The 57,671-nt window shown below is 63.1% G+C and carries 46 protein-coding genes (2 of these 46 cut by a window edge); 24 read left to right on the plus strand and 22 right to left on the minus strand.

Annotation, left to right across the window (positions count from 1 at the left end):
* Positions 1-264 carry the 5' portion of a sigma-70 family RNA polymerase sigma factor gene (locus tag C7453_RS13660; protein WP_114728109.1) on the minus strand. The gene continues 246 nt to the left of window position 1, outside the view, so the window shows 264 of its 510 coding nt (coding positions 1-264); it begins with the start codon at positions 262-264; its stop codon lies off the left edge, out of view.
* A 279-nt stretch (positions 265-543) separates the two neighbouring features.
* Here C7453_RS13660 and C7453_RS13665 point away from each other — a divergent pair, with 279 nt between their 5' ends.
* From C7453_RS13665 to C7453_RS13710, 10 genes are all read left to right on the plus strand, one after another.
* The gene (locus tag C7453_RS13665) at positions 544-1,053 is read left to right on the plus strand and encodes an RNA polymerase sigma factor (protein WP_114728110.1); all 510 of its coding nucleotides are present in this window, start codon (positions 544-546) and stop codon (positions 1,051-1,053) included.
* A gap of 49 nt (positions 1,054-1,102) precedes the next feature.
* Positions 1,103-2,059: a FecR family protein gene (locus C7453_RS13670; protein ID WP_170143224.1), complete on the plus strand. Its 957-nt coding sequence runs from the start codon at positions 1,103-1,105 to the stop codon at positions 2,057-2,059.
* A gap of 150 nt (positions 2,060-2,209) precedes the next feature.
* Entirely contained in the window at positions 2,210-4,768 is a 2,559-nt protein-coding gene (locus tag C7453_RS13675; protein ID WP_114728112.1) for a TonB-dependent siderophore receptor, read from the plus strand.
* Positions 4,769-4,972: 204 nt separating this feature from the next.
* Positions 4,973-5,509, plus strand: coding sequence for a sigma-70 family RNA polymerase sigma factor (locus C7453_RS13680; RefSeq protein WP_170143225.1), 537 nt, complete (start codon positions 4,973-4,975; stop codon positions 5,507-5,509).
* Between the two features lie 70 nt (positions 5,510-5,579).
* On the plus strand, positions 5,580-6,584 hold the full coding sequence (locus C7453_RS13685; protein WP_114728114.1) for a FecR family protein: 1,005 nt from the start codon (positions 5,580-5,582) through the stop codon (positions 6,582-6,584).
* Between the two features lie 171 nt (positions 6,585-6,755).
* Complete coding sequence (locus C7453_RS13690; RefSeq protein ID WP_114728115.1) at positions 6,756-9,308, plus strand: TonB-dependent siderophore receptor; 2,553 nt, start codon at positions 6,756-6,758, stop codon at positions 9,306-9,308.
* A 244-nt stretch (positions 9,309-9,552) separates the two neighbouring features.
* Positions 9,553-10,071: a sigma-70 family RNA polymerase sigma factor gene (locus tag C7453_RS13695; protein WP_170143227.1), complete on the plus strand. Its 519-nt coding sequence runs from the start codon at positions 9,553-9,555 to the stop codon at positions 10,069-10,071.
* Between the two features lie 99 nt (positions 10,072-10,170).
* On the plus strand, positions 10,171-11,205 hold the full coding sequence (locus C7453_RS13700) for a FecR family protein (RefSeq protein WP_114728117.1): 1,035 nt from the start codon (positions 10,171-10,173) through the stop codon (positions 11,203-11,205).
* Between the two features lie 242 nt (positions 11,206-11,447).
* Positions 11,448-14,027 (plus strand): TonB-dependent siderophore receptor, encoded by a 2,580-nt coding sequence (locus tag C7453_RS13705; protein ID WP_245949040.1) that lies wholly within the window; start codon positions 11,448-11,450, stop codon positions 14,025-14,027.
* A gap of 231 nt (positions 14,028-14,258) precedes the next feature.
* The gene (locus C7453_RS13710) at positions 14,259-15,608 is read left to right on the plus strand and encodes a PQQ-dependent sugar dehydrogenase (RefSeq protein WP_114728119.1); all 1,350 of its coding nucleotides are present in this window, start codon (positions 14,259-14,261) and stop codon (positions 15,606-15,608) included.
* Between the two features lie 9 nt (positions 15,609-15,617).
* Here C7453_RS13710 and C7453_RS13715 read toward each other — a convergent pair whose 3' ends face one another.
* From C7453_RS13715 to C7453_RS13750, 8 genes are all read right to left on the minus strand, one after another.
* On the minus strand, positions 15,618-17,249 hold the full coding sequence (locus C7453_RS13715; protein WP_211311070.1) for a peptide ABC transporter substrate-binding protein: 1,632 nt from the start codon (positions 17,247-17,249) through the stop codon (positions 15,618-15,620).
* Positions 17,250-17,274: 25 nt separating this feature from the next.
* Positions 17,275-18,603 (minus strand): NAD(P)/FAD-dependent oxidoreductase, encoded by a 1,329-nt coding sequence (locus tag C7453_RS13720; protein WP_114728121.1) that lies wholly within the window; start codon positions 18,601-18,603, stop codon positions 17,275-17,277.
* 31 nt (positions 18,604-18,634) lie between these two features.
* On the minus strand, positions 18,635-19,645 hold the full coding sequence (locus tag C7453_RS13725; RefSeq protein ID WP_245949041.1) for an ABC transporter ATP-binding protein: 1,011 nt from the start codon (positions 19,643-19,645) through the stop codon (positions 18,635-18,637).
* The gene (locus tag C7453_RS13730) at positions 19,638-20,651 is read right to left on the minus strand and encodes an ABC transporter ATP-binding protein (RefSeq protein WP_114728123.1); all 1,014 of its coding nucleotides are present in this window, start codon (positions 20,649-20,651) and stop codon (positions 19,638-19,640) included. Before C7453_RS13730 ends, C7453_RS13725 begins: the two co-directional genes overlap by 8 nt.
* On the minus strand, positions 20,648-21,484 hold the full coding sequence (locus C7453_RS13735) for an ABC transporter permease (RefSeq protein ID WP_211311071.1): 837 nt from the start codon (positions 21,482-21,484) through the stop codon (positions 20,648-20,650). Before C7453_RS13735 ends, C7453_RS13730 begins: the two co-directional genes overlap by 4 nt.
* 37 nt (positions 21,485-21,521) lie before the next feature.
* The gene (locus tag C7453_RS13740) at positions 21,522-22,481 is read right to left on the minus strand and encodes an ABC transporter permease (RefSeq protein WP_114728125.1); all 960 of its coding nucleotides are present in this window, start codon (positions 22,479-22,481) and stop codon (positions 21,522-21,524) included.
* Between the two features lie 25 nt (positions 22,482-22,506).
* Positions 22,507-24,864 (minus strand): TonB-dependent receptor plug domain-containing protein, encoded by a 2,358-nt coding sequence (locus C7453_RS13745; protein WP_245949042.1) that lies wholly within the window; start codon positions 24,862-24,864, stop codon positions 22,507-22,509.
* A gap of 395 nt (positions 24,865-25,259) precedes the next feature.
* Positions 25,260-26,201, minus strand: coding sequence for a 2-hydroxyacid dehydrogenase (locus C7453_RS13750; protein ID WP_114728217.1), 942 nt, complete (start codon positions 26,199-26,201; stop codon positions 25,260-25,262).
* 213 nt (positions 26,202-26,414) lie between these two features.
* On the opposite strand from C7453_RS13750, the gene C7453_RS13755 reads away from it, so the two are divergent.
* From C7453_RS13755 to cysG, 3 genes are all read left to right on the plus strand, one after another.
* Entirely contained in the window at positions 26,415-27,695 is a 1,281-nt protein-coding gene (locus C7453_RS13755; RefSeq protein ID WP_245949043.1) for an NAD(P)/FAD-dependent oxidoreductase, read from the plus strand.
* A 157-nt stretch (positions 27,696-27,852) separates the two neighbouring features.
* Complete coding sequence (locus C7453_RS13760; protein ID WP_245949044.1) at positions 27,853-28,527, plus strand: GntR family transcriptional regulator; 675 nt, start codon at positions 27,853-27,855, stop codon at positions 28,525-28,527.
* Between the two features lie 160 nt (positions 28,528-28,687).
* On the plus strand, positions 28,688-30,115 hold the full coding sequence (cysG, locus tag C7453_RS13765; RefSeq protein ID WP_114728129.1) for a siroheme synthase CysG: 1,428 nt from the start codon (positions 28,688-28,690) through the stop codon (positions 30,113-30,115).
* 81 nt (positions 30,116-30,196) lie between these two features.
* On the opposite strand, the gene C7453_RS13770 is transcribed toward cysG, so the two are convergent.
* Positions 30,197-31,090, minus strand: coding sequence for a LysR family transcriptional regulator (locus C7453_RS13770; RefSeq protein WP_114728130.1), 894 nt, complete (start codon positions 31,088-31,090; stop codon positions 30,197-30,199).
* Positions 31,091-31,390: 300 nt separating this feature from the next.
* Between C7453_RS13770 and metF the strand changes: the two genes are divergently transcribed.
* Positions 31,391-32,281, plus strand: a complete 891-nt coding sequence (gene metF, locus C7453_RS13775; protein WP_245949045.1) for a methylenetetrahydrofolate reductase [NAD(P)H] — start codon at positions 31,391-31,393, stop codon at positions 32,279-32,281.
* 160 nt (positions 32,282-32,441) lie between these two features.
* Positions 32,442-33,050 (plus strand): epoxyqueuosine reductase QueH, encoded by a 609-nt coding sequence (locus C7453_RS13780; RefSeq protein WP_245949046.1) that lies wholly within the window; start codon positions 32,442-32,444, stop codon positions 33,048-33,050.
* Positions 33,051-33,361: 311 nt separating this feature from the next.
* On the opposite strand, the gene C7453_RS13790 is transcribed toward C7453_RS13780, so the two are convergent.
* The 4 genes from C7453_RS13790 to C7453_RS19170 form a co-directional block, all read right to left on the minus strand.
* Positions 33,362-34,390, minus strand: coding sequence for a methionine synthase (locus tag C7453_RS13790; RefSeq protein WP_114728134.1), 1,029 nt, complete (start codon positions 34,388-34,390; stop codon positions 33,362-33,364).
* Between the two features lie 27 nt (positions 34,391-34,417).
* Positions 34,418-35,401, minus strand: a complete 984-nt coding sequence (locus tag C7453_RS13795) for a DUF1852 domain-containing protein (RefSeq protein ID WP_114728135.1) — start codon at positions 35,399-35,401, stop codon at positions 34,418-34,420.
* Between the two features lie 709 nt (positions 35,402-36,110).
* Positions 36,111-36,497 carry an oxalurate catabolism protein HpxZ gene (gene hpxZ / locus C7453_RS13805; protein ID WP_114728137.1) on the minus strand — a complete coding sequence of 129 codons (387 nt, stop codon included), beginning with the start codon at positions 36,495-36,497 and terminating at the stop codon, positions 36,111-36,113.
* A gap of 64 nt (positions 36,498-36,561) precedes the next feature.
* Entirely contained in the window at positions 36,562-36,996 is a 435-nt protein-coding gene (locus tag C7453_RS19170; RefSeq protein ID WP_114728138.1) for a hypothetical protein, read from the minus strand.
* Between the two features lie 39 nt (positions 36,997-37,035).
* Here C7453_RS19170 and C7453_RS13815 point away from each other — a divergent pair, with 39 nt between their 5' ends.
* On the plus strand, positions 37,036-37,572 hold the full coding sequence (locus C7453_RS13815; protein ID WP_114728139.1) for a hypothetical protein: 537 nt from the start codon (positions 37,036-37,038) through the stop codon (positions 37,570-37,572).
* Positions 37,573-37,665: 93 nt separating this feature from the next.
* On the opposite strand, the gene C7453_RS13820 is transcribed toward C7453_RS13815, so the two are convergent.
* The 6 genes from C7453_RS13820 to C7453_RS13845 form a co-directional block, all read right to left on the minus strand.
* Positions 37,666-39,870 (minus strand): penicillin acylase family protein, encoded by a 2,205-nt coding sequence (locus C7453_RS13820; RefSeq protein ID WP_170143228.1) that lies wholly within the window; start codon positions 39,868-39,870, stop codon positions 37,666-37,668.
* A 137-nt stretch (positions 39,871-40,007) separates the two neighbouring features.
* Complete coding sequence (locus C7453_RS13825) at positions 40,008-42,497, minus strand: TonB-dependent siderophore receptor (RefSeq protein WP_114728141.1); 2,490 nt, start codon at positions 42,495-42,497, stop codon at positions 40,008-40,010.
* A 439-nt stretch (positions 42,498-42,936) separates the two neighbouring features.
* Entirely contained in the window at positions 42,937-43,929 is a 993-nt protein-coding gene (locus C7453_RS13830) for a FecR family protein (protein ID WP_114728142.1), read from the minus strand.
* Positions 43,930-44,032: 103 nt separating this feature from the next.
* A complete protein-coding gene (locus C7453_RS13835) occupies positions 44,033-44,533 on the minus strand; it encodes an RNA polymerase sigma factor (protein WP_141289061.1) in 501 nt (166 codons plus the stop codon).
* Between the two features lie 208 nt (positions 44,534-44,741).
* Positions 44,742-45,545, minus strand: a complete 804-nt coding sequence (locus C7453_RS13840; RefSeq protein WP_114728144.1) for an enoyl-CoA hydratase — start codon at positions 45,543-45,545, stop codon at positions 44,742-44,744.
* Positions 45,542-46,837, minus strand: coding sequence for a CaiB/BaiF CoA transferase family protein (locus C7453_RS13845; RefSeq protein ID WP_114728145.1), 1,296 nt, complete (start codon positions 46,835-46,837; stop codon positions 45,542-45,544). The genes C7453_RS13840 and C7453_RS13845 overlap by 4 nt, the downstream gene beginning before the upstream one ends.
* A gap of 213 nt (positions 46,838-47,050) precedes the next feature.
* Between C7453_RS13845 and C7453_RS13850 the strand changes: the two genes are divergently transcribed.
* The 4 genes from C7453_RS13850 (at position 47,051) to C7453_RS13865 (ending at position 51,334) form a co-directional block, all read left to right on the plus strand.
* Positions 47,051-48,451 carry an MFS transporter gene (locus C7453_RS13850; RefSeq protein ID WP_174787993.1) on the plus strand — a complete coding sequence of 467 codons (1,401 nt, stop codon included), beginning with the start codon at positions 47,051-47,053 and terminating at the stop codon, positions 48,449-48,451.
* A gap of 21 nt (positions 48,452-48,472) precedes the next feature.
* Positions 48,473-49,156, plus strand: coding sequence for a GntR family transcriptional regulator (locus tag C7453_RS13855; protein WP_114728146.1), 684 nt, complete (start codon positions 48,473-48,475; stop codon positions 49,154-49,156).
* Complete coding sequence (locus C7453_RS13860; RefSeq protein ID WP_114728147.1) at positions 49,146-49,667, plus strand: gamma carbonic anhydrase family protein; 522 nt, start codon at positions 49,146-49,148, stop codon at positions 49,665-49,667. The genes C7453_RS13855 and C7453_RS13860 overlap by 11 nt, the downstream gene beginning before the upstream one ends.
* Before the next feature lie 254 nt (positions 49,668-49,921).
* Positions 49,922-51,334 carry a carbohydrate porin gene (locus tag C7453_RS13865; protein WP_114728148.1) on the plus strand — a complete coding sequence of 471 codons (1,413 nt, stop codon included), beginning with the start codon at positions 49,922-49,924 and terminating at the stop codon, positions 51,332-51,334.
* A gap of 38 nt (positions 51,335-51,372) precedes the next feature.
* Here the strand turns inward: C7453_RS13865 and C7453_RS13870 are convergent, their stop codons facing one another.
* Positions 51,373-52,545 carry a LacI family DNA-binding transcriptional regulator gene (locus C7453_RS13870; RefSeq protein WP_114728149.1) on the minus strand — a complete coding sequence of 391 codons (1,173 nt, stop codon included), beginning with the start codon at positions 52,543-52,545 and terminating at the stop codon, positions 51,373-51,375.
* Between the two features lie 179 nt (positions 52,546-52,724).
* Between C7453_RS13870 and C7453_RS13875 the strand changes: the two genes are divergently transcribed.
* Genes C7453_RS13875 through C7453_RS13890 form a run of 4 tightly spaced genes read left to right on the plus strand, consistent with a single transcriptional unit; the run spans position 52,725 to position 57,650 of the window.
* Positions 52,725-55,169: a TonB-dependent receptor gene (locus C7453_RS13875; protein WP_114728150.1), complete on the plus strand. Its 2,445-nt coding sequence runs from the start codon at positions 52,725-52,727 to the stop codon at positions 55,167-55,169.
* Between the two features lie 5 nt (positions 55,170-55,174).
* Positions 55,175-56,722, plus strand: coding sequence for an alkaline phosphatase D family protein (locus C7453_RS13880; protein ID WP_114728151.1), 1,548 nt, complete (start codon positions 55,175-55,177; stop codon positions 56,720-56,722).
* Positions 56,723-56,781: 59 nt separating this feature from the next.
* A complete protein-coding gene (locus tag C7453_RS13885) occupies positions 56,782-56,997 on the plus strand; it encodes a hypothetical protein (protein WP_114728152.1) in 216 nt (71 codons plus the stop codon).
* Positions 56,994-57,650: a helix-turn-helix transcriptional regulator gene (locus C7453_RS13890; protein WP_114728153.1), complete on the plus strand. Its 657-nt coding sequence runs from the start codon at positions 56,994-56,996 to the stop codon at positions 57,648-57,650. Before C7453_RS13885 ends, C7453_RS13890 begins: the two co-directional genes overlap by 4 nt.
* On the opposite strand, the gene C7453_RS13895 is transcribed toward C7453_RS13890, so the two are convergent.
* Positions 57,631-57,671: the final stretch of a sensor histidine kinase gene (locus tag C7453_RS13895; protein ID WP_114728154.1), read on the minus strand. 1,342 nt of this gene lie beyond the right edge of the window; only the last 41 of its 1,383 coding nucleotides appear in the window; its start codon lies off the right edge, out of view; the stop codon is at positions 57,631-57,633. The genes C7453_RS13890 and C7453_RS13895 overlap by 20 nt on opposite strands.

Raw genomic sequence — 57,671 nt, forward strand, 5'->3', positions numbered from 1 at the left:
CGCCAGCAGCGCATGGTCGATCTCCATCGGAACCTGCCGCCGCGACGATTTCAGATGGTCCAGCGCCAGCCGACGCACCATGGTTGTCAGATACGCAATCGGGCTGAACACGACGACACCGCGTTTCGCCACCGACGCCACATGGACGAAGGCATCCTGAACGATATCTTCCGCATGCGCCGGACACCCCACCATGCCCGTCGCCAGCGAGACGAAACGCGACCGGTTCGCCAGATAAGTTTCAAGAAGTGGATCGGAAGACATCACAGCCCGCGTTTTCCCTTAACGGCGCGTTTCGGTCCCCTTATCCCATCATGAGAATAATTATCAACAAACAAACCCGCCCCGACACCCCCGCGATCGCAATATCCGCCATGATCATCCCGGACGGTAAAAAACAGTCCTGCCAATCGTCTTCCAATCGACAGCCCCCATTCCATTCCCTCTTCCACACCCCACGCGCCGCGCATGGCCGCCCCGGTTGTTGACAATAACTATCAACTCCGTCATCCCCATTCCGTGTAACGGGCCGGCGCGAACGACATGGCATCCTGGGGCAAGACATTCAGCCTGCTCTTTCGGGCTCACAGAAAGCCGCTCGAAGCCGCATTGCGGAAACGGGCGGCTCCCGGAGAGTCAGTCCCCGATCTCGTGATGGACGTGTTTACCCGCGCCTACGCCGCCGGTCCGCGCGCCACGCCGGATGAGCAGGTGCGCGCCCTTTACACGGCGGCCCGCAATGCGGCGTACGACGCGTATCGTCACAACCGCATCGTCGCCGCTTCGGCCGATACCCTCGCCGACCTCCACCCCGAAGCCGACCATCGCGATCCCGAGGCCCACGTCGCCGCGCGCGAAACGCTGGATGTCGTCGATCAGGCGCTCGCCGCCCTGTCCCCACGCTGCCGCGAGATCTTCATCCTGCGCCGCGTGCACGGCCAGACCTCCGCCGACATCGCCCGTCGTTTCGGTATCTCGGTCAGCGCGGTCGAAAAACACGTGGCGCGGGCGCTCCGGGCCTGCCAGAAAGCCCTGGAAGACGCCCACAGGTGAAGGCCACCCCGGCCGTCCCTCCAAGTCCATGACCGGCAAGCAGACAGGCATGACAACACGGCCCAAGCCCAGCGAGCGCCAGAGGGACGAAGCCGCCATGTGGGTCGCGCGCCTGTCCGACCCCGACGCCACCGCCAAAGACCGCGCGGCATTCACCCACTGGCTGGACCAGGACCCGCTCCACCGCCAGGCGTATACGGAACTCGCCGTCCTCTACGATACGCTCGCCCCCGCCGCGCAGGCGGCAGACCGGCGGGCCGGCTGGACCAGCCGCGCCCTCGCCCACCTCCAGCCCGGCCCACGCTGGGGCCTCGTCGCCTCCGCCGTGGCGGCAAGCGCGCTACTGGTCTGGATCGACAACCCCTCCTTCCTCCAGGACATGACGGCCGACATCCGCACCGGCCGGCAACCGGTCACGGCCGCCACCCTGCCAGACGGCTCGACCGTGCGCATGGCGGCGGGCACGGCCCTGAAACTCGATTTCTCCGGCGGAACCCGCCATGTGCGCCTGCTGCACGGCGAGGCCCTGTTCGCCGTCCGCCATGACGCCGCCCACCCCTTTTCGGTCACCACCGGCGGATATGCCATCCGCGATGTCGGCACCGAATTCGACATCGCTGACCGCGCCACGGAAAGCCGCGTCTTCGTCGCCCAGGGCGCGGTTGACATCCTGGCCAACGGCACCCCGGTCGCTCCCACCCTGCATGCGGGCGACGAAGCGATCCTGCCCCGCCACAAGCCCGCCACCGTGGCCCAGGGCACGCCAGATATCGCCCTGGCCTGGCTCTCCGGGCGCCTGGTCGTCCAGGACACGACGATGACCGACCTGGCCCAACAATTGCGGCGCTACGGCAAACGCCGGATCTTCCTCACCCCCGCCCTGCGCGACCGCACCGTCTCGGGAACCTTCCCCCTCACCGACCCCGACGGAGCGCTGGTCGCCGTCGCCGCCTCGGTCGACGCCCATGTCACGTTCATCGGCCCCTGGCTCGCCCTCGTCCACTAAGCCGGGCCGCCAACGACGCCCATGAACCAGAGATCCGTTAATATGATAATTTTTCGCATTCGCAGATGAGGCAATATCGCTCTCACCCGTTTTGAAAAGTAGCAGGGGCTGCATCGCACCCCGTCTTTTCGAAACGAGCATGAGGGCCCGATGCGCCGCCGAACCCGGTTTTTCACCACACGAACCGCCCTGACCTGCGCCACGACCCTGGCCTGCCTCACCGCCCTCGGCGCCGCCGCCCCCCGCCCCGCACACGCCGCGTCCCCCACGTCCGCGCCCACCTACCGCTTCGCCATTCCAGCAAGCCCCCTGCCGGTCGCCATCGCCCGGATCGGCGGCATCGGCGGCGCGCGGATCGCCTATGCCTTCCCCCTCCCCGCCAACGCCACCAGCCAGCCGGTATCCGGCACCCTCACGACCGAAGCCGCCCTGCGGCAGGCCCTCGCCGGCACCGGTATCGGCATCGCTGCCGGCCCCGACGGCGCGCTTCTGCTCACGCCATCCACCCATTCCACCATCACCCTCGGCCCGGTCCGCGTCGGCGGCCAGAGCACCCGCCAGAACCCGACCGGCCCCGGCATCGGCTACGTCGCCGAAACGACCATGGCCGGCACCAAGACCGACACTCCCCTCACCGAAATCCCCAACTCCATCTACGTCATCACGAAACAGCAGATGGTGGATCAGCAACCCCAGAACGTGCAGGAGGCCCTGCGCTACACGCCCGGCATCTATGCCGAAAGCTGGGGCACCTATTCCCAGGGCTCGGCCCAGACCAACACGATCCTCCAGCGCGGGTTCGGTACTTCCCAGTTCGTCGACGGGTTGATGTCCGAATCCTTCAGCGCGGGCGAAACCGCCTTTCTCGAACGGATCGAAGCGATCAACGGCCCCGCCTCGGTCATGTACGGCCAGACCACACCCGGCGGCATGATCGCAATGTCTCTCAAGAAACCCACCGACACCCCGCTGCATCAGGCCAGCCTAGGCTTCGGAAGCTGGGGCCGCTACGAGGCGACGGTCGATGTCAGCGACAAGGTGACGCGCTCGGGCAATGTGCGTTACCGCATCGCCGCCATCGGTACCACCCAGGGCACACAGACCAGATATGTCGATTACCACCGCGTCGGCGTCCTGCCCTCGATCACCTGGGATATCGACCACGATACCAGCCTTTCGCTGATCGGCAGCTACCTCTACACCCCCGGCAGCGGCGCCAACACCAGCCAGCAGCCGCCTTATGCCACCCTGCTGCCCGGCGCCTATGGCCGGCTGCCCCGCAGCCGATTCCTGGGCGACCGGAACTGGAACGAAAACGCGAACCGCGACGCGATGTTCGAATATCAGTTCCACCACCGCTTCAACAGGTTCATCGCCTTCGATCAGGTCTTCCGCTTCGAACAGTCGCAGTGGAACTACGAAAGAATGAACTATGCGGGCATGCTCAACCAGACCACCGCCCTCAGGCTCCCTTCTTCAACGAAGGAGACCAACGACACGGTCGGGCTCGACAGCAGGGTCCACGGCAATTTCGATATCGGCCAACTTTCCAACATCTGGGTCGTAGGATCGGATTTCCGCCAATACTCCAATCATTTCCATCAGATCTTCGATCGTTCGTCAGGCTTCAACGGCCTGCCTGGTTTTAACGGCTTCAGCACGATCAATATCTACGATCCGCAGAGCAACTACATCCCCTGCGTCGACGTGCATAATCCCACCTGCCGCGATCAGGTCTATAACGGCAATACCAGCTATTTCCAGGAAGGCGTCTATTTCCAGGATCAGATCAAGTGGAAAGGTCTCTCCATCCTGCTCGGCGGCCGGCAGGACTGGGTAAACTACCACGGCGGGACCACCACCACCTCCAACATCAACGCCACCAGCACGGCCACCACGTCCTATAGTGCCGACCTGCCCCGCCCCCAGAGCGCCTTCACCTGGCGCGCCGGCCTGGTCTATGCGTTCGATTTCGGCTTGTCCCCCTATTTCAGCTATTCCACGTCCTTCATTCCCCAGACAGGCAACAACTGGCAGGGCAACACCTTCCCGCCCCTCACCGGCAGGCAGTACGAAGCCGGGCTGAAATACAAGGTCCCGCACCGCGATATCCTCATCACCGGCGCGGCCTACCATATCGACGAAAACCACTACCTGATCACCGATCCCGTCCATACCGACTTCTCGGCCGATGCCGGTCGCGTCACGTCGGAAGGGTTCGAACTCGCGGCCAACGCCAACATCACCCGCGATCTCAGGGCCATCGCGTCCTACAGCTTCACCAAGGCCACCTTCACCCGCACCAACCTGATCGCGACCGAGAGCTTCCCCGACGGCAGCAGCGGCGCAGACGTGGCGGAAAAAGGAAAATACGTCCCGACCGTCCCGCGTAACATGTTTTCCTTTTTCCTGGACTATACCCCGCCCTACCGCCTGTTGCGCGGTTTCGGCCTCAACGGCGGCCTGCGCTATATCGGCTCCACCTACAACAGCGCCGCAAACAGCTACAAGGTTCCGGCCTACCTGCTGTTCGACATCGGCGCCCATTACGACCTCGGCGCGGCCACCCCCATCCTGCGCGGCCTGAAGGCGCAGCTCGCGGTCTCCAACCTGACGAACAAATACTACATCACGTCCTGCACGGGTGCTTACAGCTGCTATATCGGCCAGGGCCGCCGCCTCTACGGCAACCTCACCTATAGCTGGTAGGCACCAGACGACGAACGACAGGTCCATTTTTACAGGGCGGGAACACACCCGTTCGCCATGCCGAAACCGCAAGGCTCCCGCCCCTTTATCCGCCCCACCGCCCTTGATGTTGCGATCTATTCTCAATAGTGTGGACACACCGATAGCGGGCCGGTTTCCGCCGACTCCACAGACTGCGAGATTGAGCGCCCGGAACGGCATACGGTGGCAAACGACGACACACTTCTCTCGGTCTATCTCGACAACAGGCTCCGCTTCCTCAATCTGGCGGCCAGGATCGTCGGCTCGCGCGCCAAGGCCGAGGACATCGTGCAGGATGCCTTCGTCAACCTCTCCCAGGCCCGGCGCAGCGGCACGCCCGTCGCCAGCCCGCTGGCCTATCTGACGCAGATCGTCCGCCGCCTGGCGCTCGATCACATGCATTCGGGCAAGGTGCGGTTCGAGGAAAGCCACACCGAGCAGGTCCTGGCCGCCCTCTCGACCGAATACCGCACGCCGGAAGATGCCTCCGCGTCCCGCCAGCAGCTCGCCGTCATCGCCTCGGCACTGGACCAGTTGCCCCCCCGCACCCGCATCGCGTTCGAAATGCAGCGTTTCGGCGGCTACAGACTCCACGAAATCGCGGCAACGCTCGATATCTCCATCACCCGCGCCGCCCAGTTGATCGCCGAAGCCCTCAAAGCCTGCAAACACGCGATCGACGCGCAGAAACGCGACGGCAAGCCGAGCCCCCGCCCTTGAAAAAACCTTCTCTGCGTCGTCATCCCAGCAGAAGCCGCCTGGAAAAACCGAGAGCCGCACACCCCGCCATATGCACGCAATGAACACCCCGCCGCCCCCCGAAGACGATCCACGGGCCGTATCCGAAGCGACGGATTTCCTCGTCCGTCTGGCGGACACCCCTGCGGACGCTTCGCTGCATGCGGCCATCCAGTCCTGGCGCCGGCAGCGCCCGGAGAACGATGCCGCATGGGCCGCCATGCGCACCGTCTGGCACCTCACCGGAGAACTCGGGCCCGTCCTCCTGCCGCTGGACCCGTCAGGCCCCGTCGCCGGGCAGATCCCGGCCCGCCGCCCGCCCACATCCCGGCGGCGCGTCACGCTGGCCGCCACCGCCGCCCTGTCCCTCGGCATCGCTCTCCTGTTCGGCGGCGACATCCGCCTCGCCCTGCTGGCCGACGCCACGACCCGAACCGCCGAAAACCGCACCATCACCCTGCCCGACGGCAGCACGGCCACCCTGGGCGGGCGCTCAGCCATCGCCCTGCACTACACCCCCCGGCAGCGACAGGTGGAGGTCCTGGCGGGCGAAGTCTTCTTCACCGTCCGGCACGATGCCGACCACCCCTTTATCGTGACCGCCGGCCGCCTGACGGCGCGCGACATCGGCACCCGCTTCGATATCGACAGGGCCGACACGCGCATCACGCTGGCCGTCAGCGAGGGCAGCGTCGGCGTCTCCTGCGGCGACCCGCGCATCCCGGAGAAACGCCTGACCGCCGGCGACGTCATCGCGGTCGATCCCCGCACCGGCCATGCGACGATAAGCCGGGAAGATCCCTCTGCCATCGGCTCATGGCAACAGGGCCACCTGCTGGTCAGCGACGCCACGGTCGCCTCGGTGGTCCAGACCCTGCGCCGCTATTATCCCGGCATCATCCTGTCCTACGGTGCGGCCCCCGGCAGAGCCCACGTCGCCGGAAACTACGACCTGTCGGACATTCCCGGCGCGCTTCACGCCGTCGCCGCCCCCGCCCGGATCGGCGTCACCCAAATCGGCACACAAATCCTGATATTGGGCGGCACACAGCGCTGACGCACTGACAGCGGACATTTTCCGTCCTCCCTCTTCCCTCCATCCCCTCCGCCTCTTCTTTTTTCGTGCCACCCGCCTGTAAATCCAGCGCCCTCGTTCTTCTCATTATCAGGCAAATGCGAGTCATTTGCATATAAACGCGACACACGAGAAAACGGAGCGGCTTCCAGAATGATTTCCGGGCAACACGGCACCAGGCGCATCATCAGGCACTGGCGATATTACCTGATGGTCGGCATTGCCCAGACGGCATTCTCACACGCAGCGCCGACCTTCGCCTCCCCCACCGACATGACCCAGTTGGCCGCCCAGACCCGGGCCTTCAATATTCCTGCCCAGCCTTTGGCAACGGCGCTGGCTGCCTTCGCCCGGCAATCCGGCCGGCAGATGTCTTACGACCCCGCCATCACCACGGGCGTCACCGCACATGGCGTCTCGGGAACCATGGCGCCGGAAGCCGCACTCGCCACGCTGCTCGCTGGCACACCGGTCCATTTCCACCGGCTGAACGCCAGCACGCTGGTGCTCGACCGCACGACGTCTTCCACCATCACCCTCGGCCCGGTCCGCGTCGGCGGTGCCACCACCCATCAGGACCCGACGGGCCCCGGCATCGGCTACGTCGCCGAAAACACCCTGGCCGGCACAAAGACCGATACTCCGATCACCGAAATCCCCAATTCCATCTACGTCGTCACGAAACAGCAGATGATCGACCAGCAGCCGCAGAACGTGCAGGAAGCCCTGCGCTACGTCGCGGGTGTCCGTACCGAGGGTGCCGGAACCTACGGCGATGCGTCCCCCAATACCGCCGGCTCCATCATGCAGCGCGGTTTCGATACGAAGCAGTTCGTGGACGGCCTGCTGACGGAATCCACCAGCGCGGGCGAAACCGCCTTTCTCGACCGGATCGAAGTCGTCAACGGCCCCGCCTCCGTCATGTATGGTCAGTCCAATCCGGGCGGCCTGCTGGCAACGAGCCTCAAGAAACCCACCGACACGCCCCTGCATCAGGTCTCGCTCGGCTTCGGCAACTGGGGCCGCTACGAACTGACGGCCGATGTCAGCGACAAGCTCACGCAATCGGGCAATGTCCGCTACCGCGTGGCCGCCATCGGCGTCACTCAAGGCACGCAGACCGACCATATCGATTATCACCGCGTCGGCGTCCTGCCATCGATCACATGGGATATCGACCCCAGGACATCCCTGACCCTGACCGGCATGTACATGTACACCCCCGGAAACGGCGTCGGTCTGGAATATCCGCTTCTCGGCACAATGCTCCCCCTCGATGGCAGGCGGATTTCCAGAAGCACCTATTTGGGCCTGATCAATGCGAACACCCAGTCTTCGAAAGACGCGATGTTCGAATATCAGTTCTCCCACAGATTCAATCGTTTCATCAGCTTCCGGCAGGTCTTCCGCTGGGAAAACAGCAACGACAGCAACAACAGTTTCTATTATGATGGCACAGGCTCCCCCGGTCAGGTCTATCTGCAACCATGGTGGACGCAGGACAGAAACACGACCACTGGCCTCGATACCCGCATTTTCGGCAAGTTCGATACCGGCCCGCTCCAGCACACTTGGGTCGTCGGGTCAGATTTCCGGATGTTCGACTGGGATTTCCTGTCAACGTCGGACAAATCCGGAAACGAGCCGCTGGTGGACGCCTTCACCAATCCCACGTCACATTATGTTCCCTGCTACAGCGCCCTTTCCGGCTGCACGGTCAGAAATTCCGTCTCACGCTTCAACTATTTCCAGGAAGGCGTCTATTTCCAGGACCAGATCAAGTGGAGGGGCCTGTCCATCCTGCTCGGTGGCCGACAGGACTGGGTGAATTATGGAGCGAAATATGAAAACTACTCGACCACCAATGCCGAAGGGATGACGTCTTCACAGTCCGGCGCCAGCCGGGCCGCCCCCCAGCCGCAAAGCGCCTTCACCTGGCGGGCCGGGCTGGTCTATACACTTCCGTTCGGCCTTTCCCCCTATTTCAGCTACGCCACATCCTTCATTCCCCAGAATTCGACCAACTGGCAGGGCCAACCCTTCGCGCCCCTGACCGGCCAGCAATTCGAAGCCGGCCTGAAATACAAGGTTCCCCACCGCGACATCCTGCTCACCGCGTCAGCCTTCCATATCGACGAAAATCATTACCTTATCAGCGACATCACCCACAGCGGCTACCAGTACGACGGTGGCCGGGTCCGCTCCCAGGGTGTCGAGGTCTCCGCCAACGCGAACGTGACCCGCGATCTCAGGCTGGTGGCATCCTACACCTTCACCGATCTCCGTTTCGCCAGGACGAACAAGAGCGCGAAACGCTACGATCCCTACACCGATTCATCCTATGGCGATGCGCTCTCGCAGCAGGGCATGTCCGTCCCCAACATCCCACGCAACATGTTCTCGCTCTTCGTCGACTACACGTTTCCCATCCGTGCCCTGCGCGGCCTGGGCATCAATGGCGGCATGCGCTACACCGGCACCACCTACGGCGACAGCGTCGAATCCTTCAAGACGCCTGCCTATCTCCTGTTCGACATCGGCGCGCACTACGATCTCGGCCATGCAACGTCCGTCCTGAAAGGGCTGAAAGCCCAGATCGCCATCTCGAACCTGACCAACAAATACTACACGGTCTCCTGCACGAGCTGGGCCTGCAACCTTGGTCAGGGCCGCAAGATCTACGGCAATCTGACCTATAACTGGTAACCGTACCCGGCAGGGACGGCCTTCTTCTCCCTGCCCTCCGAAAAATGTCCGGCCAGGGGCACTCCATGCAAGACGGCCAGCCCCACCGGTTTTTAAGGGGCCACCTCAAGATTTTTCCACCACCACCCACCCGGCCGAATAACGGTTGCAGTTAAGAAAAACTCGCAATACACGAAACCCATCCCGGCATGCGACATCATCGGGAAACCCCAGCGGGTCACAAGACGCCAGAAAGCATGGAGCGGTGGAAGAGTCACAACAGATCGTGGATGTCTATCTCAGCCACCGCGCCCGGTTCGTCGAGGTCGCCGCCGCCATCGTCGGCTGCCGCGCCCGCGCCGAAGATATCGTGCAGGACGCCTTCCTCAAGGTCACCACGGCGCAGAGGCAGGGCATCGCGATCCAGCACCCCCTGCCCTACCTGTTGCAGGCCATCCGGCGCCTTGCCATCGACCGCCTGCGTTTCGGGCGGGTCCGCAACGAAGAGGATATCTGCAACAGCGCCATCCAGGGCCTGCTCGCCGATCCCCTTTCCCCCGAATCCCACGCCGAAAGCCGCGAGGCACTGGCCATCGTCGAGCGCGCCCTCGCCACGCTTCCCGCCCGCACCCGGCTGGCCTTCGAGATGAAGCGCCTCGGCGGCTGCAAACTGCGCGAGATCGCCGAAACCCTGGATATCTCGATCGTCCGGGCCGCGCAGTTGATCAACGATGCGATGGCCGCATGCCAGCAGGCGCTCGATGACACCGCAGCCGGAAACTGAACCGCATACCTTGAAAAACGCCCGCCTTCCCCGTCTCCCTGACAAGACGGCAGCCCGCCCGCCGCAAACCCATCGGATAGTGAACCGCTCGTGGTCCCTATGACAGACACCCCTTCCGACCAGAACGACGGGCCGACCACGGAGGCCAACATGTGGGTCATCCGCCTGACCGAGGACCCGGACGACCCCGCCACACGCCGCGCATTCGCCGCCTGGCATGGCGATGCGCCCGCGCATGCCCAGGCCTGGGCCAGGGCGCTCCGCGTCTGGCAACTCACCGGCGCCCTCAGCCCGGCCCTGCTCGCCCTTCCCGTGGTCGAAGCGCCGCCGGCCACCAGTTCCCCCACCGTCACGCCGCCCGGCAGGCGCCGGCACCCATCCCCTCGCGCTACCCGGCGGCGCCGTCGCACAGCCCTTTCCCTGGCCGCGGCTGCCTGTGTCGCGGGCCTGTTCGTCCTCCCGGATATGCAAATCGCCCTGCGGGCCGATTACACCGCCCCTACGGGGCACGACCGCACCATCACCCTCGCCGACGGCAGCATCATCACGCTGGGCGCGAAATCGGCCATCGCGGTGCATGACCGCCCGGAGGGCCGGGACGTGACCCTGCTGGCCGGCGAGGCCTTCTTCCAGGTCCGGCACGACGCCCACCGCCCCTTCACGGTGCATGCCGGCACCCTGCGCGCGCGCGACATCGGTACGCGCTTCGATATCCGCATGGACCGCGCGGAAATCCGCGTCGGCGTCCAGGATGGCACGGTCGGCATCTCCACCGCACCGAACAGCCCGGAAACGCGCCTCGGCAGCGGGGACGAAATCCGGCTGAACCGCGCCACCGGCACTTTGACGCAGGACCAGGTCGCCCCCGACACGATCGGTTCCTGGACCACAGGCACCCTGGTCGTGGCCGACGACACGGCCGATAACGTCATCGAAACGCTCCGGCGCTATTACCCCGGCTTCATCGTGACATGGGGCGGCACGCTCCGCTCCCGGCATGTCGGCGGGGTATACGACCTGCACAATATCCCCGCTGCCCTCCGTGCCGCGATCCTCCCCGCAGGCGGCCATGTGCGCGCAATCGGCCACCAGATCCTCCTGGCCACGACGGCACGCACGCCCACCGACCGATAACCCGCGCACCTCGAAAAGCACGATGACCGGACCCGGAACAAAACCCGGAGACAGAACCCCGAAACACAAACCGGAAAAATCTTCGCACCGTCGCCCTTAAAAAACGAACAGCGTCCCCGTCCTTCTTTCAAATGCGATGCATTTGCATATTGGAGACATGACGCCCCATGGACCACCGCCCGCCAGTCCGCCCGCTTCCTTCGCCGACTCACCCCGTACCTCCGAGGCAAAACCGCGCCACCTTGCTGGCCGCCTCTTCCGCATTGATCCTCGCCGTCACAACCGCCCAGGCCGCCCCGCACGGTACGGACAGCCTCCCCCTCCCGGCCGGCACTTCCATCCCCCAGGCGGCTTCCAAGGCCACCGGCCGCGCCTACGCGATCCCGCCGCTGCCGCTCGGCCAGGCTCTCGCCGCCTTCGGCCGACAGGCCGGCATCCAGGTGACCTACGCACCCGCGCTGATTGCGGGAAAAGCCGCCCCCGCGCTCTCCGGCACCATGAGCCGCGAAGCCGCCCTGCAACATCTTCTCTCACCGTCAGGTCTGTCGTTCCGCTACGCAGGCACCGACACGATCGTCGTCCAGAACGCCTCGTCCTCCAACATCACGCTCGGCCCGGTCCGCGTCGGCGGCGCCACCACCCATCAGAACCCAACCGGGCCCGGCATCGGCTACGTGGCCGAAAACACCCTGGCAGGAACGAAAACCGACACCCCTCTGACCGAAATTCCCAACTCCATCTATGTCATCACCAAACAGCAGATGATCGACCAGCAACCCCAGAACGTCATGGAAGCCCTGCGCTACGCACCGGGCATCTCGACCGAAGTTCTGGGCGGCTATACCAACGGCGCGGCAACGGACAATAATAACGGCGGCATTCTCCAGCGCGGCTTCACAACATCCCAGTTCGTCGACGGCATCCGTTCATATTCCAACAGCGCGGCCGAAACCGCCTTTCTCGATCGTGTCGAAGTGTTCAACGGCCCGGCATCCGTCATGTACGGCCAGACGACACCGGGCGGCATGATCGGCATGAGTCTCAAAAAACCCACGGATACCCCCCTGCGTCAGGTATCGGTGGGCTTCGGCAACTGGGGGCGATACGAGGCAACCCTCGATGTCAGCGACAAGGTGACCCGATCAGGCAACGTGCGCTATCGCATCGCCGCAATCGGCGTCACACAGGGCACGCAGACAAACCATATCGATTATCATCGCGTGGGCGTCCTGCCATCCATCGCCTGGGATATCGACCCCAGGACATCGCTCACCCTTGTCGGCAGCTATCTCTATACGCCCGGAACAGGAACAAACAACATACAGCTCCCCCCCTCCGTGCTGCTGAACACGCAGGGACTCGGACGGATTCCACGCAGTCGCTTTTTCGGCGATGCAAGCTGGAATACATCAGGCGCGAAAGACGCGATGTTCGAATATCTGTTTCGGCATGATTTCAACCGCTACATCCAGTTCAGTCAGACGCTGCGTTGGGAACAATCCCGAACCAACGACAAATATCTGTCGAGCGGCGGCGGAATGATCGATTCCGAACTTCTGTCACGCGGCGCCTATGACGCACAATCTGTCGATTCGACGATCGGGCTGGACAGCCGCATCGGCGGAAAATTCGATATCATAAACATAAAGAACACATGGATCGTTGGCTCAGACTTCCGGCAATACACAAGCAACGGCGGGAACCATTGGGATGATACCCCTGGCAGCAATGGATATCCGGGCGTCGACGAAGAAACCATCGTCAATGTCTACAACCCCATAAGCGATTATATCCCCTGCATGAACCCACGGTCTGCGGAATGCCTCAACGGCGGATACCACAGCAACACCACCCTCTTTCAGGAGGGCGTCTATTTCCAGGACCAGATCAAATACAAACGCCTCAGCATCACACTGGGCGGCCGGCAGGACTGGGTCAATTATCACGGAAAGACACAATACTGGAACAACGAGAACGCAAGCCACCAAAGCACCGTCACCAGTTCAAGCAATGACGTCCCACGTCCCCAGAACGCCTTCACATGGCGCGCGGGCCTGACCTATACCTTCGATTTCGGCCTGACGCCCTATTTCAGCTATTCGACATCCTTCGTCCCCCAATCGCTCGGTGGTTCGGGCAGAGGATGGGACGGAAAACTGTTCGATCCCCTGACCGGCAAACAACTTGAAGCCGGACTGAAATACCAGACACCAGACCACAATGTCATGCTCACCGCCGCAGCCTTCCACATCGACGAGGACCATTATCTGGTCACCGACCCCGTCCACACGAATTACTCCGCCGATGCCGGCCGGGTAAGATCGGAAGGATTCGAACTCTCCGCCAACGCCAACGTCACCCACGATCTGAAACTTGTCGCGTCCTATACATACGACAACGCCACATATCTCGACACAAACGAATCCAGCGAACAGAATTTCGCCGACGGCACAAATGGCGCCCTGGTTTCCCAGAAAGGGAAATACATAGAATCCGTACCAAGAAACATGGTTTCAGCCTTCGCCGATTACACGCTACCAGGCAAAGTGTTCAGAGGCTTCGGCATCAATGGCGGTTTGAGATATGTCGGCTCCACCTATTCCGATGCCGTAAACAGCTTCAAGATACCCGATCGTGTTCTGTTTGATATCGGCGCCCATTACGATTTCGGCCAGGGCATCCCCATGCTGAAAGGTCTTCGTGCCCAGGTTGCAATATCGAATCTCACGAACAAATATTACATCACGTCCTGCGGCGGAACCTATTCCTGCTATCTGGGACAGGGCCGAAAAATTTACGGAAACCTGACTTATAACTGGTGATATTTCCGGATTTTCAATAAAAACCCGGCTCCATCTCCCCCCGGCTCCTCATGCCCAGCCAACATTAAACGCAGCCATTCCCGACATATGGCACCGGGGGATGAACAGGCAAGATGCACACTATCAGGCGCCATCCAGACCATCCCTCCGCAACCACTTGGCGATCCGCGCTTTTCATTCCGACCGGCTCCGCTTACCGTTCACGGAGCCACAGAATGCAAGGCCGCCCTCATGACCCGTTCCCAGATCAGGCTTCTCGTCGCGACCACCGCCGTCACCGCGCTGCTGGTGGCAGCCGGCTACCGCGCGGTCGTCTCGCCCGAGGAAGCCCGGCAGACGGTCGCGGCCGGAACCGGCCCCCACCCCGTCCTGCCGCCGCCCAACCCCACCTTCATGCCCACGGTCAACATCGCCACGCCCGTCGGCTGGCAGGGCACGCAGGCCCCGACCCCGGCGGCGGGGCTGGCGGTGCATGCCTTCGCCACCGGCCTGGACCACCCCCGCTGGCTGTACAAGCTGCCCAACGGCGATATCCTGGTGGCGGAATCCGAGTCCCCCGGCACCGACATCAAGACGGTGAAGAACCGCATCGCCGGCCTGGTCATGGGCCAGGTCGGCGCGGGCGGAAAAAGCCCCGACCGCATCATCCTGCTGCGCGATACCGACGGCGACGGCATCGCCGACCAGCGCAGCGTGTTCCTCGACCACCTCTACTCGCCCTTCGGCATGGCGCTGGTCGGCGACACGCTCTACGTGGCCAACGCCAACGCGCTGGTCCGCTTCCCCTATCACGAGGGCGAAACCCACATCGACGCACCGGGCGAGAAAGCCGTCGACCTCCCGGCCGGCTACAACCACCACTGGACCAAGAACATCCTGGCCAGCCCGGACGGCAGCACCCTCTACGTGACCGTCGGCTCCAACAGCAACGTCGCCGACAACGGCATGGAGGTCGAGGAAGGCCGCGCCCGGATCGACCGGTTCGACATCGCCACCGGCAAGCTCACCCCCTACGCCACCGGCCTGCGCAACCCCAACGGGCTGGCGTGGGAGCCCAAGACCGGCGCCCTGTGGGTCGCAGTGAACGAACGCGACGAAATCGGCAGCGACCTGGTGCCCGACTACATCACGGCGGTGAAGGAGGGCGCGTTCTACGGCTGGCCCTACAGCTATTACGGCCAGCATGTCGATGTCCGCGTCAAGCCGCAGCGGCCCGACCTGGTGGCCAGCGCCATCGCCCCCGACTACGCGCTCGGCCCGCACACCGCCTCGCTCGGCATCGCCTTCTCGCAGGACAGCAGCCTGCCCGCGGCCTGGCGCAATGGCCTGTTCGTCGCCCAGCACGGCTCATGGAACCGCAAGCCCAAGAGCGGCTACCGCGTCATCTACGTCCCCTTCACCGACGGCCACCCCGACGGCACCCCCCGCGACGTGCTGACCGGCTTCCTCACACAGGACGAAGACCACGCCCACGGCCGCCCGGTCGGCCTGGCGCTGGACAAATCCGGCGCCCTCCTGGTCGCCGACGATGTCGGCAACACCGTGTGGCGCGTCACCGGCACGGACCAGAAGACCGACTGACGCGCCCTTTCAGGCCCAGTACCACGACCGGATATTCCAGCAGTTCGACCGCACGTTGATATTGCTTTTATATCCGACCAGCGCGGATTTGACCCCTTCGATCGAACTGCGCTGGTAAAGCGGCAGAACCGGCAGGTCATGCCGGATGACGGCCTGGATCTTCCGGTAGATCTCGCGCCGCTTCATCCGGTCCTGCTCATGCATCCCCGCAACCATTAGTTCGTCGGCGACGGTGGACGCGTACTGGAAGACATTGCTGCCCACGCCCCCTCGCGCCACCGACTGGTGGCTGTCGAAATGCAGCGAGCATTCCGGATCGGACCCGACCATGAAGTCGATCTCCACCAGCGCGCTATCGAACTGCGAATGGGTCCAGCGACTGCCCCACGTAATGGCGGGCGGCGCGTCATGCAGCGTCATGGCGGCACCGATCGTCTTCCATTGCGCCTGCATCACCTGCTGGATCTGCTGGCGCAGCGGATCGCCCGAGGTCGAGGAATTGCCGAATTCCAGCCGCACACCATCTCGACTGCGGATTCCGTCCCGGCCCGCCACCCAGCCCGCCGCATCCAGCACCGCCCGTGCCTGCGCCGGGTCATGTCGGTGCGCCGGCAGGTCCGGATTGAACCAGAAGGATTCGCGCGGCACGTACGATTCACTCACATGCGGCAGCCCTTCAAGCAGGATCGAAATGATCTCCTCCTTGTCGAGCGCCAGATACAGCGCCTGCCGCACCGCCAGATCCTGAAATTGCGGCCGGCCGAGATTAAGCGCGACGACACCGGCGGCGGCGGCAGGCGCAATCTCGATGCGGCGCCCGGCCGGCAGCGCCAGGGCCTCCCGGTATCGGTCCGGCGCAATACCCTGCATTCCCAGATAATCGATCGCACCGACCTCAAACTGGGTAAAAAGTGCGGTCTGATCGGGGATGTATTTAAAGATCAGCGTCTCGACATGCGGCTCCTCGGGCCGGTAGTAACGCGCATTGGCCAACAGTGTGATCTGGTCGCCAGGCACCCGGCTCCCCCAGCGGAACGGCCCGGTGCCCACCGGCTGCTGCGAGAATGCCGAGGCGCTCCAATTATGCTCACGTGCTAGAAGATGCGCCGGCACGACGAACATGTTCGCAAGCTGCGACAGATACGACGCCGAGCTTTCCTTCATCCGCCAGGTGATTTCCGTCGGACTCACCACCGTCACATCCGCGACCAGTTCATGCCCGGCGCGCGAATAGGCCGGAAAATCCGGATCGTGCAGCAGTCCGAGCGTAAAGCGCACATCCTCGGCCGAAAAGGGCGCCCCGTCATGCCACGCCACATCCGCCCGCAGCCGGATCCGCCAGAAGGTTCCGTCTTCCGAAATGCCGCCATTGTCGGGCGTCGGAATATCGGCCGCAAGCTCCGGCACGAACTGGCCCGTCTCGTCAATCGACCAGAGCGGACTGAACAGATTCATAAGAAGGCCGTCATCAACCTCGATATGCGGAAACAATGGATTGAAGACGGTCGGCTCCTGTGACAGCCCGACGACGATCCCGCCGCGCCGCCCACGCGGGGCCGCCCGCGCCCGCCCCGCCAACCCCGGCAGCGCCACCGCGGCACCCAACCCGCCCACGAATGCCCTGCGGCCCAGAGGATGCATCAACGCTCTCCGCACGGAGCCGGCCCTAGAACCCGACATCGATCTGAAGTTTCGAGCCATCGGTAAAGCGCGACCAGCGGAAAGGCACCGGATCAACAACCGGGTCCGCCCCCGTCGCCAGATCGGCGGCCAACTGCCCTGCACCCGGCCCGATCCCGAAACCATGGCCCGAGAACCCGGTCGCCACGATCAGCCCTTCCACACCCGGAACCGGGCTGATCGTGGGCACGGCATCGGGCATCACGTCGATCATACCGCCCCATGTCTGCACCACCTTCATCCCCGCTGCCTTGGGAAACAGGCTCAGGAACGCTTCCTCGGCCTGTTTCAGCAATGCAGCAACCGGCTTGGGGTCCAGCGTGCGCACCTGCTCGAAGACGGTCGCCTGATCCATCGCCCAATGCCGCTTCTGCCGCAGCGCCTCGATGAAGCGATGATCCAGCCGGGGTTTGAGCGCCCGCCGTTCGGCGCGCAACGCAGGCAGAAATTTCGGCAGGAACCGGATCGTATCGGGCACGATCGGCGCCACGACGGTACCCGACTGCGCGAAATTATACCCCCCGTCATCGCGTTTGCGAAACGCGACCTTCCCCGTATAGGCACTCACGTCCGGAAGCCCCGCGATTGGCGAAGTCCGTGCCACCGAGGCCAGTACCTTAAGCTGCGGCAAAGTCAGGTCATGATTGCCCAGCAGCAGCCGCGACCACGCCCCACCGGCAACGACCACGGCATTGCAGGCAATACGCCCTTTTTCCGTAAACACCCCCCGCACCTGCCCGCCCGCGATATCCAGCCCCCGCACGGCGGTCGATTGCAGGATATGCGCGCCACGCGCCCGCGCTGCCGCCGCAATGGCCGGCGCAGCCTTCTGCGGCTCGGCGCGGGCATCGGTCGCGTTATACAGCGCGGAACGGAAGCTGCGCGTCGCCCCCGGCAGCAGCGCCGCGATTTCCGACGAACCGATCACGCGCGACCCGGTCTGCCAGATCCGCGCATTCTCCGCCCAGCGTTCATGCCGCGCCTGATCGGCTTCGGTCAGCGCCACCGACAGCACGCCAGTCACCTTGAAGCCGGTATCAGCCTGTTCGAGCGGCCCCAGACCATGCCAGATCCGCATGCTCTCCAGCATCAGCGGAATCTCGCGCGCATCGCGACCGTTCTTGCGCACCCACCCCCAGTTGCGGCTGGACTGCTCGGCGCCGATCACGCCTTTTTCGCACAGGGCGACGGCAATGCCCTTGCGGCTCAGCGCCAACGCCGTGCTGGCCCCGACAATCCCTCCCCCGATGACGACGACATCGGTAGAGGCCGGCAGGGTCGTATCGCTCTCGATGGTGACGACTTCAGGTCCCATGTTCACTGTTCCGATTGCAGAGGGTGAGAGATCAGCAGCAGGATTGCCCCGCAAGCGGCCCGTCGATCACCAGGTCGTCGCGCAGGCAGGCGGTCATGTGCCCCCCTTGCAGCGTGCGGACGGGCGGCTTTTCCACGGCACAGGCCGGCATGGCGAATGTGCAGCGCGGGCGGAAGGCACAGCCCCCCGCCATACCGGCATCCTCCGCCACCGGCTGGACCGCGAGCAGCGACGCCGCCGAACTGTCCGGGGCCGGGGCGGCGTTCAGCAGCATGGCGGTATAGGGGTGGCGCGGCCGGGTAAACATCGCCACCGTCTCGCCCAGCTCGACGATCCGCCCGCGATACATCACGGCGATCCGGTCGGAAATAATGCCGACGACGGGCAGGTCATGGGCGATGAACACGATCGCGATGCCCAACTGCTCGCGCAGGTCCATGAACAGATTCACCACCTGCGCCTGCACCGACACATCCAGCGCCGACACCGCCTCGTCCGCCACGACCAGCGCCGGATCGAGCATCAGCGCACGGGCGATATTGATCCGCTGCCGCTGCCCGCCGGAGAATTCATGCGGATACCGGTTCAGCAGCGTGGCGGGCAGGCCCACGAGGTCCAGCGCCGCCACCAGCTTCCGCCGATCCTCGGCCGGCGTCCCGGTCAATCCGTGCAGCGCCAGCGGCGTGCGCAGAAGCTGCTCCACCGTCATGCGCGGGTTCAGCGACGCATAAGGGTCCTGGAAGATCATCTGCGCCCGCCGCCGGAATCCCCGGCGCTGCACGCGGTCCATGGTCAGCGGATCGACCCCGTCGAACAGCACCTGTCCGAACGAGCGCGTCAGGATATCCATGGCAATCCGCCCGGCCGTACTCTTGCCCGATCCGGATTCCCCGACAATCCCCAGCACCTCGCCCCTGCCGACAGTGAACGATATCCCGTCAAGCGCGACGAAAGCCTCTCCCTTGCCGAACAATCCTTTCCTGCGCGGATAGATTTTCGTCAGGTTGCGCACATCCAGCAGCGGCGCGGTCGGGTCAGCCACGGGCGATCTCCTCCCAGCGCACGCAGCGCACCTCATGCCCGCTCCGCGCACTCTCCAGCGACGGGCGAAAACCGTCGCACACCCCCGGCCGGAAATGTGCGCAACGCGGATGAAAGGTGCAGCCCTGCGGCCGGTGCCTCGGGTCGGGCACATGCCCCGGAATGGTCGGCAGCCTCTGGCGCCGGGCCAGCACGGCGTCATAGGTCGGCACGGTGCGGAACAGCACGCGGCTATAGGGCATCAGCGGGCTGTCCAACGCATCGCGCACCGGCGCGTTCTCGACCACCTGCCCGGAATACATCACCACGATCCGGTCCGCGACCTGCGCCACAACCCCGATATTATGGGTAATGAAAATGATCGCCATGCCCATTTCCGCCTGAAGCCCCCGCAGCAAGGCCAGGATCTGCGCCTGCACGGTCACGTCCAACGCGGTGGTAGGCTCGTCGGCGATCAGCAGCCGGGGCCGGCAGGCCAGCGCGATGGCGATCATGACGCGCTGGCGCATGCCGCCGGAAAGCTGGCCGGGATAATGCGCGACGATCTGCCCCGGATCGCGCAGCCCCACCCGCGCCAGCATCTCGATCGCCATCGCCTGCGCCTGCCGGCGGGTCAGCCCGTCATGGGTCATCAGCACTTCGGCAATCTGCTCGCCGATGGTCAGCACCGGGTTCAGGCTGGTCATGGGGTCCTGGAAGACCATGCTGATATCGCGCCCCCGTATGGCACGCATGGCCCGGTCGGGCAGCGCCAGCAGATCGACGGCATTCTCCCCGTCCCGGCGAAACAGTGCCTGCCCCGAGACCACCGTACCCGCCCCGGCCGGCAGCAATCCCAGCAACGCCATGGCGGTGACGCTCTTGCCGGAACTGCTCTCGCCGACGATGGCCACGGTCTCCCCCGCGCCCACATCGAAGCTCGCCCCCTCCACCGCCGGAATGTCCGGGCCGCCCCCCTGCGCGAACGTCACCGCCAGCTTGCGTACCGAAAGAATGGGCCCGCTCATGCCCGGCGCCCCTGCCTGGGGTCCACCGCGACGCGCAACCCGTCACCGATGAAATTCAGCCCGATCACGGCGACGGCAATCACCAGTCCGGGCAGAATGGCCAGCCACGGGTCCGGCCGCAGATATTCCTGCGCGTCGTTCAGCATCGCCCCCAGGCTGGGCTGCGGCGGCTGGATGCCGTTGCCCAGATAGCTGACATACGCCTCCATCAGGATCGCCCGCGCCACATTCAGCGTCGAAACGACGATGATGGCACCAGTAATGTTCGGTAGCAGTTCGCGCAGCAGCATATGCGCGGCCGACGCCCCCATCGCTTCCACCGCAACGACGAACTCCCGCCCCCGCAACGCCCGCACCTGCCCGTCCACCACCCGCGACACCTCCATCCAGGCCACCAGCGAAACGATCCCCACGATGGTCAGCGCCCCCGGCTGCCCGAAGGAGGCCAGCGTCAGCAGCAGGAAGATGGTCGGAAAACACAGCACGGAATCGACAATCCGCATCAGCACCCGCCGCGTCCACCCACCATAGAACCCGGTCAGCCCGCCCGTCAGGCACCCGGTCAGGGTACTCAGCGCCATAGCCGACAGCCCGATCAGCAGCGAGGTCCTGGCCCCCACCAGCAGCCGCACCAGCGTATCCCGCCCGATCTCGTCAGTCCCCAGCACATGGCTGCCCGACAGAGGGGGCAGAAAACGATGATGCAGGTCGATCTCCAGCGGATCGAAGGGCAGCAGCAGCGGCAGCACCACGCAGGCAAAGGCCAGCACCACGACCATGACCATCCCGGTCGAGGCGGTGCGGATCTTCATGAGGCGACGAAGCGTATTCACATCACGACCCCTTCAGAGACGTCTCGCATCATCCCCCTCACTGGCGCGACACGCGCAGACGGGGGTCGGCGACGGCATAGAGCGCGTCGGTCAGGATGCTGCCGAAGGTCGCCAGTACGGCGGAGAACATGAGAATCCCCATGGCCACCGGATAGTCGCGATATTCGAGCGAATCGAGAAACAGCCGGCCGATCCCCGGCCAGGTAAACACCGTCTCCGTCACCAGCGCCCCGCTCAGCAGGGTCGGAAACTGCAACCCCGCCAGCGTGATCATCGGCAGCAGCGCATTGCGCAGCACATGCCGGTAGCGAATACGCCGGGGCGACAACCCCTTGGCCCGCGCGGTGCGGATGTAATCCTGCCCCAGCACCTCCGCCACCGCATTGCGCGTATAACGCGACCATATCGCGGTAGAGCCAAGCGCCAGCACGATCGCCGGCAGAAACAGATGCCGCAGATAATCACCCGGCGAAAAAGCCCCGCCCACCGTATGGATGTTTCCCGACGGCAGCCATCCCAACCGGACGGAAAACAGCGAAATGAATACAAGCCCAAACCAGAACGTCGGGATCGACAGCAGCACGACGGACAGTATCGTCATCATCGTGTCGCCTCGCGATCCCTGGCGAAAGGCACCATACACCCCCATCGACGCCCCGGCCCACGTCGCCAGCAGGCTGGCAGTGCCGGCAAGTTCCAGCGTCGCTCCCAGATGCCCGAAGATGATGGTCAGCACCGGCTGATGGTCACGGAACGAGCGCCCCCAGTCCCCGAACAGCAACCCCTTCACCCAGACAAGATATTGCACGGGCAACGGCACATCGAGCCCCATCTGGTGCCGGATCATCCCCAACTGGGTCTCCGTCATCCCCGGCGAGAGCGCGAACTGCGCAAGCGGATCGCCGGGGGCAAGATGAAGCAGCAGAAAACCGGTGACAGAGACGATCGCCAGGGTAACGACCATGCGGGCGAGCCGGGAGACGAACGTATCTGTCATCGCATGACCTCGGAACCTGCCACCTTCAGAGTTTCAGATTGACCTGAAAATAGTAATATCCACCGTTGAAGCCGATCTGCTGGATATCATAATCATACATCGCCGTTCCGATATAGCGGAAATCCTTCGGTATTTTCCTCTGCTTTTCGTTTCCGACATTATTCGCCCCCAACGCCACCCGCCATTGCGGGTTGATCTGGTAGGCAATCATCAGGTTGGTCTGGAAACGCGGGCTGTCGACATAGCGCATGAACTGCGTGTTCGAGTAAGCCAGCGGGCCGACATAATATTCCAGTTGCGACGTCGCGCGGCCGTAGCGGATCTCATGCGCGGTGAAATCCCATTTTCCTACATGCCAGTTGCCGCCGAAGATCAGCTTGTTCCGTGGGGTGTAGGACGTGATATAGCCCTGCGTCTGGGCGTTGATCAGGTCCTTGCCTGTACCGTCCTTGTTGATCTTGAGAATATCGGTCTGGTTGAAATTCGCCGCAAGATCCCAATCCACCGCCCCATACCGCCCCAGATCGGTGCGATAGGACGCCGTGATATCCATGCCCCGCGTCCGCGTATTGGCGACATTGGAAAAATACTGCGCCTTCACCGCCGAAGCCACGAGGCCCGGCGGCAGGCCGAAACCGCCGGCATTCAGCGCATCGATCGCCGTCTGTCCGTTATAGACGCCACCGACCATGATCCGGTCCTTCAGGGTGATCTGGTAGGCATCGAACGTGATATGCAGGTTACGGATCGGGTTCAGCACGAAACCGGCACTGAAACTGGTCGAGCGTTCGGGCTTCAGCGGTCGCGCGCCCAACTGGCGGGCAGCGACGGAATTCACGGGCAGGAAGCCGCTGGCACCGGTAGGCGAAACCGCCAGGCTGGACCAGTTCTCTTCCGCCAGCGTCGGCGCACGGAATCCGTTGCTGATCGTACCACGCAGGCTGAAATATTTGTTGAAATCGTAGCGCGAGGACACTTTCCCGGTCTTGGTGTCCCCGGCATCGGTGTAATGCTCGAACCGCCCCGCCAGATCGATCTGCCATTTCGGCAGAAGCTGCGTCGACAGGTCGATATAACCCGCCGTCACGTCGCGATTGCTGTCCGAGGCATTCTGCGGGCTCAACCCATGGTCGGCCGCAGGCCCCGCACCATACCACGCACCGAATTCACCGGCACCGATATGGTAGCTGTCATAACGATATTGCGCGCCGATCGCGAAATTCAGCGGCGCTGCCAGCAACGGCACATGGAAAGCGTGGCGCAGCCCCGCATCCGTCGTCCACTGGGTGTTGCTCAGCGTCATCATCTTGTTGAAGCGGGCAGGCGACGAACCGAAATCGGCGATCAGCGACGGGTTTTCGGTATTCAGCATCCCGATTGTCGCCGAATCCCCTCCATAGGTCATACTCACGTCCCAGTCCCAGTCGAACTTCGTACCGCGAAAACCCACCGTCACGCTGTAATCATTCTCGCCAAGCGTGATCTGCGGACTGAATCCGTAAGGGTACATCGACGGCATGACGGTCGATGGCCGGTAATACTGCATGCTCTCGCCATCGCGATGCCCGAAGGTCGAGAACGAATACAGCTCTATGCCGGGCGTGATGTGATAGCCCATGTTGTAGCCGATGGTCTCGCGCATCTGGCGCGGATTGCCCAGCACGAAATTGTCCTTCACGCCCGTGCGGTTATCCACCCCGTCGCGCGCCGTATGGTCCATATATTTGAATTCGGCATTGAGATCGAAGAACCCGCGATCAGCCAGCGACGTCCCCCAGTTGATGGACTCGCCCGAGGTAAAGCCATCTCCCGCATAATACCCGCCATTGATGGCCTGCGCCTGAATCCCCCTGGTATCATGCTTGAGGATGATGTTGACGACACCTGCAATGGCATCGGATCCATATTGGGCGGCCGCGCCGTCCTGAAGAATCTCGACATGGTCGACGGCAGAGACCGGAATCAGGTCGATATCGACCGGACTCGTACCCTGCTGTGGCCCCTGGAAGGTCGAAAGCACCGCCGTCGTATGCCGGCGCTTGCCATTGACCAGGATCAGCGTCTGGTTCGGTGTCAGTCCGCGCAGGCTGATCGCGTCCGTCATGTTCGAATTGCCGATATTCATGTCTGAACGGGTCATCGACGGCGCAAGCTGGATCAGCGCATCGCGAATATCGCTCTGGCCGGTGGCGGCAAGCTGCTTCGCGGTCACCACCTGAATGGGGCTGACGCTGCTCCGCGCCGTCTGGTGCGGGTCGCGCGTGCCGGTCACGATCACCTGCTCGTCGGCAGCCGGCAGGTCGGCGGCATGCGCCGCCTGGGCCAACGCACGGCCTTCCGGATAAAACTGGTTCACGCCGAGAAGAATCGTAGTTCCGAGCACGTAATGTCTTAGGCGAGGCATAGACGTATCTCCGATACAGGGAGGCGGCGCGGAAACGACCTGCCGTGAAAAGGGGACTGACGAGTTCTGTATGCCGGATAAAGGGAACACCCCTCAGATCCACCATCGATTTCGCTTTTCAGTATGCCCAGATTAGGAAGCACACCCCCAGCTGTCTATCTATTTTTTTATCGAAATGATCAGAAACCCTCATCTGATCGTCATGAAATTATCTATCTTCCTGAAATCCCGACAGAATCAGCCCGTCCGGAATATCAGATTCAGTATGCCGGAATAGCTGTCCGGGCACGCGCCGCATGAAATCCGGCGACAAAAAAATTCCGGTCAAGAAACGTTCAAGCCGCCGCGCATGCAGGCTGCGGAAAATCGGCAGATCAATAACCCCGCTCAGGCCGATAGCGCAGCTTCGCCTCCTCACCCCGCAGCACGGCTCGAATCACCTCCACGGCATGGACGGCCTTGGCGGGCCGCGATGCCTCGGCGGCAGCATGCGGCGTAATGATGATTTTCGGATGCGCCCACAAAGGGTTCTCCGGCGCCAACGGTTCGGGCGCGAACACATCCAGCACCGCTCCATCGACCTGCCCTGCATCAAGGGCTGCAATCAGGTCCGCCTCGGCCAGATGACTGCCCCGGCCCGCATTGATCACACAGGCCCCGCGCGGCAGGGCCGCAAACGTGCGGGCTCCCAGAATGCCCCGCGTCTCCGGGGTCGAGGGCAGCAGACAGACGAGGATATCGAGCCCGCCCAGAAACGGCAGAAACCCGTCCTCCCCTGCATGGCAGGCCACACCGGGCACATCATGCCGCGACCGCGCCCAGCCCGCGACCCCGAACCCGGCCCCGACCAGCCGGGTCGCCACTTCACGTCCCAGATTGCCCAGCCCCATGATGCCGACCGTCATGTCCCCGGCCAGCCGGTTGCCGGCGAACGGCAGCCATTCATGGTTCGCCTGGGCATTCCGCCAGGTCCACGCACGCCGCAGGCAGCACAGGCTGGCCCAGAGTACATACTCCGCCATCTGCGGGCCAAGTTCCGCATCGCCCATGCGATAAAGCGGCACGTGCCGGGGCCACTCCGGGTCGCGGGTAATATGGTCGACTCCCGCCCCGCTGCTGATGATAGCTCGCAGCCCCGTCATGCGCCGCAGCACCGCCCCTTCGGGTTCCCAGGCCAGCACGAAATCGACCCGCTCGGGCGCGGCACAGGCATCCGCCCACCCCACCACCTCCAACTCCGGCATCAGGCGGGCAAACGCCGCCTGCCAGTCCGGCAGCACCGCAGCCCCACCAGACTTGACGGCAAGACATGTCATGAGAGCCCCCGCGTCATCTTTCACCGATACGGTATACTGAAACACAGACAGGCGTCGAGTCCATTCCGGAAGCGAATCCTTGAATCTACCTTTTCTTTTATATCACTGAGAAAGATTCCATACCGGATTTGCAAAACCCGCATCGCCCCCCCTTTTCAGTATACCAGAATGCGGTCTAAACAGGTCGGACAACGGCAACCGGTCCCACATGACATGACATCGCCCCAGACTACCGGCCAGCATTACGATGTCGCCATCGCCGGCGCGGGCATCATCGGCCTGGCCACTGCCCTTTTCCTGCGCGAACAGGGCCTGTCGGTCGTGGTCTTCGACAAGGGCGCGGCTGCATACGAGCAATCCAGCCGCAACTGGGGCTGGATGCGCACCATCAGCCAGGACATGGCGGAACTCTCCCTGGCCCTCGAAAGCCGCCCCCTCTGGCGCCAATGGGCACAGGAAGCCGATTTCGGCTTCCGGCCATGCGGCCTGCTGTCCCTGGCCACCGATGGCGGGGAGTGGTCCGGCCTGCGCTCGTGGCTGGACCACGCGGCCGGTCGTGGCCTCGATGCAAGAATCGCACAGTCTGAAGAAGTCGCGCGCCTTCTGCCGCAATTCCGCCGCCCCTGGGCCGGTGCCGTGTTCGCGCCCGGCGATGCTGGCATCGAGCCAGACCAGGCCATGCATTTTCTCGAACGAAAGGCCCGTGCTGCCGGCGTCGCGATCGTCACCGGCAACGCCGTCAAGCGCATCGACATCAGCGGCGGCAGGGCAGTCGGCGTGCAGACCGAAACCGGCTTCGTGGCGGCGGAAAAAATCGTGATCGCGGCCGGCATCTGGTCCCGCTGGCTGTGCGCCACGCTGGGGATCGTGCTTCCGCAATTGCGGGTCACGGCTTCGGTCCTGCGCACCACGCCCGTCGAAGGCGGCCCCGAGGTCAACGTTGCCTCAAGCCGCTACTGCCTTCGCCGCCGCAGCGACGGCGGCTACACGGTCGCCCGCCGCAACTCCTCCCTCACCCACGTCACGCCGGACTCGCTGCGCTTCATGCGCCAGTATCTGCCCAACTACCTCAGGCAGAAACAACTCCTGCGTGTCCGCATGGGGATGAATTTCTTTCACGAATGGCGGCAGGAACGGCGCTTCGGCCCCGGCCGTCCCAATCCGTTCGAGGATTTCCGCACCTGCGACCCGACACCGGACATCGACACGCTGAAGGAAACATTCGACCACCTCAAGGAAGATGCTCCCATCTTCCGTTCCGCGCGGATCGCGGGCACCTGGGCCGGTACCATCGACGTCCTGCCCGACGCCCTGCCGGTTCTCTCTTCCGTCGCGCGCTATCCCGGCCTGTTCCTGGCCACCGGTTTCTCGGCGCACGGGTTCGGCATCGGCCCGGCTTCCGGCCGCCTGATGGCGAATATCATCACCGGCACGGCCTCGGCCACCGCCGCCGCCCCGTTCCGGTTGGACCGTTTCCACCTCAATGGCGACTGAAAGGCTGTCCGCCGACAGCCTCCGAAGCCGCACGCTCCTGCCCACGGCGCTTTGTTGTTCCCACCGCGCGTCTGTGGCAAAGCCGAAAGGGCGACGGACGGGGGAGACGCAACGCATGACAAGGGCCGAACGGTGCGCAGAGCCGGCGGAGAACGGCATGAACCGCCATTATACGGGCGAGGAACTCTATCTCATCCTCCGGCAGGACCTGATCAATGACCGCACCCCCGGCGGCACGGTCCTGCAGGAAAACGAGATCGCCACCCGGTACGGCGTCAGCCGCACCCCGGTGCGCGAGGCGCTGCAAAGGCTGCACCAGGACAATCTGATCGGCCGCAAGGGCCGCTTCTACACGGTCGCCCAGCCACCGCTGGAACGCATCCGCGAACTCTATGAGTTTCGTGAGGCGATCGAAGCCAGCACCATCGTCCTGTGCTGCCGCCGGGCCGGCGACGAGGTCCTGCGACAGATCCACGACATCGTGGAGCAGCAGCAGCAGGCCGCCGACCAGCGCCGCTACTACGATTACGAACGTCTCGATGCCCTGTTCCACGTCGCCATTGCCAACGGCGCGGAAAACCGTCTCCTGGCACACCAGCTCGAAGTCAGCTACGACCAGATCTGGTTTTCCAGGGTCGGCAACCTGGTCTCGCTCCAGACATATTCGGTCGACGGCACGATCGCCGAACACCGCCGCATCGTCGACGCCCTGATCCGCAGGAAGGAAGACGTCGCAAAGGCCGAAATGATCAGCCACCTGCGTGCGGCCATCGATATCAGCGAACGCTCCGTGAGCAGCCGCGCGAAGCGCCCGAAGAAAACGCCGGCCTGACCATCGCCGCCCTGCCGACACGATCCTCCGCCCCCTTGTCGTCGGTCGGCCGGGTTCCGACCTTGCCATCGTCGGGGATTGAAGGCACCAGTCCCCCGACGAACACACAGGACACGGGCAGGACGGCACCGGCAATCCGTCCCCCCACAGGAAGCACGCCATGACCGCATCGGACGAACCGGGCTGGTTCCCCATCGCCCTGCGCCTGCGCGACGCCAGGGTCCTGGTGGTCGGCGGCGGCGGGATCGCCCTCAACAAGGTCCGCCTGCTGCTGGCCCACGCCGCGCGGATCGAAGTCCTTGCCCCTACGCTGGACGATGCGCTGACGGCCCTGCGCGACACCGGAGACATCCACCACATCCCCGCCGAAGCCGCCCCCGACCGGCTCGATGCCCTGCTCCCCGGCTGCCGGCTGGTCTACGCCGCGACCGACGACCGCACCGTCAACCGCGCCGTCGCCGCCCGTGCCGACGCACTGAACATCCCGGTCTGCGCGGTGGACGACCCCACGCCCTCCAGCTTCATCACCCCCGCCCAGATCCATCGCGGCCCGGTGCGGATCGCCATCTCCACCGGCGGTGCCGCCCCGGTCCTCGCTCGCCGCCTGCGCGAGCGCATCGAGGCCGCCATGCCCGCCGGGCTCGACGGACTGGCCCGCTTCCTGCGCGACGCCCGTGGCCACGTCGTCACACGCTGCCCCGACATCGACCGCCGCCGCCGCGTGTGGGAAGCCTTCCTGGACGGCAGAGGGGCCGAAGCCGCCCAGCGCGGCGACACCGAAACCGCCCGCCAGATCCTCGACCACCTGCTGGACGACACCCCCGTCACCGGCGAGGTCTGGCTGGTCGGCGCCGGCCCCGGCGACCCGGACCTGCTGACGCTGCGCGCATTGCACCTGATGCAGAACGCCGATTCCGTGCTCTACGACCAGCTTCTCCCCCCCGACCTGCTGGACCGCGTGCGGCGCGACGCCACGCGGGTTTTCGTCGGCAAACAGCGCGACCGCCACACCATGCCGCAGGAGCAGATCAACGCCGAACTGATCCGCCGCGCCCGCGGGGGCGAGCGCGTGCTGCGCCTCAAGGGCGGCGACCCGTTCATCTTTGGCCGGGGCGGCGAGGAAATCGAAGCCCTGATGCAAGCCGGCATCCCTTTCCAGGTCGTACCCGGCATCACGGCGGCCAGCGGCTGCGCCGCCTATGCCGGCATTCCGCTCACCCACCGCGACTGCGCGCAATCCTGCCTGTTCGTCACCGGCCACGCCCGCAAGGACGGCACGCTGGACCTGCCGTGGGCGCGCATGGCCGACAGCGGCCAGACCATCGCCATCTATATGGGCGTCAGCGCCCTGCCCGACCTCTGCGCGATGCTCGTCCGCCACGGCCTGCCGCCGGACTGGCCCGCCGCGATCATCGAACGCGGCACCCGCCCCGACCAGCGCGTGCTCACCGGCACGCTAGACACCCTGCCCACCCTTGCCCGCGCCAACAGCGTCGGCAGCCCGGCGCTGATCCTGGTCGGCGAAGTCGTACGTCACCGGGTCATCTCTTCTTCTTTTTCTGAAGAAAAAGAAGCAAAAAGACTTTGATTCGTTCAAAGACTTTTCCAGAAATGGATACTCATCTTCCGAACGGAACAGACCAGACGCACCGCCTCGTCCCCAGGCGCCTCATCCCTGGGGATCAGCGGCAAAGCTGATGAAATCGGTAAGATATTGCAGATCCTCATCTGCCTCACGGCGGCCAAGAAAAATCTGCTTCGCAATGCCGTTTTTACCGATCCTTATCGCCCGCAGATCAAACCGTGATGCATATTCCTCCACCAGCCAGCGCGGCAGAACCGCAACGCCGCGACCATGCGCGACCATCACCAGCATGATGTCCGTCGTCTCAATATGCTTATGCTGGCGTGGGGCGATCCCGGCAGGCTGAAGAAACTGGGTATAGATATCCAGCCTCTCCGCAGGAACAGGGTAGGTAATAAGCGTCTCGTCCGCCAGTTGTTCAGGCGTGATACATTTAACGTCGCACAGCCGATGGGTGCTTCCAACGACAAGCACGAGTTCATAATCAAAAACCGGTGTAAAAATCAGGCCGGGTTTGTAAAGCGGATCAGGCGTCACAAGAATGTCGATCTCATTGCCCAGAAGCGCCCCGATCCCGCCAAACTGAAACTTCTGGCGCACATCAACATCCACCTTCGGCCAGCGTTCGAGATAAGGTGAGACGACGTTAAGCAGCCATTGATAGCAGGGATGGCACTCCATCCCGATCTTCAGGGTGCCACGTTCGCCATTGGCAAACTGCTCCAGCCTTTCTTCAGCCAGCGAGAACTGCGGCAGCAACCGGTTGGCCAGCGAGAGCAGCCACTGACCGGCCTGCGTCAGAACCAGAGACCGCCCTTCACGCCGCCAAATCTTCACGCCAAGCTGGATCTCGATCTTGCGAACCGCATGGCTGAGCGCGGGCTGGGTCAGATTCAGCCGCGCCCCCGCCGCCGTGAGCGACCCCTCCCTGGCGACTTCCTGTATGATCATCAGATGGTTACGTTCAAGAATGGCCATGTCTTACCAGGAAATATGCACCAAATTCATACAACCATAAACAATTATCATTTATATATATTGGCGAAAACCCTTATCTGAAACCACATATCGGCCCATCCGGCTCTCAATTATGGCCATGCCGCCGCCTTCAGGCAGGACTCCTCTGGTCCCGCTTATGACGGTTTCGGCAATTCAGCCCGATTCTGGCGAACAGTCCCCGTCCCACTCTCATATTTTCATATCGTCGAGATGAACAACACCGTGGAACACCGGCCAGCCCAAGCCCTCCCAGGCGCGTTCCCCCCTCATGCTCTCGACATGCCGGCCCCTGCTCTCTCTTTCGAATTTGTCCCCCCGAGAACCGACGCGCAAGCGCACCGCCTGTGGCAATGCATCCGGCGCCTTGCACCGCTTTCGCCACGTTTTGTCTCCGTCACCTGCGGCGCTGGCGGAAGCACGCAGGCCAGCACCCGCGCAACGGTGCTGCGCCTGAAGCGGGAAACCGCTCTCGTGCCCGCCGCTCACCTGACCTGCGTGGGTGCGAGCCGCGAGGACATCGACGAAATCGCACGCAGTTACTGGGAAGCCGGCGTCAGACACATCGTGGCGCTGCGCGGCGATCCGCCAGCAGGCGCGGCTGATTACACCCCGCATCCCGGCGGGTATACCCACGCCAGCGACCTCGTAGCCGGACTGCGCCGCATCGCGGATTTCGAGATCTCCGTCGCCGCCTACCCCGAAACCCATCCCGCAGCCCCAAGCCCGGACGCCGATCTCGACAATCTCAAGCGCAAACTCGACGCCGGGGCGACACGCGCCATCACCCAGTATTTCTTTGACGCTGAAACCTATCTCCGTTTCCTCGACCGATGCATGGCGGCCGGCATCACCGCGCCGATCGTGCCCGGCATCATGCCCGTCTCGAACTACGATCAAGTGGCACGTTTCTCGGCGCTCTGTGGCGTGACGGTACCAGCCTGGCTCACCCACCTGTTTGAAGAAACCTCAAAAAATCCTGAACTGCGTCGTATCGTCGCCAGCGTCGTAGCCGTAGAGCAGGTTCGGGCCTTGCAGGCCAATGGAATCAACGCATTTCATCTCTCGACATTGAATCATGCTGACCTGACCTTCGCCATCGCGCATATTCTTGGGCTCCGCCCGACGGAGCCCTCTGCACCGACTGAAAGCCTGGCCGAGAAGGGGGTCTGATGACCGAGAACCATCCTGAAAGCCCGCGCACACCGAAATGCGCGTCCGATCGCCACCAGCGCGCATGTTCGGTCAAGCTATGAAAAGCAGAAACGCAAGGACATCACCCATGACTGAACGCCCCCGCCCCCTGCTCACACCACCCGATGGACACAGGAAGGTGCTGCTCCATTCCTGTTGCGCGCCCTGTTCCGGCGAGGTGATGGAGGCGATGTCAGCGTCCGGCATTGATTATACGATCTTCTTCTATAATCCGAACATTCACCCGGAACGGGAATATCGTCTCCGCAAGGATGAGAACATCCGCTTTGCGGAAAAACACAATGTTCCCTTCATCGACGCCGACTATGACCGCGACAACTGGTTCGCCCGCGCCAAAGGCATGGAATGGGAGCCGGAACGCGGCGTGCGCTGCACCATGTGCTTCGACATGCGTTTCGAACGCACGGCGCTCTATGCGCACGAACATGCCTTCCCCGTCATGACTAGCTCGCTCGGAATTTCACGATGGAAAAACATGGCGCAGATCAATGATTGCGGGCAACGCGCCGTCTCACCCTATGACGGGTTATCCTACTGGGACTTCAACTGGCGCAAGGGCGGAGGTGCCGCACGCATGATCGAGATCAGCAAACAGGAGCAGTTCTACCAGCAGGAATATTGCGGCTGCGCCTACTCGCTCAGAGACACCAACCTGCATCGCCGCAACACGGGCCGTCCAGCCATTGAAATCGGCAAGCTCTATTACGGAACGGACAGCAATGACTGACAAGCCGCAAAACACGCAATCTTCCGCCGGCACTGTAACGGACGCATCGCCCCAGACGGACGCAGACCGGCATCAGCAGGGCAACGTCCTCCTGATCTGTGACGACCAGGAGGGAAACGCTTCCGAAGAGGAAAACCCGTTCGACTGTCCATGCTGCATCCTGCCCTGGTCGCGCTGAACGACATCCAGAACATGCGCATATCGCCGGGAATCCCGATCTTCGGCAATCAGAACGCGTGGAGACGGTTTCAGTCTCCACGCTGGGCCAGACTCACGAGCGCGTCATTCTCACACTCGAAAGCCCCCGAGGCTCAGACCGACAGTTCTTTCCGAACGATTTCCGCACCCGCCCCCAGAGCATTCAGCTTTCCCGTGGCAACATGCCGGGGAAGAGGGGCCATGCCGCAATTGGTCGACGGATAAAGCTTGTCCGCGTCCACGAACTGGAGCGCCTTTCGCAGCGTGCTGGCGACCTCCTCCGGTGTCTCGATGATGTTGGTTGCCACGTCAATGGCGCCGACCATCACCTTTTTACCGCGAATGAGTTCGATAAGATCCATCGGAACGCGCGAATTCTGGCATTCCAGCGAGATCAGGTCGATGTTCGATCTCTGGAGTTTGGGGAAGATCTCTTCATACTGCCGCCACTCCGCACCCAGGGCGTTTTTCCAGTCGATATTCGCCTGGATGCCATACCCGTAGCAGATATGAACGGCCGTTTCGCATTTCAGACCTTCGATCGCCCTTTCCAGCGTCGCAATGCCCCAGTCATTCACTTCGTCAAAGAAAACGTTGAATGCAGGCTCATCGAACTGAATGATATCGATGCCGGCAGCCTCCAGTTCCCTGGCTTCCTGATTGAGAATCTTGGCAAATTCCCAGGCCAGCTTTTCGCGGCTTTTATAATGCGCGTCATGCAGCGTATCGATCATGGTCATCGGGCCGGGCAGAGCCCATTTGATCCGCTTTTTCGTGAGCGTGCGCAGAAACCGGGCATCCTCGACAAACACCGGCTTTTCGCGCGTCACGGCCCCCACGACGGAAGGCACACTCGCGTCATAACGATTACGGATTCTGACGGTCTGGCGGTTCTCGAAATCGACTCCGCTGAGATGCTCGATAAAGGTCGTGACGAAATGCTGCCGCGTCTGTTCGCCATCGCTGACGATATCGATGCCGGCACGATCCTGATCGTCCAGCGTCAGGCGCAGCGCATCCTGCTTGCCTTCCTTCAATTCCTCACCCTGCAATTTCCAGGGGGACCAGAGTGTTTCCGGCTTCGCAAGCCAGGACGGCTTGGGCAGGCTTCCGGCGGTCGAGGTCGGGAGTAAAGTCTTCATGGTTGCGGCCTTGATGTGTATGATTGATCAGACAGGAAAACGAGCAGACCACTGCTCAAGACGATCCTGATACGGCTCGATAAAGCGCTCTTCGGTAAACTCGCCCTGCGCGACAGCCAGCCTGCTGCGTTCCTCGCGATCGTACACAATGCGGGTCAGCGAATAATCCTGATGGTTCAGGCTCGGCTGATAGCATGCGGCCGCCGGGGCATTGGCATTGTAGATTTCAGGCCGGTAGACCTTCTGGAAACACTCCATCGTGCTGATCGTGCTGATCAGTTCCAGATTGGAATAATCCGACAGAAGGTCGCCAAAGAAATAGAACGCCAGCGGCGCGGTGGCATAGGGAGGCATGAAATACCGCACCTTCATGCCCATCTTGCCGAAATACTGGTCGGTCAGGGAAAATTCTCTCTGCTCATACTCAGAACCCAGAACCGGATGATAGTTTCCGGTTTTATGATAGGTCCTGTTACTGGAAACGCTCAGGCAGATGACGGGCATCTTGCCGAAGCTATTCCTGTAAGTGTCCGAATATATGAACGACTTGAACAGATTCCCATGAAGATCGCCGAAGCCATCGGGAATGCGGAATTCCGGCAGGTCACGGTTGTGCTTCAGCAGAAGCACGCTGAAATCATAATCCCGGACATAGGAAGAAAAGTTGTTCCCGGTCATTCCAGCGACACGCCGATTGTCAATCCTGTCAACAATCGAGGTATTGAGAATCTCAATTAACGGAAAGACCTTATCCTGCCCGTTGAAAACGAAATTCATCTCGACGGAAACGATCTCGATCTCGACGGAATAGCGATCTCCGTTCGGATTATCCCAGTGCGCGAGAGAATTGAAACGGCTATCGATCATCCGCAGGACGTTTTGCAGATTTTCCCGACGATGCGCCCCTCTGGCCAGATTGGCGAAATTGGTCGTCAGGCGCGTGTCATCCGAAGGGCTGTAATCGTCATCAAATCTCGTCTTCTTGATAGCGAACGTAAATTCGACAGACATTCCTGTTTTACCTCATTTTGGCAGAATCCCCCAGATCACTATTTTGACCTGTAGAGGATTTGACTTGTTCACAGTTCCCAATCGGCAATTTTCAGGCCGGAAGTGCCGAGACGCATTGGACGCTGTTATGCCTGAGAGGCTCATTGAGCAAAAATGATTTTATTTCATTTATCCATAAATTCCATTCATGGATAATGACCATCAAAGAGCGTCCCGCCCTTAGAGCCTGACCGGGGATGGCCCGCTGCCCTGATGTCCAGAGCAGATCCTGTTTGAATGCACGCATTCAAACAGGTGAAGATGCTGGTAAAAACAATAAACTGGAGCATCTCCACCGAACCGGTTTTCGGTGGAGATGCTCCAGTCTTGATACGGTCGGTCTATAAACCGGGCATTCCGGTATCCGCGCGCGAACCGGCGTGCCGGGAGAGCCCTTCGGGCTCGGGCGCATCATCGCGACGACTGCAGACAGCAGCACAGGTCAGCCGGCTGCGCGGCAGGCTCGGGGGTTCCGGCCGCGCACGCCCATCGGTAAAGGCCCGGTCGCGGAACGGAACCAGACTACCGTTTCAAAGGCTCCGATGCGGAGCGGGAAGCACGGCGTGAGAAAACGGCTCTGGGGCACGAACGCGGCGCGCGGAGCCCCCCCCCCCCCCCCCCCCCCCCCCCCCCCCCCGCCGGGCGACCACACGCCGCCCCGAATGAACCGTCAGGACCCATCCGCCATCAGCGAGACATGCGCGCAGGTAATCTTCCACCCCTCATCGGTGCGGATCCATGTCTGGCTCTGCCGTCCGATGCGCGTCGCCCCCTCGCGCTGGAATTCCAGATTGACGGTCGCCAGATCCGTGCCGAAGGTCGTCACCACCCGGCGCAGCACCCGCCGCTGCGGCGACCCGCCGACACGACCCTGACGAAAGGCCGCAATCTCGGCAAAGCCGTACAACACCTCACCCACGCCATAACGGATCGTCTCGGGCGCATTGCGAAACAGCGCATCCAGAACATCCAGGTCATTGGCCATCAGCGCCGCCTCGTACTGGTCGGACATGGCGGTCACTTCGGCCATGATGGCAGGGTCATCGATCAGAAGCATGGCACGGCACCTTACATAAAACAGCGTATCTGTAGCAGATCACCCAGCGGTCATCATGCGCGAGTCACCGCTTTCCAGCACGCTCCTCAGCGTGCACCGTATTGCGGCCCCCGTGATAAATATAATAAATCATACGCACCATGACTTCCAGAATACCGGCTTCAGACGACCTCTCCCGAAAAACCGTCGCCGACACCAGTGCCAGGGCGACCCGATCGTCGCACCGGGGCCGCCGCCCCCTCGCCGCCCTGCTCTGCATGGTCCTGCTGAACGAGACGGTGCCGGCATCCCCGGCCGACGCCGCCGGCTTCACATTGTCCACCCTGGGCATCATGCAGCCGTTCCTGCCCTCGGCCGCCGCGCCCCAACCATCGTCGCAGCCGCCGTCACAGCCAGCGTCACACCCATCCCCGGCGCCGTCACTGCCGTCATCGCCCCACCCGTCATCCCACCACGCGTCCCGGCCCGCCCCGACCGCGCCAACGTCGCCCACCGGCATTGAAAGCGCGGACGAACGCCCGAAACTCGCCCCGCCCCCATGCCGCCGGACAACCAGCTTCCGGGCTTTCCATCCCAGTGGAAAATCCAGAGTGCCCTGAAGCAGCTCGGTTTCTACCACGGCCCGTTGGATGGCGGCTACGCGACCCCCCAATTCCGCGCCGACCTCGAAGTCTATCTGGAAGCCATCCCCGACTACCTGACCAGATATGTCAGGCTGCCGTTCGAGGAGATCGTCCTGATGGGGCTGAACGACACCGTCCGGCTGTCTCTGCCCGCAGACCGCACCCTGGCCGCCCCCATGAGCAACCTGGCGCGCGCCAACCTCAACAGCAACGACCTGGCAAGACTGAGGGCGGCCACCGAACGCGCCAACGCCCACCCCGACCAGGAGCAGCAATGGCGCAGCACCGACGGGCGCCGGGGCGGCACGGTCGTCATGTCCGGCGCCCCCAACGGCCCCTGCGGCACATTTTCCCTGCGCGTCGACATCAACGATGCGACGGAAACCGCCGGCCCCCTGGAAGGCTGCCGCCGGCACGGACAATGGGAGGTCATCACCGGCTCCCCCCGCTAGAAGCGGTTCAAAACCCCGCTGGCAACAACTTCCCCCGTACCCCGCCCATCGCGCCGGCAATGCAGGGCAATCACCGCGACGGAACGCGCCCCTTCACTGCCGCAGTTCCTCGATCGCAAAAGACGGGTCCTGACTGATCGCGCTTTCTTCAAACGGAAGCCTGACCATCCGCCCCATCGAGAAAAGATCGGTCTGATCCGCGTAAGCCGGCAAGAGCGGATCGTCCGACTGTCCATAGGTCAACAAGGCATCGGCCACGGGTCGCCCCTTTTTCCAGGTTACGGCCAGCAGATAGCTCGTTCCCATGATGTTCTCATTGGCGTAGCCGGTCCCGCCGAGCGCCCCGAACCCGACGACATTGAGAATCCCTTCCATGCCCGAACCACCTGGCACCGGAATAGCCCCAGCCCCGGTTGCACGATACTGCACGCGGGACAGGGGCGCAGAGAGCGGAATATGGAACCGCGTCAACTCTTCCACCGCGCCCTCAAGCGCCTGTTGCAGGGCCGTATGCACGGATGCACGCGCGAAAGCGATCCTGCATGGCGTATCGGCCGGAGCGTCCGGATCGAACGGAACACTCCATAAATCCGGAATCTCATGCGCTCTTGTCCAGAACGCCCGGAACAGCACGGCTCCACGACTGTCCGGCCGATCCGTCCGATCCCATGCCTGAAGCACACGGCAGGCTTCGGCGGAAACCGGCCTATCATACGGCTCCGTTCCGCAAAGTGCCGCCAAAGCGGGAGCCGCCAGTTCCGCCGCATAGTTCCGACTATCCAGAATCATATGCTCGGCCCGATCAAGGGTGACCGGACCCGCCGACGTCAGCCGACGCAACGAGACGAGACTCATCCGCGCACGCAAACCCAACGGCGCCCCCTCGCCACCCACGATTGCCGGAACGGAGGAAGAACCAGGCTCCGCCCCCGTTATCCAGGGGGAATTATTGCTGTTGAAGACATAGCGCGTCGTCCGCGCCACCGGCATGTCGCGGGCTGGCAGCGCGCCGCGCCGGGTCCAGTCGCACGCGCTGCGGGCACCGTCCATCACGGGCACCCCCTTTGGCAAACGCCCGCCGACGAAGCATGAGGGATCGGCATCGTCGGGCAGATCCGGCACGATCGATTCATCCGCATACAATGCCTGCCCCAGGCGATCGGCCGCGATGGTGTTGACCCATGGCAACCCACGCACCGCCTTCAGGCCGGCAAGCAGGTCGGCGGCGGAAACGGCGCGATCGATCCGCAGCCATTGCGCGATCATGCGGGTGTTCCGCCGCTCGCTGTCGGCAAGGGCATACGCTTCCGTGCCGGTCCACCGCATGCCCCGCCTTTCGATCGAGACCAGCGGACCATAGCGCGATTCATAGATCACCTGCCGGCGAATCTCCGTCGCTCCCCCCGGCGTCAATACCGGAATCTCCACGACACGCCGCGTCATGGCTTCGGGCCTGCCATCGACGACATACCGGTCCGGATGGCCGGGAACGAGCGCAAGACGGAAAAAGGTAAAACGTCGATCGGTAGAAACCGTATGCGACCACGCCACATCCCTGTTGAAGCCGATATTGATCATCGGCAGCCTCCCGAGCGCCGCGCCCATGACGTCCAACCGGCCCGGTATCGTCAGGTGCATCTCGAAGAAGCGGTTCGGCCCATCCCACGGAAAATGAGGATTGCCGACCAGCAACCCGGTCTTCCCTTCCGTTACCGCCGCCCCCAGGGCGTAGGCATTGCTTCCCTCCTTCTCCCCGTGGGCCGCCGGAGCGGGCAGAACCGGGTCAGGCACCGCCCCCTTTACCGTGGCCGCCCCCGGCGGAGCAGCACGAACCATCTGTGGATAAAGCGGCAAAGCGGTGTCGAAGACCGCCTTCTGCGCAATCATTCTGATCACATCATCAACCGTGACCGGCCCCGCCAGCCGCGCACCACCGCAGGGGCGCGACGCCGCCGGCTTCGACAGGGCCAGATCGACACCGGCCGCATACCCGCTCAAAAGCCGCCACACATCCTTCTGCCGCCGATAACCGTCCCCAAGACGGTCCATATCGAAATAAAACCTGAAAAATATATCGCTTTCCAGGTTTGACCCCGCGCGTCCGCCCGGCCCGGCGGGACTGTCCGGCCCGATGAAACGCGACCGCTCCCCCCGCACCGTCATGACCGTCTCCATGAGCAGACAGCGGTTCAGACGGGCATAGGCATAGCCCGCCCCGAAACCCAGCCCCGCGAAATCGTCCGCCCTGACATGGGGAATATCGTGCGCGGTCCAGCGCACCACCGCGCGGTACGTCACCGGACGAGCCGAAGCGGTGGAACAAAAGGCCGCGCCGCACAGGCAGAAAAAGCCGGCCAGCCCCACCCTCCACCGTGAAGATCGATCCGAAACCGCGCGCCGGGGGCCAGCCACGCCCACTCGCTCCATCACGCCCGTTACCAGTTATACATCAGGTTGCCGTACACCCTGCGCCCCTGTCCCAGGTAACATTGGTACGTGCCACAGGTCGTCACATAATATTTATTGGTCAGGTTCGAAATCGCCACCTGCGCCCGCAATCCTTTCAGCACCGGTGTCAACCCGCCGAAATCGTAATGCGCTCCTATATCGAACAGAAGATAAGCTGGCATTTTATAGGAATTTGCCGGATCGTCATAAGTGAAGCCCGTATATCTTACCCCCCAATTGATACCCAATCCCTTTGCGACAGTCCGGGGCAACGTATAGTCGAAGAAGACCGACATCATGTTGCGCGGCACACCTTCCACATATTTTCCCTGCTGCGGCACCGCCGCGCCGAACGTTCCCGTCCGGGGGTAAAAAATATTGGTCTTCAGGTTGGATTTCGCAAAGCGCATGTCGGTATAGGTATAGGAACCGACGACCCGCAGATCCGGCGTGATATTGGCGCTGGCCGACAGTTCCACCCCCTGCGACCGCACCCGCCCCACATCGGCGCTGAAGTTCGGATGGAGCGGGTCCGTGACGAGGTAATGGTTTTCGTCGATATGGAAGACGGAACCGGTCAGCAGGATATCCCGCTCCGGCACCTTGTATTTCAAGCCGGCCTCGAACTGCTTTCCGGTCAGCGGCGCGAACGGGCGGTTCAGGTAATCCGTCGTGCCGAACTGCGGGTTGAAGGAGGATGAATAGCTGAAATAGGGCGCCAGCCCGAAGTCGAAATTATAAACCAGCCCGGCACGCCAGGTAAACGCGGATTGCGAGACGGTATTGGGCGCGTTCAGTGTCGCCGTGCTGCCGCCGCCAGCCTGATAGGTCCGCTGCCCGCCGACAAAGGTACGGTTATACCAGTCCTGGCGGCCGCCAAGCAGAATCGAGAACCTGTTCCATTTTATCTGATCCTGGAAGTAAACGCCTTCCTGAAAATAGGAAAAATTCTGGATATAAGCCGGGTTAGGACATGTCCAGGGCGTCGCCAGACAGGGCGTGAAATCGTAGGCGCGCGGATTATAGACGTCCACGACGTTGTACGATCCTGCGGTCTGATACTGCCCGGTGCTATTGATCTGCCGGAAATCGGACCCCACAATCCAGGTATGCGACACCGGTCCCGTATCGACATGCCCCATCAATCGCGAATCGAGGCCCACAGTTCGGTTTGCACCGCCGGACGCCCATGGATTCCTGCGGATTTCCGACATTGAAATCGGCTGGTTCAAAACCATGTACTGGGTAGAGTGCCAGGAATCCTCCCAGCGAAAATTCTGCACGAATGTTATATATTTATTAAACTCGTGTTTGAACTGATATTCAAACATCGCATCCGTGGCGCGATTGTCGTTGAAAGAAGGCGTACCCAGAAAGGTGCTGCGCGACAGATAGCCTTTCGTGCCCGGAAAGGCGGTGCCGTAGAGCGAATAGGCCGTCTGCGCCACGCCGATCTCGGGGGTGTACATATATTCCCCGATAAGAGAAAGCGATGTCCTCGGATCGATATCCCACGTAAGGGAGGGCAGAACGCCGACACGCCTGTAATTCACGTTGTTCATCTGCGTACCCTGCGTCACGCCTATGGCCGCGATCCGGTAGCGCACATTCCCCGATTTCGTGATCCTGTCGCTGACATCGAGCGTCGCTTCGTATCGTCCCCAGTTTCCGAAGCCGAGCGTCGCCTGGTGCAGCGGGGTCGCCGTCGGCTTCTTCAGGCTCACGCCGATCATGCCGCCGGGCGTGGTCTGGCCATACATGACGGAAGACGGGCCATTGACCACATCGATCCGGTCCAGAAAAGCCGTTTCCGTGGCCGACTGGGATTTCGTCATCAAACCATCGACGAATTCAGTGGTATTGAAACCACGTTGCGTGATTCCGGACCCGGAAGCGCCGGCATTGTAAGTCCCTTCCGGCTCGGCGAAGATCCCCGGACTGTAGCGCAGGGCGTCGGTCAGGCGCTGCGCCTGCTGGTCCACCATCTGCTGCTTGGTCACGACATAGATCGAATTCGGTATTTCCGTGATCGGCGTATCGGTTTTCGTCGCCGCGAGGGTGTTTCCGGCAACATAGCCGATACCCGGCCCGGTCGGGTCCTGATGCGCGAGCGTCCCCCCCACCCGCACCGGCCCCAGCGTAATCGTGGAAGAGGCCCTGCGCAGGATCACACTGTGCCTGCCGGTCATCTCATAGCTCAGGCCGCTGCCATTCAGAAGCCTGACCAGGCCGGAAGCCGGGGATTGCATCCCCTGCAAGCCCGGGCTTCTCAACCCCGCCAGAAGTTCATGCGGAACCGATACCGCCCAGCCGCTCTGCGTGCCGAATGTCGTCAGCGCGGTAGCGAGAGACTGGGGCGGAATATGAAAATTGACGCTCTCCACCTCGTTGGCGGACGCCGCCCGCAACGCGACCGGATATAATGCGATGCCGCCGAGAACGGTGGATGAGGTCAGGATAACGGCCCGCTGCGCCATGCTCCTGAAGGAGAAGAAATCCCTCCCGCATACTCGTGACATGCTGTCTTCGCCCCTTTCGGCTGTCGTGCGTCAGAGGCTGCCTGCAAAGTCACCCAGCCTGCGATCCGGCGCGACTTTTCAACAGCCTCTCAGGTTCATGCTGAATGATGAGAATGCCTCTCACTTTCTATCAGCCCTAACCTTCAACACGTCCGAACAGGGTGGTTTTTCCGCATTTCTCAGAAAAAAAACGACAGCAATTCATCGAAAACCGGTTCGGTGAACTGCTGTCGTTTATTATTTTTACAGGCCTCTGCCCCTATTTGAATGCACGCATTCCAACGGGGGCGGCTCTAGAGCATTTCCACCGAAAACCGGTTCGGTGGAAATGCTCTAGTTTATTGTTTTCACGAGCATCTTCACCTGCTTGAATGCATGCATTCAAACAGGATCTGCTCTAGCGGCTCATGACCGCCAGCCACGGCGTCACATGCATGACATGGGCTTTCTGGCCGCGTGCCATCGTTTCGAATGCCTGATCGGGCTCATTGAGCGGATACGTTCCAGTCACCCGTTCCCCCCGCAGTTTCGCGCCGTACACGAACAGCCTGCCACGCGGCACATAGGCCTGAAGCGCCGCCGCGATCTCGGCCACCGGCAGATCATGCGCCACGAAGATGCCGGTGGACCACGATCCGACCTCGTCGGGGTCAACTGCCTGCGTGGCGAGATGGATGCCGTGCAGCGTCGCCGCCTGCCCGGCATCGAGAAAGACGGGCGGTTCCCGCAGGCCGCTCTCCTGCACCGAAACCCGCCCCTCCCGCACAGCCACCGTCGCCTCATGCCCCCCGCCCAGTCGCACATCGAACACCGTGCCGACATCCGTAACCGTCAGGCGCCCGGCAAGCACGGAGAACGGCCGCGCCGCATCATGGCGCACCGTAAAAAGGGCCTCTCCCTTGAGAAGCCGCACATGGCGATGCCCGTCCAGAAAATCGAGCGCCACCGCGCTCTCGGGCGCGAGAACCGCCCGGCTGCCGTCAGCCAGTTCCAGCGTGCGCGTTTCCTGCCGTCCCGTCGCATAATCGGCCTGCCAGCGCACCATCATCTCAGGCCCGATCAGGATCGCAACGGCCGCGGCCGCCACCGATGCGAGAGCGGAGAGGCCGATCCCAGGCAGGCGGCGCCTCCAGCGCCTGCTGCGATAGGTCCGCATCGTCGGCACCGCAACAGGCAGGGCATCGTCCGGTATCGCCCTGAGCAGGCCCATGGTTCGGACAACCTGCCGCCATTCCGCGTCACGCGCCGGATCGGCGGCCCGCCACATCTCGAAATGCTTCACGACCTCGGGATCGTCATCCTCTTCGCGAAGCAGAATATGCCAATCCACGGCACGCCGCGGCCAGGCCGACAGGTCATCCCTGCCATCGTCCCTGCCATCGCCACTCATGCGTTCTTCCCCCCGAAGGCCAGACGCCGGCTTCGCATGGCAAAACCGACCCCCTCGATACTGCACACGTTCGGGGCATGTGTTTTTTCACCGTGACGCGACATTATTCCGTCGAATCGAACGCCTGGCGGCAGCGTTCCATCCCGTCAGCGACCAGCCCATGCACGCGCGTAATCGACATATCGAGTATCCTGGCGATCTCGCGCAGTTTCAGCCCGTCGAAACGATACAGGATGATCGCCTGCTGCGTCATGTCCGGCAGCCCCCGAAGGCATGCCATCACCCGTTCGAGTTCCAGGCGGGCCGCCAGTTCGGTTTCCAGGCCGGGAACGTCCGCCGCGATCGCCTCCATCGCCCTGCCTTCGATCCGCACGAAACGCTGGTCCTCGCGAACCGCCCGGCGACGCCTGTCCAGTGCAAGATTGCGGATGACACGATAGAGGAAATTCAGCGGATTATCGGGGTGCGTCCCATGGCAACGCAGCCACGCCTCCTGGACCAGATCCTCGGCCAGCGAGGTGTCCCCCATGATCCGTCCGGCATAATGAAGAAGCTGCCCGCGATTGGAGAGATAGCAGGCCAGCAATTCAGGCTTTCCCCCCAAGGGACACCTCTCCCGCCGCACCGTTTGGTCGGACGGCCCACGCAAATGATAACAATTCTCATTTTGTTACGCGAGGGGGCCAGGAAAGGCAAGGGGAGCGGACCCCGCATCCCTCCTTCCCCGGCCGCGAACATGAACACCCATGCCCGCGCCGGCCTCCACGGCTACGACCAGACCGACCGTTACGGCCGAATGGCCTACACCCGCGTCACTGCCCCTCCCACTGCGCCGGCGCCCCGGTCCCGAACGCCGCGACCCCCCGATGAAAATCCGCGCTGCCGTAGCACCGCCGGATCAGGTCGGCCATCTCCGGCACCTCGCTCTCTCCCAGCCGACGCAACGCCTCGCGCGTCACCGCGATCGTGATCGGCGCATGCCCGCAGATCCGCCGGCAGAGCTTGACGACGGCCGCCTCCAGCTCTTCGGCCGGCACGATGGCATGCAGATACCCGATACCCGCCAGATCCTCGGCCGCCGGCATCTCGGCCAGCAGCGTCATGCGCTTCACCCAGCTGACCCCCAGCGTGCGCTCCAGCCGGGCGAGATTGGCACCCGAGAGACAGTTGCCCAACGTGCGGGCGATCGGCACGCCGAACCGCGCCCCCGCCGCCGCGATGCGAAAATCACAGGCATTGGCAATCGCCAGCCCCCCGCCGACCGCCCAGCCCTCGACTACCGCAAGCGTCGGCACCGCAATCCGGTCCAGCCGCGCAATGCACTGGTCGATCCCCCGCTCATAGTCCACGCCATCCTCGCCCGAGCGGAAATCGCGAAACTGCGCAATATCGGTCCCGGCGACAAAAGCCTGTCCTCCCGCCCCCCGCAGCACCGCCACCCGCAGGCCCGGCGTCGTATCGATCCGCTCGATCGCCTCGCCAAGGTCGCGATACATCTGCCACGTCATGGCATTGCGTGCCTGCGGCCGGTCGAAAACGATCGTGGCCACCTCACCGTCGATCGTCAGCCGCACCCGGCCGGCAACGGGCTCCTCCCGCTCCGCCACACCGCTCATGACGCAAACGCTCCCGCATCCGTCAGGCCGGCAATCGCCTCGTCCGACAGGCCGCGCTCGGCCAGAATCTCGCGCGTATGCTCCCCCAGCAGCGGCGGCGGCCGGCGCACGGTCGGCGGGGTGCCGCGCAGCTTCACCGGAAAGCCGATATTGGGAATCGTCCCTTCCACCGGGTGCGGAATTTCCATCTTCATCTCACGGAATTTCCCATGATCGCTCTCGAACGCCTCGGGGTAGGTATTCATCCGCCCGGCCGGAATCCCCTTGGCCAGCAGCGTCTCCACCCATTCTTCCGAGGGCCGGGTCATGAAAGTCTTTTCCAGTTCCTCGATCAGCACCACCCGGTTGGCCAGCCGGTCGGAAATGGTGGCAAAGCGCGGATCGTCCAGCAGTTCCGCCCGCCCCAGTTCATTGCAGAGCTGCACCCACAATTTCTGGTTGGTCGCCCCCATCACGAAATACCCGTCCGACGCCCGCACCGCCTGATAGGGAGCGCTCATGCGGTTGGCAGTCCCCAGCGGCTCGGGAATCGTGCCCTTTCCCCAATATTCCGAGATATCCCATATCGAAAACGCCATCGCCGAGTCGAAAAGCGAGGCATCGATAAACTGCCCCTGCCCGCTCTTCTCGCAGCCGATATAGGCCGCCAGGATCGCATAGGTCGCAAACAGCGCGCAGCCGATATCCGCCACCGGCACGCCCGCCTTCACCGGCGGCCCGCCGGGGTGCCCGGTCACGCTCATCACGCCCGACATCGCCTGCGCCATCAGGTCGAATCCCGGCCGCATGGCCCACGGCCCGGTCTGGCCGAAACCCGAGATGCTGGCATAGACGAGTCGCGGATTGATCTTCGACAGCGTCTCGTAGTCGATGCCCAGCTTGCGCACCACGCCGGGGCGATAATTCTCCACGACGATATCGGCCGTCTTCACAAGATCGAGAAAAACCTTCCGGCCGGCCGGATTCTTCAGGTTCAGCGCGATGCTGCGCTTGTTCCTGTTCATGTTCAGGAACCCCATGCTGTCATCGCCCTTCATGCGAAACCCCATGGCCCCGCGCGTCTGGTCGCCCGTCCCCGGCGGCTCGATCTTGATGATGTCGGCCCCCAGGTCGCCCAGCAGCATGGTGCAGACCGGCCCGGCCATCACCTGGGTCACGTCCAGTACCCGGATGCCGGCCAGCGGCAGCGCGCGGCCGCCCGCCGCGCCCGGCCGCGCGTCATGGCCGCCTGCCGGATCGTCCCTATGGTCCTGCGTCGCCGACGTGTCGTGAGAGTGGAGCGTGCTGTCCATGGATGGGCCCTCCGTCTTTATCCCGTCTTCGTGATCGAACGGGTGTTGGTATTTTGAATTCATAATTCATAATGCCGGTGTGCTACAAGCATTCCGGCAGGACAGGGGGGACAGTACTCCGTTCTGTGAGAGGCCAGGAAACGCCGCGTCGGCCATGCTCCCCAGCAGGACCGGCGACGGCGCACTCAAAAAAAACAAGAAACGAGGCCGACCATGTTCCACGGCAAGACAATGACGCCGACCGCCTATATCCGTCACACCCTCACCACCGCGCCGGGCCGCATCTTCGGGCTGGTGTGCGTGATGTATTTCATCACCTATGTCGATCGCGTGAACATCTCGACGCTGGCGCCCCTGATGGCGCAAGACCTGCACCTGTCGAATGTTCAGTTGGGGCTGGCCCTGTCCGCGTTCGGCTATCCATACGCCCTGCTGCAAATCGCGGGCGGCAGCCTGGCCGACAGCCTCGGCCCACGTCGCACGCTGGTCATCAGCGGCCTCATATGGGGTGCCGCCACCATCCTCACCGGTCTGGTGGGCGGCCTGTTCTCGCTGATCGCCATCCGCGTCCTGCTGGGCATCGGCGAGGGCGCCACCTTCCCCGCCGCCACACGCGCGGTGGCCGCATGGGTCCCGTCTACCCGGCGCGGCTACGCCCAGGGCATGATGCATTCCTCATCGCGCCTGGCCAACGCGCTCACCCCGCCGCTGACGGTCATGATCGCCCTGTGGCTGGGCTGGCGCGGCGCCTTCATGGCGCTGGGCTGCGTCAGCCTGGGCTGGACGCTGGCCTGGGCCTTCATGTTCCGCGACCGCCCGGCCAGCCATCCGGGCGTCACCGCCGCCGAACTGGCCGAACTCCCGGTCATCGACACGCCCCGCACCGGCGCCGCCAGACCGTCCATCCCATGGCGGGCGCTGATCCGCGCCATGATGCCGGCCACGCTGATCTATTTCTGCTACAACTGGACGCTGTGGCTCTACATCACCTGGCTGCCGTCCTTCTTCGTGCAGGCTTACGGGCTGAACCTGAAGCACACCGCCATCTTCTCGTTCGGCGTCTTCACCGCCGGCGTGGTGGGCGATACCTGCGGCGGCCTGTTCACCGACTACCTGTACCGCCGCCACGGCAACCTGCCGCAGGCACGGCGCCAGGTCATCATCGCCAGCATGATCGGCTCCATGCTCTGCCTGCTGCCGGCGCTGTTCGTGCATAATCTCACCGCCATCGGCATCGCGCTGTCGGCGGCCTTCTTCTTCCTGGAATTGACTGTCGGCCCGATCTGGGCGATCCCGATGGACATGGCGCCCCGATATGCCGGTACCAGCAGCGGAATCATGAACACGGGCTCGGCCATCGCCGGCATCCTGTCGCCGTTCGCCTTCGGCCTGATCATCGACCTGTCGCACAGCTACAGCCTGCCGTTCTACGGCCCGGTCGTCCTGCTGATCGTCGGCGCAGCCCTGGCCTTCCACTACCTGCCGTCGCGCCCCGACGCCGCCCCCGGATCATCGCTCCCGGATGCGCCGAACCTGGGCGCGTCGAACCTTGGCACACCGAACCCTGGCGCCCCCCTGCCGGGCCGCCCGCTCGGCAACGCCCATGGTCATTGACCACCGGAGACCCAGCCCGCCATGACCGAGCCCACGATCGTCCCGCGCCTCAACCTTCACGACACGCTCATCACCGCCCTGCGCGGCATGATTCTCGACGGCGTGCTGGTGCCGGGCGAGAAGATCGCCGAGCGCGCGCTATGCGACCGGTTCGGCATCTCCCGAACCCCGCTGCGCGAGGCGCTGAAGGTCCTGGCGTCGGAAGGGCTGGTCGAACTGCTGCCCCGGCGCGGCGCGGTCGTGGCACAGATCACCGAGGCCGATATTCACAATCTGTTCCCGATCATGGGCGCGCTGGAAGGCGTGGCCGGCCAACTGGCCTGCGCCCGCGCCAGCACGCAGGACATCGCCCAGGTCCGCAAGCTGCACGACGAGATGATGGAAAGCTACGCGCGGCGCGACGAACAACGCTACCTGCGCCAGAACCGGCAGGTCCACGAGGCCATCTTCGCCCTGGCCCGCAATCCGGCCCTGTCGGAGATGTACCAGCAGATCCTGGCGCGCATCCATGTCTGCCGCTTCATCCGGCGCAAGGACGATCACGACTGGGCCACCGCCATCGCGGAACATGCCGCCTTCATGGACGCCCTGGAACAGCGCGACGGGGCGCGCCTGTCACAACTCATGCGCGACCATATCGCGGGGACCAGCGCGCGCATCGCCCTGGCCTCGCTGGATGGGAGTGAGGAACGAGATGCTGTTTGAATATGACGGCCAGACCCCCGACCTGTCGGCCGAAAATACCTACGTGGCACCGACCGCCACGCTGATCGGCGCCATCACGGTGCAGGCGGCGGCCAGCATCTGGTTCGGCGCCGTGCTGCGCGGCGACTCCGAGCGCATCGTCATCGGCGCCGGCAGCAACGTGCAGGACAATGCCGTCCTGCACACCGATCCCGGATTTCCCCTGGAAATCGCCGAGGACGTCACGATCGGCCACATGGTCATCCTGCATGGCTGCCGCATCGGCGCCGGCTCGCTGATCGGCATGGGCTCGGTCATCATGAACGGCGCACGGATCGGCCGAAACTGCCTGGTGGCCGCCGGCAGCCTGGTCCCGGAAGGCAAGGTCTTCCCCGACGGCTCGGTCATTCGCGGCCGCCCGGCCACGCTCGTCGGCCCCGTCACCCCGGCGCACGAGGCGATGATGAAGGGCGCCAGCCAGGCCTACCGCGACCGCGCACACCAGTATCGCGAGAAGCTGCGCCCGACATAGGGCAATAAAAACACTACAAAAACAGTAAAACCCGCCCGCCACGCCAAAAAGAGACAGCGCGGCGGGCAACAGAACGACCCGTACAAAGGCGCCGCCATCGCAATGACGCCCTGGCGAACACGCGTACCCAAAAAACAAGAAACAAGAAAAAACAAGGTCACCGGAAAAAAGGTGACCACACCCCGGACATCTCAAAGAACAGGAAAACTGTCGTGTCCATATCATCCTTTCTTTCCCATAGCGGGAACAGGAAGATGCCCCTCGCCGTCGCGAGCCTCTTCCTTGCCGTCGGTCCTGGTCCGCTCTCGGCGGCGACAGCGCCGCCTTACACGGGCCTGACCTCCCCCAGCGGGCCATCCGTCTTTCTCGACAGCCCGACGGCGTACGACAACACGCCCTTCACGCCCAATACCGAACATGCCTACAGCGCCTGGAACAAGCTGCGCGGCAGCCTGGCCAATAAAGGCATTGGCCTGGGCGTCGATTATATCGGCGAGAGCGGAATCATCCTGAATGGCGGCCGCACCGACGTCAGCGGTTCGGCCGGCTACACGCATCAGATCGCGGTCCAGGTCAACCTGAACTGGCAGAAGCTGGTCGGCTGGAAAGGGTTCAACACCCATTTCGCCTTCGTCAACCGCGCCGGCCACAATCTCTCGACCGATGCCGGCGACCGCTCGGTGGTCAACGTGCAGGAAATCTACGGCGGCGGCGGCAATGTCATCGTCCATCTCGTATCCGCTTACGGCACGCAGGATTTCCTGAACCAGCGCCTGCAACTCGCGCTGGGCTACATGTCGGTGAATCTCGATTTCTCGACCTCGCCGCTCTATTGCACGTTCATGAACAATGCCATATGCGGCAACCCGAAAACCGAAACCAAGGGCTCGATCGGCTTCTCGAACACGCCCAACGGCGTCCTGGGCGGCCGGCTGCGGTTCTGGCCCCTGCATGGCCTGTATGTGCAGGGCGGCGCCTATGGCGTCAATTCCGGCCTGGGCCAGCCAAAATACACCCGCACCGGGTTCGAGTTCGATACCAGCGCCTATACGGGCGTGTATGTTCCATTTGAAATCGGGGCTATTCCCGTTTTCGGCCCCCACGCGCTGGTCGGCCATTACAAGATCGCCGCCGCCTACGATTCCTCGCCCTATCCCTCGTACTACACGGATATCAACGGCAACCCCATCCCCCTGACCGGCCTGCCCGCCCGCACCGGTCGCGGCAAGATTCAGGTCTGGACCACGATGGACCAGATGCTCTTCCGCCACGGCCGCGGCATCTACGAGGGCCTCTATGTCATGGCGGGCTATATCCACAACACCCCGCGCGCCTCGCCCTACGAGCATCAATATTATCTCGGCCTGTCGGATCGCGGTATGATTCCGGGGCGGCCGAACGACGTGGTCGGCATCATGGTCAACCACGTCACCGCCAGTTCCACGCTCGTCGCGGCCCAGAAACTCTATTACAGGCGCGGAAAGAAACTGCCCGCCAACGCGCTTACGCCCCAAAGCTCCGCCACGGTGGTCGAAGCCACCTACAACATCCATATCCGCCAGGGCGTCTGGGTCCAGCCGGACTTCCAGTACGTCATCAACCCCAACCTCGAACGGAAGGTCAAAAACCTCAGCGTCCTCGGCCTGCGCCTGCGCGTCATCTTCTGAAATGGAGGCAGCGTTCCGGACACCGGAACGCACGCCCGTCACCCGCCAGTCCAGCAGGCCGCCGTCGATCGGCGAATCCGCAATTCCGGATCTACCGTGCAGACGGAAGAAACATCCTGGGCAATGGCATCCAGAAGAACATGCGCGGCCTGAAGACCCAGTTGATGGGCCCTCAGATCAACCGTGGTCAAAGCAGGAGAAACCAGGGCAGAAAACGGAATATCGTTGAACGACGCGACACTCAGCCTATCCGGGATCGCCATGCCCATTTCCTGGGCGCGCTTCATGATGCCATAGGCCAGGATATCATCCGCCGCCACCACCGCCGTCACGCCGGCGGCCTCCCATAGCGCCCACGACCGGGAAAAAGCGGCTTCTCCCTGCTCGATATCGAGATACTCCGCGGGCGCCGGGGCATTGTGCAAAGCGCCGCCCGCCTGCCGGACGATTTTCCCAAGCGCCTCCCGCCGGCATGAAAACGTCGCCTTGTCGGGCAGGAAATCCAGATAACCAACGCTCCGATGCCCCAGTTCGACCAGATGCCGGCCAAGCTGATGCCCGGCGGCGGCGACATTCAACTCGATGCGCGAGACATCCATGGCGGTATAGGCGTCCAGGATGACGGTCGGACAGGTCTGGCGAAACAAATCCAGCGTCGTCTGCGGCGGGGTGGCAAGGATCAGGCCCGCGATATTATCTTCCTGCGCCGCCCGGACGATGTCGATCCCATAATCCATATCTTCCGAGGGCACATGAAGCTGGATCGTAAAGCGCGTGCCGATCACCTGAAGGATGCCCTCCAGCATCTCGCCGAAGAACGGATTCCTGATGCTCGGCACGACGACCGATATACTGGACGGCAACTGACTGACCAGTGACCGCGCAAAGCTGTTCGGGCGATAATCGAGATCGGAAACCGCTTTCTGGATGCGCGCCTTCAGATCGCCGTTGATGCGTCCGCCATCCCGGTTCCGAACCACCAGGGACACGGCGGACACCGAACATCCTGCCAGTTTCGCAACGTCTTTCGCCGTGGCACGCCGTATCTTCAAGAAATCCTCGTAACCCATATCGCCTGATGTCCATCGAACGGCAACCGCCGTCCGCAAGGCCGAACCACCGGGCCAACACCCCGCGCACCAGCCCCACCGCCGGACCGGTCCCCCTCCGGCGCACGCTCGAAAAACCTGACTGCCACCTGCCGGCCCCATGGTCCACCGCAGACGTGCCCGGCACCCGGTTTATGACATATTCATGATAGCCGAAAAAAATCTTGAAATGAAAATCCGCTCACGTCAAACGTGTGACGCAACACCATTTCGTTAATTTCTCCTGCGCGCGGCCACCCCTGGCCCGCCCCGCCATCCTTGCTCACAGGACGACCCGGACCATGCGACGCTCTCGACGCACCCTTCTTTATTCGGCCGTATTCGCAGCGTTCGGCGCCCAGGATGGCCGGGCCGATACCGGTGCGGCGCACGCACGGGGCCACAAACCGACCCATCGCCCGGCGGCACGCCCGCACCCCCAGGCGCGACCCGCCCCGCCCGAAATGCGGACTTCGTTACAAACCGGCCAGCAGCCCGCCGCCGCGAGCGATCCGCGACCGGCCGTTCCCGAAGCCATTCTCGTATCCGGCCGCAGCGGACGAACGCAGGAGCCCGGAGGCGGCCTGATGCGGGTGGAAAAAAGCCCCAGGGCCATCCAGACGGTCACGCGCGATTATATCGCCAAGCAGGCTCCCACCTCGAACCTGCAACAGATGCTGCGCATGCTTCCCAGCGTGAATATCGCCGATCAGGACCCGTTCGGCCTTTATGCCGGGCAGGTCAACGTGCGCGGCTTCGACCAGACGGAAGTTGGCTGGCTGCTGGACGGCGCCCCGCTGAACGACACCGGCAACGCGGCTTTCTATGCCAACGAGGCCGTCGAGGCCGAGGATCTGGAAACGGTTTCCCTGCAACCGGGCTCGGTGGACATCTCCAGCCCCGTGATCAATGCATCTGCAGGCCTCTCCAAGGCGACGATGATGAACCCGACATCAAAATTCGGCGGGCTGATCGATACGTCGTTCGGCTCCTACGACACGTTTCGCCAATATATCCGCCTGAATTCGGGCTATCTCGGACAGAGCGGCATCAAGGCCATGTTCGCCTTCAGCCACACCAAGGGCAACCAGTGGCGCGGCAGCGGACAGGCCGAGAAATATCATTACGATTTCAAGGCCGTGAAGGAATTCGACAATGGAAGCCACACCGGCCTGACCGTATCCTACAACGATCAGATCAACAGCAATTATCTGAACCCGACATTGTCGCAATACCGGACCACCGGATACAGCACCAGTTTCCCCGCCTATTTCAGTGGTGGAAACTGGTATAAATCCAGCAACAACCCGTTCCGCAACGTCATCGCGGTCGTACCCACCCACATCCATATCACGCCGCGCCTGAGCCTCGATGACAGCCTGTATTTCTGGTACGGAACCGGCGGCGGAAGCGGGGCAATGACCGTGCCCGCCAACGCCTATATGGGCACGCAACCCGTCACGCTCGATCTCGACGGCGCCAGCAAGGCCCTGGTTCTGGGTTCATCCAATCAGACGCAATTCCGTCCGGGCAACACCCTGTCCATGACATATGACGTCGATGCCCATAATACCACCGTCGTCGGATGGTGGTACGAGTACGACAATGAATACATGAACTACACCCTCGGCAGGATGGACCAGGCGACAGGAAGGGTCTTCGACATCTGGGGGCAGAAAGACCTGATCACCCAGACGGACGGCCAGCCCTATTCCATGCGCGATTTCCTCACCCTCACCCAGACGAACATGCTGTTCGTCGAAAACCATTCCCATTATTTCGACGATCGCCTGATCGTGGACCTAGGCTTCAAGGAAGCCATGACGACACGCCGGACATATAATTACACGCCAGGCACACGCTATAATCAGAATCTTCACAACGCTGAACCGCTTCCCCAGATCGGCATGTCCTGGCGCTTCAATCCGCATCATCAGATATACATCTCGGGAACGACGAGCGTGAAAATGCCGTCCAACCTGTCCATTGTCGACTACTACAATACATCCGGCACACAAACGCAGTCCGGTGGCAGCAGCAGCCCCGAATATTCGATCCATGAAGAGATCGGATACCGGTATAATGGCCGCTTCTTCGTCGGATCGATATCCTTCTTCAATTACAATCTGACCAATCGCCAACAGCAGCTCAGCTATTATCTCGGCACCACGCCCATCACCTCGACGACCAACGCCGGCGGCCAGACCACCCGCGGCGTCGATATCCAGCTCGCGATGAAACCGGTGTGGAGCCATCTGCGGCCTTACGTGACGTTCGAATATCTCCATTCGACGATCGACAGCGATATCAAAACGACGGGCACGCTCGACGGGCAACGGGTCACGGACTACCTGCCGACCGCCGGCAAAATCGCCGTACGCTCCCCCAAGGTCCAGGCCGGCCTCGGGCTCGACTATGACGACGGGAATTTCTGGATGTCGGGGCAGATCAAATATGTCGGAAAACAATATGCAACATTCATGAACGACAGCGCGATACCGCAATACATCACGAACAACATAGCAATCGGGTATCGGTTGAAGACCAGCGGCGTCATCAAGTCACCGGAGATCCAGCTCAACCTGCAGAACCTGACCGGCGCAAAGTTCAGAAGCGGCATCTACGGCATTGCCAACGCTCTCCAGACGACGCGCGGCGTGTATGGCAGCACGATCGCCGGCTCTCAGCCCAGCTACTATCTGCAGACGCCCTTCTCCGCCATGGTGACCATATCGGCAGGATTCTGAAAACCATGCTCTTTCGCCCGAAGCACGGCCTGAGCCGCAGGACATTCTCCAAGATTCTCCTCTCTTCTCCGGCTATTTCCTGTAACATTGCCCGCGCGCAGGGTCATGTCGCGGCGTCATTCCCATTCTCCGTCGCGTCGGGCGACCCTCTCTCCGATCGTGTCATCCTGTGGACCAGGCTGGCCCGTTCCGCCATCGACCCCGAGCCGCTTTCCCGGACGGCGCTCGCCGTCAGGTGGCTGGTCGCCGAAGATGCGGCGCTGGCATGGCCCGTGCGCTCCGGGATGGCGCACGCCAGCCCGGATGCCGGCTTCAGCGTCCATGTCGACGTCACCGGGCTTCTTCCCGACCGCGTCTATTATTATGCATTCTTCTTCAATGGAGAGCGCAGCCCCGTGGGGCGCACCAGAACGCTGCCCGCGGCCGGGGCCATTCTGTCCGATGCCCGGTTCGCCGTCGTCAGCTGCCAGAACTGGGAAAATGGATATTTCGACGCCTACAGGGACATCGTCGATCAGGATCTGCAATTCGTCCTGCATCTTGGCGATTACATCTATGACGTGACCAGGGGCGGCGGCGTCCGCCAGCACGACCGCACGGCGCTGCCGATGACGCTCGACGACTACCGGGCACGCCACGCCCTCTACCGCACCGACCCGGCGCTGCTCGCCGCGCATGAGGCGCATCCCTTCATCCTGCTCCCCGACAATCACGACGCCCTGGAAAGTGCCGCGCGTACCCCCCAGGAGAATCAGCGGCGTGCCGCTGCCTATCAGGCATGGTATGAATTCCTCCCGGTCAGGGCCGCCTACCGTCGCGACACGGGCAGGATGCAGATTCACCGGGGCGTCGCACTCGGCTCCCTCGCGCGTCTCAACCTGCTCGACACCCGCCAGTATCGCGACGTCGAAACCATATGCCAGCACGAATCCGATGGAAATTTCGCCTATGGCGTCTACGAACGAGCATGCTCCGACCTATCCGCCGATCCCGCGCGCAGCATGCTCGGGCAGGAGCAGGAGGCATGGCTGACCGGGCATCTGCGCACGACGACCGCCCGCTGGAACATCCTTGTCTCGACGGTAATGATGTCGCCCCTGCACATGAGCCATGCCGGTGAGCCTTACCGTTATCTCGGCAGTTGGGACGGCTACGGCGAGAACAGGAAAAGAATTCTCGACACGATCCAAGCCAGCGGAACGCCCAATCCGCTCTGTCTTTCGGGCGACCTGCATTCCAACCTGATCGCGCAGGTCGTGCGCAATCCCGGCGACGGGCCCGATTCAGGCATTCTGCCGGAATTTCTCGGCACATCGATCAGCTCGCTCTGGCCCGCTCCGCTGGCCGCGCCCATCGTGCAGGCTCTTCCGAAGAACCCTCACATTCTTCACTACGATTACCAGCACAGGGGATATCTTCTGGTCGGCATGACGCCCCGCCGGTTGACAGTCACGACCCGCCTCATGTCCTTCGTCGACCGCAGCGGCGGCAAGACATATACCGGCCAGACCTTCGCCCTGGTCAACGGCGATCGGACGATCCACACCCTGTAGGTCGCGACCGTCTCATTGCATGGTTGCAAGCCGGGCAGGAAACGCCGATCCTCGGGCGCATGTGGAGCGAACCCTATCTGGAAACCTGCTGCCGGTCGGCGCTGCACCGGCTGATGCTCAGCGGCGCGGCCGGCCGCCCGCCGGGCATGAAGGATCAGCCATGCCTGGAACGGCTGGAGCGGATGGGCCTGGCCAGCCAGGACGCCAACGGCCGCTACCACCCCACGCCGCAGGGCGCGGCCCGGCATGAATCGGAAATCCTGTCGCCTTCATGATCCGGCATGACGATCTGTGGCGCGCGCTGGACACGCTGGCCGCCGAACGCGGCCTCACGCCCTCCGGCCTGGCCCGCGCGGCGGGGCTGGACCCGACCAGCTTCAATCCCTCCAAACGCACCACCGCCGCCGGCCGCCCCCGCTGGCCCGGCACCGAAAGCCTGGCCCGCGTGCTGGACGTCACCGGCCTGAGCCTGGAGGCATTCGCCCGCCTCGCAGCCGGCCAACATCCCCTCTCCCCCGCACCCCGCGCCACGGCCCGGTCGCGCCTCCGCCTGTCCCCCTTCTCCCATCTCGAACACCCCGGCATGTTCGACGGCACCGGCCTGCCCAGCGGCCGCCACTGGGACCAGTGGGACGTGCCCGGCACCGCCGAGGCCGATTTCTATGCCGTGTCGCTGGATACCGCCCTGTTCGAACCCGTCTTCCGCGCCGGCACCATCCTGATGGTCGCCCCCGGCATCCCGATCCGCCGGCAGGACCGCGTGCTGGTCCTGCGCCCTGATGGCGCCCTGTGCGCGGTAGTGCTCGACGCCCGCGCCGGCGCGACATCCGGCCCCCTGCTGGCCATGATCGGCGCCTCGGCCGGCGGCGGCCCGTTCGAGGCAGACCCCGCCGACCACCTGCACCGCATCATGATGGCCTTCCTGTAGCCTCCACGCCGGGCAGCGCGC

Source organism: Gluconacetobacter liquefaciens (assembly GCF_003350405.1).
Classification (GTDB): domain Bacteria; phylum Pseudomonadota; class Alphaproteobacteria; order Acetobacterales; family Acetobacteraceae; genus Gluconacetobacter; species Gluconacetobacter liquefaciens.

Bases quoted from the DNA above. Each gene is read 5' to 3' on its own strand.
- C7453_RS13665 (WP_114728110.1), top strand. From the start codon at position 544: ATGGCATCCTGGGGCAAGACATTCAGCCTGCTCTTTCGGGCTCACAGA.
- C7453_RS13670 (WP_170143224.1), top strand. From the start codon at position 1,103: ATGACAACACGGCCCAAGCCCAGCGAGCGCCAGAGGGACGAAGCCGCC.
- C7453_RS13675 (WP_114728112.1), top strand. From the start codon at position 2,210: ATGCGCCGCCGAACCCGGTTTTTCACCACACGAACCGCCCTGACCTGC.
- C7453_RS13685 (WP_114728114.1), top strand. From the start codon at position 5,580: ATGCACGCAATGAACACCCCGCCGCCCCCCGAAGACGATCCACGGGCC.
- C7453_RS13690 (WP_114728115.1), top strand. From the start codon at position 6,756: ATGATTTCCGGGCAACACGGCACCAGGCGCATCATCAGGCACTGGCGA.
- C7453_RS13700 (WP_114728117.1), top strand. From the start codon at position 10,171: ATGACAGACACCCCTTCCGACCAGAACGACGGGCCGACCACGGAGGCC.
- C7453_RS13710 (WP_114728119.1), top strand. From the start codon at position 14,259: ATGACCCGTTCCCAGATCAGGCTTCTCGTCGCGACCACCGCCGTCACC.
- C7453_RS13715 (WP_211311070.1), bottom strand. From the start codon at position 17,249: ATGCATCCTCTGGGCCGCAGGGCATTCGTGGGCGGGTTGGGTGCCGCG.
- C7453_RS13720 (WP_114728121.1), bottom strand. From the start codon at position 18,603: ATGGGACCTGAAGTCGTCACCATCGAGAGCGATACGACCCTGCCGGCC.
- C7453_RS13730 (WP_114728123.1), bottom strand. From the start codon at position 20,651: ATGAGCGGGCCCATTCTTTCGGTACGCAAGCTGGCGGTGACGTTCGCG.
- C7453_RS13740 (WP_114728125.1), bottom strand. From the start codon at position 22,481: ATGACAGATACGTTCGTCTCCCGGCTCGCCCGCATGGTCGTTACCCTG.
- C7453_RS13750 (WP_114728217.1), bottom strand. From the start codon at position 26,201: ATGACATGTCTTGCCGTCAAGTCTGGTGGGGCTGCGGTGCTGCCGGAC.
- C7453_RS13755 (WP_245949043.1), top strand. From the start codon at position 26,415: ATGACATCGCCCCAGACTACCGGCCAGCATTACGATGTCGCCATCGCC.
- C7453_RS13760 (WP_245949044.1), top strand. From the start codon at position 27,853: ATGAACCGCCATTATACGGGCGAGGAACTCTATCTCATCCTCCGGCAG.
- cysG (WP_114728129.1), top strand. From the start codon at position 28,688: ATGACCGCATCGGACGAACCGGGCTGGTTCCCCATCGCCCTGCGCCTG.
- C7453_RS13770 (WP_114728130.1), bottom strand. From the start codon at position 31,090: ATGGCCATTCTTGAACGTAACCATCTGATGATCATACAGGAAGTCGCC.
- metF (WP_245949045.1), top strand. From the start codon at position 31,391: ATGCCGGCCCCTGCTCTCTCTTTCGAATTTGTCCCCCCGAGAACCGAC.
- C7453_RS13790 (WP_114728134.1), bottom strand. From the start codon at position 34,390: ATGAAGACTTTACTCCCGACCTCGACCGCCGGAAGCCTGCCCAAGCCG.
- C7453_RS13795 (WP_114728135.1), bottom strand. From the start codon at position 35,401: ATGTCTGTCGAATTTACGTTCGCTATCAAGAAGACGAGATTTGATGAC.
- hpxZ (WP_114728137.1), bottom strand. From the start codon at position 36,497: ATGCTTCTGATCGATGACCCTGCCATCATGGCCGAAGTGACCGCCATG.
- C7453_RS19170 (WP_114728138.1), bottom strand. From the start codon at position 36,996: ATGCCGGTGGGCGACGTTGGCGCGGTCGGGGCGGGCCGGGACGCGTGG.
- C7453_RS13815 (WP_114728139.1), top strand. From the start codon at position 37,036: ATGCCGCCGGACAACCAGCTTCCGGGCTTTCCATCCCAGTGGAAAATC.
- C7453_RS13825 (WP_114728141.1), bottom strand. From the start codon at position 42,497: ATGGCGCAGCGGGCCGTTATCCTGACCTCATCCACCGTTCTCGGCGGC.
- C7453_RS13830 (WP_114728142.1), bottom strand. From the start codon at position 43,929: ATGAGTGGCGATGGCAGGGACGATGGCAGGGATGACCTGTCGGCCTGG.
- C7453_RS13840 (WP_114728144.1), bottom strand. From the start codon at position 45,545: ATGAGCGGTGTGGCGGAGCGGGAGGAGCCCGTTGCCGGCCGGGTGCGG.
- C7453_RS13845 (WP_114728145.1), bottom strand. From the start codon at position 46,837: ATGGACAGCACGCTCCACTCTCACGACACGTCGGCGACGCAGGACCAT.
- C7453_RS13850 (WP_174787993.1), top strand. From the start codon at position 47,051: ATGTTCCACGGCAAGACAATGACGCCGACCGCCTATATCCGTCACACC.
- C7453_RS13855 (WP_114728146.1), top strand. From the start codon at position 48,473: ATGACCGAGCCCACGATCGTCCCGCGCCTCAACCTTCACGACACGCTC.
- C7453_RS13860 (WP_114728147.1), top strand. From the start codon at position 49,146: ATGCTGTTTGAATATGACGGCCAGACCCCCGACCTGTCGGCCGAAAAT.
- C7453_RS13865 (WP_114728148.1), top strand. From the start codon at position 49,922: ATGCCCCTCGCCGTCGCGAGCCTCTTCCTTGCCGTCGGTCCTGGTCCG.
- C7453_RS13870 (WP_114728149.1), bottom strand. From the start codon at position 52,545: ATGGGGCCGGCAGGTGGCAGTCAGGTTTTTCGAGCGTGCGCCGGAGGG.
- C7453_RS13875 (WP_114728150.1), top strand. From the start codon at position 52,725: ATGCGACGCTCTCGACGCACCCTTCTTTATTCGGCCGTATTCGCAGCG.
- C7453_RS13880 (WP_114728151.1), top strand. From the start codon at position 55,175: ATGCTCTTTCGCCCGAAGCACGGCCTGAGCCGCAGGACATTCTCCAAG.
- C7453_RS13885 (WP_114728152.1), top strand. From the start codon at position 56,782: ATGTGGAGCGAACCCTATCTGGAAACCTGCTGCCGGTCGGCGCTGCAC.
- C7453_RS13890 (WP_114728153.1), top strand. From the start codon at position 56,994: ATGATCCGGCATGACGATCTGTGGCGCGCGCTGGACACGCTGGCCGCC.